The following is a 55816-nucleotide window of genomic DNA, read 5'->3' as shown; positions in this document are numbered from 1 at the left end:
TTCATTTCGCACGGTCGTATATTCGCGGAGGGAGGAAAAGGCACTCGCATAGTAATAGCGGTCGGGAAACGAAAGTCTCACATTCAGCCACGTGAACTGGCGCTCTTTGTCGTCAATCTCGATGGAAGATTTTTCATAGATGGTCGCGCCGTTGTGCTTCATTTGCAACATGAAGATGAAGGCGAACTCATCCAGACAGCGGGCTTCGGGCGTCTTCCGGATGGAAAAGTCTATCCGGTTGCTAAGTTCCCTGACGTAAGTTTTCAAGGCGCGCCTTCCCTAAGCAAATGAACTTTACCGCTGTAACTAAAAAGGCCTTTCGATTGCTCGAAAGGCCTTGCTTTTCAGCGAATTAGGATGGTGGGCGTGACAGGGATCGAACCTGTGACCCCTACGATGTCAACGTAGTGCTCTCCCGCTGAGCTACACGCCCATCCGATGGCGGCGCATAGATCACAAAACCTTGGTTGCCGTCAATAGGCTTTTTTTCGGTTTTGTGACGCGGCCGCCGGAAGCCTTAGGCGGCAAGGAGTTTGTTGACTTCGTCGACCAGTTCGCGGAGGTGGAAAGGCTTGGAAAGCACCTTCGCATCCTTCGGAGCCTTCGAATCAGGGTTCAGCGCCACGGCGGCAAAACCGGTGATGAACATCACCTTCAGATCGGGATCGAGCTCGGTGGCGCGGCGGGCCAGCTCGATGCCGTCCATTTCCGGCATGACGATATCGGTCAAAAGCAGCGAAAACGGCTCTTCGCGCAGCCGGTCGTATGCGCTTGCTCCATTGTCAAAGGACAAGACCTTGTAGCCGGCTTTTTCGAGCGCCTTCACAAGGAAGCGACGCATGTCGTTATCATCTTCGGCAAGAAGTATCTTTTGGGTCATCATCTCTTCGCTAATCAATCTTGTCTTGTTGGACTCGTCCAGCGTTTAGGTTAGCGCTCCGCCGTAAACAAGCCGTGAATAGCCGGCTGGATACGGCAATTCGCATTTATTCGAGGCGTGAGTTCATTCCACGAAAACGCTTTGCGTTTCCGCTGGCCGAGCATTCGGAGATTTCGGTTACGGCGCTTTGGATTAAGGCCATTTTGCTCAAGTTACTATGGACTTGCGTGCATGCAACTGGCAACATGATTACTGCGACAAGTTGTTGACATGGTAAAGACGTTGATGTCCGCGGAAATGCGCAGTTTCGAGATTTACGAGGTATTGGAGCCCGTCTCCCAGACGATACCGTTTGTCTATAGCTCGCCACATAGCGGTCGCGTCTACCCCCCTGATTTCATCGCCCAATCCCGCCTGCAAGGCATCGCCATCCGCCGCTCGGAGGATCACTACGTCGATGAGCTTTTTTCGGCGGCGAGTTCTCTTGGCGCGCCGCTGCTACTCGCCAATTTTCCGCGCGCCTATATCGATGTCAATCGCGAGCCCTACGAGCTCGATCCGCGCATGTTCGATGGCGCATTGCCGTCCTATGCCAACATCAATTCGCTGCGGGTTGCCGGCGGTCTCGGCACGATCCCGCGAATCGTCGCGGAAAATATGGAGATTTATGCCCGGCGGGTGCCGGTCGAGGATGCGCTGAAGCGCATTGACACCATCTACAAGCCTTATCATTCCACCCTTCGGCGGCTGATCGCGCGCACGCATGTCAAATTCGGCTTCGGCGTGTTGGTCGATTGCCATTCCATGCCGGGCAATATCCGCATCGCCGGCAGCAATGCGCGGCCGGATTTCATCCTCGGTGACCGCTACGGCACCAGCGCATCGGCGGAACTTTCGCGCGCCGCCATGCAGATCCTCGAAGAACTCGGCTTCAATGCCGTGCGCAACAAGCCCTATGCCGGTGGCTTCATCACCGAGCATTACGGCCGCCCCTCACGCGGGCTGCATGCCCTGCAGATCGAGGTCAACCGCTCGCTCTATGTCGACGAGGTGACGCTGGAAAAGCGCCCGGATTTCGATCAGGTCGCATCCGCCATCACGCTTTTCATGAAGCGCATGGCCGAGCACGTGGAATCCTATACCGGCGATCCCGCGCTGGCGGCGGAATAAGGGTATCTCGTCCGCCCCGTTCGGCAAGCTCAGTGGGGCAAGATATCGCTCCCGCTCCGCGTTGGTCGAGCCGTTCCCATGAGACAAATAATCCCGACAAAAAAAGAACCGCGCTTGTGGCGCGGCTAAGTCTAGGGAGGAAACACCCAAGGAGGGTATTTACAGTCAGAAGACTGTAGCCGGATATTGCTACCGCATTGCACAAATGTCAAGCATTTTATTGCAGTGCAAGATATTTAGGCAAATTTGAAAATCTTGCCTGATCGGCAGGCATTCCGCCCGCTGCTTCAGCATCCGGTTTGCTTCCTGGTGTATATGCGCTATGACATCGCTCGTCCCGTCACTTAATCGGATTGACCATGCTTCCGGATCGTTCGTTCTTCTATCGTCTGGCCGAGGCGGCCAAGGCCGAAACCCTGCCGCGCTTCCGTGCCGGCGTCGATGTGGTCAACAAGGAAGCCAGCGGCTTCGATCCGGTGACCGAAGGGGATCGTGCCGCCGAAGTGGCGATTCGTTCGCTGATCGAGGCTGAGTTTCCCGATCACGGCATCCTGGGCGAGGAACACGGCAATGTCGGCCTCGATCGCGAGTATGTCTGGGTGATTGACCCGATTGACGGCACGCGCGCCTTCATCTCAGGCGTGCCCGTCTGGGGAACGCTGATCGGCTTGCAGAAAAACGGCCGCGCCATCATGGGCCTGATCGACCAGCCCTTTACCGGCGAACGTTATTTCGCAGACGGCAATGGCTCGACCTATTCGGGTCCGGATGGTGAAAGGCGGCTCAAGGTCCGCGATTGCGGCAGCCTGTCGAACGCCATCCTCTTCACCACTTCGCCGCATCTCTTCGTCGGCGAGGAGCTTGCCAGATATCGCGAGATCGAGAGCCAGGTCCGCCTCTTCCGCTACGGTACGGATTGCTATGCCTATGCGCTGCTTGCTGCCGGCCATGTCGATCTCGTCATCGAGAATTCGCTGAAGCCCTATGATGTCGGCGGCATCATCCCCGTTATCGAGCAGGCTGGCGGCATCATCACCACCTGGGATGGCGGCCGACCGGAAATGGGCGGCACGATCATCGCGGCCGGTAGTCGAGCCGTGTATGACCAGGCCCGCGCTATCCTGTCTCGATAAGCGCTAGGCTTCCGCTTCCAGCTCGTAGGTATTGCTTTCCGCGTCGCTGCCGGGAATGAACGCATGGATGGCCGCAAGGGCCTGATTGCGATAGATATCCCGCTCCTGCAGGATCTCATGCTTGGCGCCGTGAATGGGCACGAGCTGTGCAGCGCGGAAATAGCGCGACAGCCGCTCCTGATCGACGTAAGGCACCACGCCGTCTCGCGTCGGTGCGATCAGCACGGTCGGAATGGGGATCGAAAACAGGTGTTCAGGCCTGTTGACGCGCTCGATCGCGCGGAAGGCTTGCGACAGCCAGCCTGCCGTCGGCGGGCCGAGGCTGAGTTGCGGATAGGCCTCGCCAATGCCGACATTGCGCCGATAGCGCTGCTCGTCGGTGGTCAGTGGGTTCTCGCCGAAAGGCCTTTCCTTGAATTTCTTGCTGAATTGTATCCGGCCGAGCCCGACGCCGCTGACCGCACCGGAGAGAAAGCGGATAAAACCCGGCGAGGCGCCGTGGCCGGTCAACCCGATAAAGGGAGCCGACAGCACCATGCGTTCGATACGGGTTGCGAGCCTTGGCGCCGCGGACAGGGCGATCAGGCCGCCGGTCGAGTGCGCGAGAAGAAAGAAGGGCAGGCGCGTATCCGGCAGAACGATTTTGTCGAGGAAGGCGGTGAGATCGTGTTCGTAATCCGAAAATCGCCTGATATGGCCGCGCAGGGGATCCTTCAGCAGCCGCTCCGAGCCGCCCTGGCCGCGAAGATCGAAGGTCGCCACCCACAGGCCCTTGGCGGTGAGATCGCGGATCGTCTCGAAATATTTCTCGATGAACTCGTTGCGTCCCTGAAGCAGCACGACGGTTCCCCTGGCGACCGGCTGCTCGCAGCGGAACACGGCGTAGCGCAGCTTGCGCCCGTCGAAACTCTCGAAGAAGCCTTCGGTGCGGTTCTCCGGCACCGGATTGTCTGCCGTGGAATAGAGGATCGAATCCATCGCGATGTCGCGCCTCGCTGACAAATGGCTCATCTGAAGGGATAGCGTAGGTTAGTGGAATTGCAACAGGTTTGTTGGCGGTCCTTGCGGTCGAATACCCCGTGCCGATATTCCTCCATCGGCGTTTCCGACGGCAGCACTGGTGCCTAAGGCACTCCCAATATGTTTTTGTCAAAACCCTGTCTGCGTCAGGTCTTCGGTGTCGCGCCGCGTCGTTCGAGTGCGGTTTTGCGGATGATGTCGGCGATCTCCGGGCTGCTGCTCGACAGCATCTGGAAATCCGACGAATAGAGCGACAGCAGTGAGACTTCAGTCGCGGCGCTGACGGTCGCCGAGCGGGGCTCGCCGCTGATCAGCGCCATCTCGCCGAAGAAGCTCCCGGAGCCGAGCTCCACAGGGCTCGGTGTGGCGACGCTGACGCGGCCCTCGACGATGAAGAACATCTGGTCGCCAGTCTCGCCCTTGCGGCAGATTATGGCGCCGGCCGGCACGACACGAGGTCTCAGCGCTCGCACGATCTCGATGAGTGCGGCCGAACCAAGCTTCTGGAACAGCGGCACTGCTGCAACCAGCTGCCAATTGCGCACGAAGTCCTGGCGACGAACTTCTTCGTAAAAGCCGGTGGCGAGGATGCCGGCCCACAGCGCAAAGATGCCGATTCCGCTCATCATGACCAGCCCGGCAAGGACGCGACCGGCGAAACTTTGCGGAATCTCGTCGCCATAGCCGGTGGTCGACAGCGTGACCACCGCCCACCACATTGCCAGGGGAAGGCTGCCGAACTTGTCGGGCTGGACGTCGCGCTCGATGATATAAGCCGCGAGCGCCGCGCCGAAGAGAACGATGCCGAAGATCGAGGTGACGCCGATCAGGTTGCGCGCTTCTTTGGTCAGGACCCTGCCCAGCAGCCGGAAGAAGGTCGAGCCGCGCAGCGGCTTCAGCAGCCAGATGGCACAATAGAGGCTTTGGTCGCGCCCGTGGACGAAGAGGAATGCGGCCACAGGGACTAAAACGGCAAGTACGTCGACGGTGATTTCCAGCCCTCTGCCACGAACGTCTCTCGTCCGTTGCATGATCAGCGTCTCGATCAATTGTAGAACGTAGGCACCCCAGATGCCGGCAAGCAGGACTTCCAAGATGAGCCTGGTCTGTCCGGTTATGTTCGGCGTCGTAAGTGCAGCCACGGTCAACAGACCGATTGCAACGAACAGCGCGTTCAGCGATGCGGAAATCTTCGAGAAAGGGAGCGCCAACATTCAATACCCCGGGTGGGCTGCCACTCTCCTAGAATAGGATGGCTTCGGTCCAAACGTAAAGGGCTGGCGAGACATGCACGGCAGCCAAGTCCTGACCAGTGAAACAAGCAATTTATGGCTGTCTTTTCAATCAGATTTCAATCGCTTCGGACATTCTTTAGGGTCGCGGAAGACTATGCCGGTTCCGGTGATCATGAGGCAGCGCGAGAAGTTGGGGGAATTGCGATAGATTTTTGCTTTTCTCGGCATGACGAGCGATCGCCTCCATGCGGTGCCAAGCATTCCATGTCGTGGGCCTTTATTGCTGCCCGACATCCAACGGAAACCCCTTGAACGGCTTGATTTCCTTGAGCACGAACGTCGTCTGCATCTCCTTGATGCGCGGCAGTCGGCGGACGACCGCCATGGCGAAATCCGCGTAGCTGTCGAGGTCAGCGGCAACGACCTGCAGCAGAAAATCCGCGTCTCCGGCGATGCTGTAGCACGCCACGACTTCGCTCAGCTTCAGGACGTCGCGCGAGAATTCTTCGGCTTCGGCCTCGCTGTGGCTGTCGATCTTCACCCTGATGAACGCTAGGACGCCGAGGCCGATCTGCCGCCTGTCGAGCGTCGCCGTGTAACCCTGGATGACTCCGGTTTCCTCAAGCTGGCGCACGCGCCGCCAGCAGGGCGAGGTGGAAAGCCCGACTTCGGATGAGAGTGCCTGGTTCGTCAGACGTCCGTCTTTCTGTAGCGCGCCGAGGATTCGCAGGTCGATGGGTTCAAGCGTAGAAGGCATAGGCCACCTTAAAGTCTATCAGTATCGGTAGGACATACCACATAAAGCCAATTTTCGGCAATGAAAGGTAAGATTATCCGTAATAGACGAGATATTCTGCGAGCAGACATCGCCAACAGCAGCAGGGTTCCAATGCTTCCAGATATCCGTCTCGCCATCGTCATCAATCCGGATCTGCCGCTCGGGCTGATCGCCAATACCGCCAGCGCCATCGCGATCGGGCTGGGGGCAAGGTTTCCTTGTCTCGCGGCGCGACAACTAATCGACGGGCAAGAACGCGCAATAGACATCAGCTCGAACATGCCGGTACCGATGCTGCTGGCCGATGCAGATACCATCCGGTCGCTGCTGTTAAAGGCGCTGCCTCAACAGGGTGAACGGGCAATCGTTCCCTTTCCAGCCTTCGCACGGTCGCTTCACGACTACAGGGAGTATGAGGCAACGTTTCCCGGTCGTGACCTTGCCGGAGAGACCATCGATGGTCTGGGAATAGCCGGTCCATCGAAATGGGTGAAATCGCTCACGGGTTCGCTGAAGCTTTTGCGCTAGTGGTGGAAAGAAAAATGGCCGGCTTGCGGGATAGAGAGATCCGCATCGCCGGCCGAGCAAGGACTGAAGAAGAAGGGACGATACACTTCAGTCATCGGATGATGGTGTATCCGACGGTGTTATTGATAGGTGCGTCAGCCTGAACGGGTGCCGAACCAGGCGTTCATCTGGGGTTCACGCAGTTTTTCGCCGAAATCCAAGAGGCGGGGCCTGGGCCTTGAAGTCCCGAAAAGCGATCACCATCTCCAGTCTGCGGGTGCCAAACGGGCTCGCAAAACCGTCCCGGGGCCGCCACGAGTGGGGCTGTGGGGCATGTTCAGAATCGCAATTGTCGCTCACAGGAGGACTCCATGCGTCACGTAGACTTCTCTCCCCTTTACCGTTCCACCGTCGGTTTCGACCGCCTGTTCACCATGCTCGATACGCTTGGCCAGCCGGATCAGGCTCAGACCTATCCGCCCTACAATATCGAGCGTACCGGTGAAAACACTTATCGTATCACCATGGCTGTTGCCGGTTTCGATGAAAAGGAACTGAGCATCGAGGCTCATGCCCATGTCCTGCAGGTCAAGGGCGAAAAGAGCGAGGAGCCGGCCGAAGTCAGCGAATATCTCTATCGCGGCATCGCCAAGCGCGCCTTCGAGCGCCGTTTCCAGCTCGCCGATCATGTCGAGGTCAAGGCGGCTTCGCTGAAGAATGGTTTGCTGCACATCGATCTGTTGCGCAACCTTCCGGAAGCCATGAAGCCCCGTCGTATCTCGATTGCGGCTGATCAGGTGGAAACTCCGAAGGCCATCGAGGCTCACATCAACTAAAACAGGCGTGACGGTCGTCGACCGTCACGCCTTTGATCCTCCCAAGATCAAAAAAGAAGCGGCGCTCCATCGGGGCGCCGCTTTTGTTTTGGAGCGATATGGGGGACAGTCAGGCCGCGTTCGTCGCCCCCGTTGCCTCAGCCTCGGTCTTCGCGGCCTCCCGCTTCTTGGCCGCATCGGCGTATTTCTGGGCAAGGAAGGCGCAGGTCATGAGCTGGATCTGATGGAACAGCATCAGCGGCAGGACGATGGCGCCGATACCCTGGCCGGCGAAGATGACATTGGCCATCGGCACGCCGCTCGCCAGCGACTTTTTCGAGCCGCAGAAGGTGATGGTGATCTCGTCGGCCTTGGAGAAACCGAGCGCGCGGCTGCCGAACATGGTGATGCAGAGCACCGTGGCCAGCAGCACCATGTTGGCGACGATGACGGTGGCGATGTCGAGTACCGAGAAGGTATGCCACAGTCCCTCGACCACGGCCTCGCTGAAGGCCGAATAGACGACCATCAGGATCGAGCCGCGATCGACCGGCATCAGGATCTTCTTCTTCGAGCGGATCCAGTCACCGATCCACGGCTGCAGCAATTGGCCGGCGATGAAGGGGGCGAGCAGCTGCAACATGATCTGCCACAGCACATCCCAGGAAAAGCCGCCCTGGCCACCCACCGAAAATAGCAGGCCGACGAGCAGCGGCGTCAGAAACATGCCGAAGATGTTCGATGCGGACGCGGAGCAGATGGCGGCCGGCACGTTGCCGCCGGCGATCGACGTGAAGGCGATGGATGACTGCACGGTCGAAGGCAGCACGCTCAGAAACAGCATGCCGGTGTAGAGCGACACCGGTAGAATGCTGTTCGGTACGACCTGGCCCATGGCGAGCACCAACAGCGGGAAAATGCCGAAGGTCGTCAGCAGGATGACGAGATGCAGCCGCCAATGCAGCAGACCGGCGATGACGACATCGCGCGACAGGCGCGCGCCGTGCAGGAAGAACAGCAGGCCGATGGCAAAGTTGGTGGCGATGCCGAAATAGTGGGCGCTCGCGCCATGCACGGGAAGGAAGGATGCGGTCACGACCGTCAGGACGAGCAGCATGGTGAAGGTGTCTGGAAGAAAGCGGCGCATCGTGCCAACCCCGATCGCAATTATAAGTCTCAATGATTAGTCCTTGCAGATAGACCTATTGTGATCCACGATGCAAGGAATAACAGTTATCGCAATATGGGATAAGCAGGATGCTCGACCTCACGCAGTTGCGCAGTTTCGTTGCCGTGGAGCAGATGGGCAGCTTCACGCTGGCGGCGGAAAGGCTCGGGCTCGGCCAGTCGACCGTCAGCCAGCATATCCAGAGGCTTGAAGCGGAGCTCGGCCGCAAGCTGCTGGCGCGCGATACGCATCGCGTGGTCCTGACCGGCGACGGTGAGGCGCTGCTTGGGCATGCGCGTCATATGCTGTCGATCGAAGGCGAAATGCGCCAGCTCTTCGCCGGCAACAGCCTGCGCGGCAGCCTTCGGCTCGGCGTTTCCGAGGATTTCGTTACCAGCCAGCTCCCCGACGTATTGGAGGAGTTCGTCCGTTCGCATCCCTCGGTCGATCTGGAATTGACGGTCGCGCTTAGCGGCACGCTTTATGAGATGCAGGACAATGGCGATCTCGATCTGGTGCTTGCCAAGCGTCGCCTCGGCGATGTCAGGGGCAAGCTCGTCTATCGTGAGCCGCTGATTTGGCTGGCGCGCGATCCCGAGCGTATTCGCAAGCTTACGGCACCGCTGCCGCTGATCGCCTTTCCCGCGCCAAGCGTCACGCGCGCGGTGGCATTAGAAGCGCTGCGCCGGCAGCAGGTGCCATGGCGGATCGTCTGCACCTGCGGCAGCCTCAGCGGCCTGACGGCGGCGGCCCGCGCCGGAATGGGCGTTCTCGTCCAGCCCCGCAGCATGGCGCCGGCCGGGTTGATGGAGATTGCCCCGGGTTGGCTGCCGGCCCTGGAGGATGTGGAATTCGTGCTCGTGCCGCGAAAGGGCGCAGATCAACTTGTGGTCAATGCCCTGTCGGAGGATATTCTGGCAAAGGTGAGGGGGCTCAGATCGAGCTGACGATTACGACACTTGCAGCGAGACAGTAAAAACCGTTGCGGATCGAGTGGATAGCATTGAGCATTCGTTGGGAATTCTTTTGCCGGCTGTCGTTTCTCTTCCTGCGTGCTCTATCCTGCTGCTGCATCCGGCTCAGGTCAAAGATTGAGCGCCGCCCGGCTTGGAGCCTGTTCCGGCGCTCTTCTTTGTCCTGCCGTCAAGCGAGGCAGGCGAGGAAATCCGTCACGTCGGTTTCGGTCGTGGCGAAGCTGGTGACGAGGCGGATCAGCGTCTCGTCCTTGCCGACCAGCTCGGGCTGCGATTCCGGGATTGGCCATTCGTAGAATTTCGCACCCTTGTCCTCGGCAGCCTTGGCGGCTGACTTCGCCACGATCGCGAAGACCTCGTTCGAAACTGTCGGCCAGGCGAGGCGTGCCGCAGGCGCATTTTCGATGCCGGCGCGCAGGCGATCGGCCAAGCCGTTGGAATGACGGGCCAGGTCGAGCCAGAGGCCGTCCTTGAAGTATCCATCGAACTGAGCGGCGATGAAGCGCGATTTCGAGAAAAGCTGGGCGGCGCGCTTGCGGATGAAGTGCATCTCCTTCGCCTGTTCCGGATTGAAGAAGACGATCGCCTCGGCGCACCAGCAGCCGTTCTTCGTGCCGCCGAAGGAGAGCATGTCGACGCCGCGCTTCCAGGTCATGTTAGCCGGGCTGGCGTCGAGCGCGACCAATGCATTGGCGAAGCGCGCGCCATCCATATGCAGCGGCAGGCTGTTCGCCTTGCTGATCGCGGCGATGGCATCGATTTCGGCGAGCGAGTAGACCGTGCCGATTTCCGTTGCCTGAGTGATCGTCACCGCCGCGGCGCGGCCGTGGTGGACGGCATCCTGTGGGAAGCGGGCGATTTTGGTGGCAAGTGCTTTGGGGTCGATCTTGCCGAGAGCGCCGTCGACGGTTGCCAATCGCGCGTTGCTGAAGAAATCGGGTGCGCCGCATTCGTCCTCGGCCACATGCGCCTCGCTGTGGCAGAAGCTGATGCCGCCTGGTTTCTGGACGCTGGCGAGCGAGAGCGAATTGGCGGCCGTGCCCGTCGCGACGAAGAAGACGGCAACCTCGCGCTCGAAGATCTCTGTGAATTTGGCCTCGACCCGCTGGTCGAGCTCGCTGGTGCCGTAGGCGGAAGCGAAACCTCCGGACTCGGCGAGGAGACGTTCGGCAATCTTGGAATGGGCGCCAGCCCAATTATCGGAGGCAAAGAACATGGATGTGCACCGGATGTAGGGATTGAATTGCAGGAAGGATAAATACGGTCCGCCGGACATTAAGCCAATGCAACAGGCTATCAAGAGCGTCCTCTTGAAGAATGCATCACGGAAATTGATCTACGCAATCAATAAATAAAATGATGCGCTGCAGCGAAACTTTATTGCTCTAATTATGCAACAAAGGCAATCTTCCGTCGTTCGGTAACGAATTTTTACCGTTTTGCTCTTGCGAAGGCTTAAGCTTTCTGGCATAGAGCTGATGAATTAGGACAGGGTTGCTGTCCTATTTTGGCCGCCGAGGCCGAAGATGCGCCGGAGGGTCCTGACGATGTCGGGATTTAGAGCTATAGTTATCGGGAGCATGCCTTTTCAAGCCTTCGAGGCGACGGGCAGGGCGGCGGTGGAATAGCAAGGCGCGGAACGCTGACGACGGGCTCCACCACGAGGCCCGGTGTTCGCGACCGGATCTTCACAATGCAACAGCGCTGTCGCGCGTCGGCCCCGGAAACGGACCGCGCGGGACGAAGGAGCGCCCGCGACGCGGGCCTTACCGGAGGGAAGACGATGACGAACAGGACGCCGTCCATGACTTTTGACCAGACCGCTGCAGCCAATGCTGTCGCTACGGCCAAAACGTCGAAACGCGCCGCCGGCATCCCACGGAAGCAAGGCCTCTACGATCCGCGCAACGAGCACGATGCCTGCGGCGTCGGCTTCGTTGCGCATATGAAGGGCGAGAAGTCGCATCAGATCGTGCGCGACGGCCTGTTCATCCTTGAAAACCTGACGCATCGCGGCGCTGTCGGCGCCGACCCGCTGATGGGCGACGGCGCGGGCATTCTCGTGCAGATTCCCGACCGTTTCTTCCGCGAGGAAATGGCCCTGCAGGGCATTACCCTGCCGAAGGCGGGCGAATATGGCGTCGGCCATTTCTTCCTGCCGCGCGACGAGGCGCTGATCGAGCATTTCAAGAACGCCATCAATCAGGTCGTCACCGAGGAAGGTCAGGAGCTGATCGGCTTCCGCGACGTGCCGGTCGACAATTCCTCGCTCTCGAAGGCACCTGATATCGCCGGCACCGAGCCGCATCATGTACAGGTCTTCATCGGCGCCGGTCGCGATGCCGGGACGAACGAGGAGTTCGAGCGCCGCCTGTTCACCCTGCGCAAGGTGATCTCCAACCGCATCTACGCGGAATACGAGGGCGAGGAGAGCAACTTCTACCCCGTCTCGCTGTCGAGCTCGACCATCGTCTACAAGGGCATGTTCCTCGCCTATCAGGTGGGCGCCTATTATAAGGACCTGGCCGATCCGCGCTTCGAGTCGGCGGTGGCCCTCGTGCACCAGCGCTTCTCGACCAACACCTTCCCGTCGTGGAAGCTGGCGCATCCCTATCGCATGGTCGCCCATAACGGCGAAATCAATACGCTGCGCGGCAACGTCAATTGGATGGCGGCGCGCCAGGCGTCGGTATCCTCGCCGCTATTCGGCGACGACATCTCCAAGCTCTGGCCGATCTCCTATGAGGGCCAGTCGGATACCGCCTGCTTCGACAACGCGCTCGAATTCCTCGTGCGCGGCGGCTATTCCATGGCGCATGCCGTGATGATGCTCATCCCAGAAGCCTGGGCCGGCAACCAGCTGATGGCGCCGGAGCGCAAGGCGTTCTACGAATATCATGCCGCCTTGATGGAGCCGTGGGACGGCCCGGCTGCCGTCGCCTTCACCGACGGCAAGCAGATCGGCGCGACGCTCGACCGCAACGGCCTGCGCCCGGCCCGTTACCTCGTCACCAATGATGATCGCGTCATCATGGCGTCGGAAGCAGGCGTGCTGCCGGTCGACGAAGAAAAGATCATCCAGAAGTGGCGCCTCCAGCCGGGCAAGATGCTGCTGATCGACATGGAAAAGGGCTGCATCATTTCCGACGAGGAAGTGAAGTCCGAGCTTGCCACCAAGCATCCCTATCAGAGCTGGCTCAAGCGCACGCAGCTGATCCTCGAAGACCTGAAGCCGGTGGAGCCGCGCGCGCTTCGCCGCGACGTGTCGCTGCTCGACCGCCAGCAGGCCTTCGGCTATACACTCGAGGACACCAAGCTCCTGATGTCGCCAATGGCGACGACGGGGCAGGAGGCGATCGGCTCCATGGGCACGGATACGCCGATTTCGGCCATGTCCGACAAGCCGAAGCTGCTCTACACCTATTTCAAGCAGAACTTCGCGCAGGTGACGAACCCGCCGATCGACCCGATCCGCGAGGAGCTTGTCATGAGCCTCGTCTCCTTCATCGGTCCGCGTCCGAACCTGCTCGACCATACTGGCATGGCAAACGCCAAGCGCCTGGAAGTGCGCCAGCCGATCCTGACCAACGGCGATCTCGAAAAGATCCGCTCGATCGGCCACACGGAAGACCGTTTTGACACCAAGACGCTCGATTTCACCTATGACGTCGAGCGCGGCGCCGAAGGCATGCCCGAGATGCTCGACCGTCTCTGCGAGCGGGCCGAAGCGGCGGTTCGCGGCGGCTACAACATCATCGTGCTTTCCGACCGCCAGATCGGGCCGGACCGCATTGCGATCCCGGCGCTGCTGGCGACGGCCGCCGTGCACCACCACCTGATCCGCAAGGGGCTGCGCACCTCCGTCGGCCTCGTCGTCGAAACCGGCGAGCCGCGCGAAGTGCATCATTTCTGCCTGCTCGCCGGCTATGGCGCCGAGGCGATCAACCCCTACCTCGCCTTCGACACGCTGCTCGACATGCATCAGCGCGGCGAATTCCCGAAGGAAGTGGATGCCACGGAAGTCGTCTACCGCTACATCAAGGCTGTTGGTAAAGGCATCCTCAAGGTCATGTCGAAGATGGGCATCTCGACCTATCAGTCCTATTGCGGCGCGCAGATTTTTGATGCGATCGGCCTGCAGCAGGAATTGGTCGACAAGTACTTCTTCGGCACGGCGACGATGATCGAGGGCATCGGCCTCGAAACCATAGCCGAGGAAACCGTCACTCGTCACGACTCCGCTTTCGGTCGCGATCCGCTGCTGGCGAGCACGCTTGAGATTGGCGGCGAATATGCCTTCCGCATGCGCGGCGAAAGCCACGCCTGGACGCCGGATGCGGTGGCAGCACTTCAGCATGCCGTGCGCGGCAATGCCGAGGATCGCTATCGCGAGTTCTCCGAGATGGTCAACCAGTCGACACTGCGGATGAACACCATCCGCGGCCTCTTCAAGATCAAGGGTGCGGAAACGCTCGGCCGCAAGCCGATTTCGGTCGACGAAGTCGAGCCTGCCGTCGATATCGTCAAGCGCTTCTCGACGGGCGCCATGTCCTTCGGCTCCATCAGCCGCGAGGCCCATACGACGTTGGCGATCGCCATGAACCGGATCGGCGGCAAGTCGAACACCGGCGAAGGCGGCGAAGAGTCCGATCGTTACATGCCGCTCTTCGACGGCTCGCCGAACCCGGAACGCTCCGCGATCAAGCAGATCGCCTCCGGCCGCTTCGGCGTGACCACCGAATATCTGGTCAATGCCGACGTGCTGCAGATCAAGGTGGCGCAGGGTGCCAAGCCCGGCGAGGGTGGGCAGCTGCCCGGCCACAAGGTCGATGCGACCGTTGCCAAGACCCGGCATTCGACGCCCGGCGTCGGCCTGATCTCACCGCCGCCGCACCATGACATCTACTCGATCGAAGATCTGGCGCAGCTCATCTTCGACCTGAAGAACGTCAATCCGACCTCGGCTGTGTCGGTCAAGCTCGTCTCGGAAGTCGGCGTCGGCACGGTTGCCGCCGGCGTTGCCAAGGCGCGCGCCGACCATATCACCATCGCCGGCTTCGACGGCGGTACCGGCGCTTCGCCGCTGACCTCGCTGAAGCATGCCGGCAGCCCGTGGGAAATCGGCCTTGCCGAAACCCAGCAGACGCTGGTGCTGAACGGGCTGCGCTCGCGCATCGCCCTGCAGGTGGACGGCGGCCTGAAGACCGGTCGCGACGTCATCGTCGGTGCGCTGCTCGGCGCGGACGAATTCGGCTTCGCCACCGCGCCGCTGATCGCGGCTGGCTGCATCATGATGCGCAAGTGCCATCTCAACACCTGTCCGGTCGGTGTCGCCACCCAGGATCCGGTGCTGCGCAAGCGCTTCAAGGGTGCGCCGGAGCATGTCATCAACTACTTCTTCTTCGTGGCCGAGGAAGTGCGCGAAATTCTCGCCTCGCTCGGTGCGACCAAGCTGGACGACATCATCGGCGCTTCCGAGCTTCTGGAGAAGGACGACATGCTCGCCCACTGGAAGGCGAGGGGCCTCGACTTCAGCCGCATTTTCCACAAGGTCGATGCGCCGAAGGAAGAGACCTACTGGACATCAGTGCAGAAGCACCCGATTGACGACGTTCTCGACCGCACGCTGATCGAGAAGGCCGAGCCTGCCCTGTCTTCCAAGACGCCTGTCGCCTTTGAGGTCGGCATCAAGAATGTCGACCGTTCGGCCGGCGCCATGCTGTCGGGCGCGGTTGCCAAGCGCTACGGCCATCGCGGCCTGAAGGAAGACACGATCAACGTCACGCTGAGGGGCACCGCCGGCCAGTCGTTTGGCGCGTTCCTGGCGCGGGGCGTCACCTTCAATCTGATCGGCGACGGCAATGACTATGTCGGCAAGGGTCTTTCGGGTGGCCGTATCATCATCCGTCCACCGGAGAATTCGAAGATCCTGGCCGAACACTCGATCATCGTCGGCAACACCGTGCTTTACGGCGCAACTGAAGGCGAGTGCTACTTCCGCGGTGTCGCGGGCGAGCGCTTCGCGGTCAGAAACTCCGGTGCAATCGCCGTCGTCGAAGGCGTGGGCGATCATGGCTGCGAATACATGACCGGCGGCGTCGTCGTCGTGCTCGGCGAAACCGGCCGCAACTTCGCGGCCGGCATGTCGGGCGGTGTGGCCTATGTGCTCGACGAAATTGGCGATTTCGCCCGCCGCTGCAACATGGCGATGGTCGAACTGGAACCGGTTCCGGAAGAGGACGAGCTGCTGGAGAAGCTGCATCATCATGGCGGCGACCTCATGCACAAGGGACGCGTCGACGTTTCGGGTGACATGACGCGCCACGACGAGGAGCGTCTCTACCAGTTGATTTCGAACCATTTCCACTACACCGGCTCGACGCGGGCCAAGGAAATTCTCGATCACTGGACCGACTATCGCCCGAAATTCCGCAAGGTCATGCCGGTCGAATACCGTCGCGCCCTTGAGGAAATGGAGCGCAGCCGGATGGGCGTGGCGGCGGAATAATTGGGAAACGGGCAATTCCGTGATATGACATGTCATATCACGGAATGGAGGCGCCTATGAACGAGCATTCACAGGTCATCAAGATTGCTCAGGTTTTCAACAATGGCCGCAGCCGGGCAATCAGAATTCCGAAGGAATTCGAATTCGATGCGGACCAGGTTGAGATTCGTATGAGCGAAGACGGAGATCTGATTGTTCATCCAGTGAAACGCAAAACTTTGCTGGAGGTTTTATCGGAGCTGGAGCCGTTATCGCCACAAGATTGGATGCCTGAGATCAACGACGACGATTTGCCGCCGTTGAAAGATGTGAATTTCTAATGCCTTATCTGCTCGACACAAATACGCTTTCGCGTCTTTCCAGTGACCCGCATGGTCAAGTCAGTCGAAAGATTGCGGAGCTTGGCGCCGATGATGTCATGACGAGCGTCATTGTTGCCGGCGAGGTTGAGTTTGGTTTGGAATGGAAAGGGTCTGAAAGGCTGCGCCTGAATATGGAGGCGATCTTGCAGGCCATCAGCGTGATGCCTTTGGAGAATTCGGTTTATCGCCATTACGGATGGTTGCGGGCGGATTTGAAAAAGAAAGGTACACCGATTGGTCCGAACGATCTTTGGATCGCTGCCCACGCTTTGGCGCTGGATGCGGTGCTGGTGACGGACAACGAGGATGAATTCTCCCGCGTGCCGGGATTGAAGGTAGAAAACTGGCTGCGTTAGCAGCGTTTGATGAATAGGGACGAAAGCATGGGCAAGGTAACAGGCTTCCTGGAAATCGACCGGCAGGTCGGCAAGTATCAGCCGGCGTCTGATCGTATCCGGCATTTCCGTGAATTCACGATCCCCATGTCGGACCCGGAAGTGCAGAAACAGGCAGCTCGCTGCATGGACTGTGGCATTCCTTATTGCCACGGCCCGACCGGCTGCCCGGTTCACAACCAGATTCCGGATTGGAACGACCTCGTCTACAACAACAATTGGGAAGAGGCGATCCGTAACCTGCATTCGACCAACAACTTCCCGGAGTTCACCGGCCGCGTCTGCCCCGCCCCTTGCGAGGAAGCGTGCACGCTGAACCTGGAAGATGCGCCGGTTGCCATCAAGACCGTCGAACAGGCGATTGCCGACAAGGCCTATGAGCTCGGCTTCATCCGCCCGCAGCCGGCGACTGTGCATACCGGCAAGAAGGTCGCTGTCATCGGCTCCGGCCCCGCCGGCATGGCCGCCGCCCAGCAGCTCGGCCGCGCCGGCCACGACGTTCACCTCTATGAGCGTGAGTCGAAGCCCGGCGGTCTGCTGCGTTACGGCATCCCGGACTTCAAGATGGAGAAGAACTTCATCGATCGCCGCGTCGAGCAGATGAAGGGCGAAGGTGTCACCTTCCATTGCGGCGTCAATGTCGGCGTCGACGTCAATGTCGAGCAGCTTCTGGCCGACCATGATGCCGTGCTCTATTGCGGCGGCTCGGAAACCCCGCGCGAGGCCGGCATTCCTGGCGTCGAGCTTGCCGGCGTGCATGATGCCATGCCCTACCTCGTGCAGCAGAACCGCCGCGTCGGCCGCGAAAACATCGACAGCGTCGGCTGGCCTGCCGATCCGATCCTTGCCGGCGGCAAGCATATCGTCGTTGTCGGCGGTGGTGACACCGCGTCCGACTGCGTCGGCACCGCATTCCGCCAGGGTGCTGTCAAGGTCACCCAGCTCGACATTCGCCCGCAGCCGCCGGAAAAGGAAGACAAGCTCGCCGTTTGGCCCTTCTGGGCGACGAAGATGCGCACCTCGTCCTCGCAAGCCGAAGGCGCCGTTCGCGAATTCCAGGTCGCGACGCTGGAATTCGTTGGCGAAGATGGCGTGCTGACCGGCGTCAAGTGCTGCGAAGTGGATGAGCGCCGCAAGCCGATCGCCGGGACGGAGTTCGTCATCCGTGCCGATCTTGCCTTTATCGCCATCGGCTTCCGTGGCCCGTTCACCGACGGCGTGCTCAAGGAACTCGATGGCCAGTTGACGCTGAACACCGACAAGCGCGGTTCGACCAACGTCGTTGCCGACGACAAGGACTACAAGACCTCTGTCGACAAGTTCTGGACCGCCGGCGATGTTCGTCGCGGCCAGTCGCTGGTGGTCTGGGCGATCCGCGAGGGCCGCCAGGCAGCCCGCGCGATCGATGAGGCCCTGATGGGCTCGACGGTTCTGCCGCGGTAAGTCTCGCCGACGATCTTCAGGCAGCCAAGTGAAGGCGGCCGAGGATCTTCACGGAGTCGCCGCGTCCGGCAGCCGATAATCATCCACGCGGCCTGCCGGCGCCGGCGCCATCTGGCCTTTGTCGACCAGAAGGTCTCGCGGCGATGGTGTCGTGGAAGCTGGTGCGGGCGTGCCGCCCAGGAGCTGCGCGCCGCCGTCGAGGTCTGGGTCGGAAAGGCTCATCGGCGGGATGCGGGTGATTTTCTCCATCTCCGTCGGAGGCAGGTTGGCTTGCTGCGCCGGCAGCGGATTGCCGGTATCGAGGCGGGTGATGTCGGGGCTTGCCTGATCGCCCAGCAGCCGGCGTGCCGATTTCTCCACATAGAAGGCGACCTTGCGCTTGCCCGCTGCGGTCAAATTGACACCGTCAGCGGTTCTAAGCCGCACCTGCTGGCCGTTGATATCGGAACCGGTGACGATGAACTCGCCGTTCTGGTCGGTAAAGCCGTCCCAGATGTCGATGAACTCTCCGCCGACGCTTGTCGCCTGGCTCTGATAGAGCTGGTTGAGCTTGACAGCGCTCGCCGTCAGCTGGTCCGAGCCGAAGGAGGGCAGACCGACCCAGAGCAGCGGAATGTGGCGGCTCGTCACCAGCTTGGCAAATTGCTGTACGCGCTCTTCATAGGCGAGGAACCACGGGTCCGTGCCGTATTTTTCGTTGAGCCCGTCGCCGATGATCTGCTGGCGGTCATTGGCGCCGAGCATGACGATGACAATGGCCGGCTTCAGCTGGTCCATCATCCCGGTCAATTGCTGCGGCCAGTTGTAGTAGTCCTGCCGCACGAGGCCAGAGGCGACATTGCCGCGCGTCTGGATGATGACGCCGGGGGAAGTGGAAAAGGCATCCTCCAGCCCCGTGCCCAGACCGCTTGCCATAAAGTCGCCGACGACGAGGATGGTTTTGGCATCCGGCAGCTTTTCCGCCGGAGGTGGTGTCTCCGGCTGGACCACCGGCTCGCGCGGCGGCGGTGTCGGCCGTTTGCGCGGCTGAACCTTTCGTCTTGGCGGTGGCTGGTCGATGGGCTGGTCGGGATAATCCGGCTCGCGGGTGCCGAACAGCATGTCGAACAAGTTTCTGCGTGACCGTTCCTGCGCCTCCGCCGCCGTCGATAGGCAGCCAAGTGCGATGATGGCGGCAAGGAGCGCCGTGAGAATGACCCTTAAGGCTGCCGTGGTCGCGCGGGCAGGTCGTTCTGTCATAGCTACTTTTCCGCTCACGGCCCATGGTCGCATGAGAGTGGCTCCCTGGTCCAGCGATCCCGGATTCGATTGATGGCGGCCCCTACTTGCGCAACGCGTTCAGCAGGTTCATGGACGGTTCGCCATCCGCATCCATGCCGATGCGCTGCTGAACCGCGGCGATGGCAGCCTTCGAGCCGGAGCCGAAATTGCCGTCGACGACGCCGTCATAATAGCCGAGCTGCTTCAGCCGCGTCTGCAGCTCGAATTTCTGCTGCACGTCCAGCGCACCGCTGGGGCGCGGCCAGGTTTGCTGCATGCCGCCATAGCCGGCGAGCTGATCGGCGAGCAGGCCGACGGCCACAGCATAGCTGTCGGATGCGTTGTAGCGCTTGATGGTGAAGAAGTTGCCGCTCATCAGGAAGCCCGGGCCATCCGGTCCGCCGGGCATCTTCAGCTGTGCGCGATCGGAGGTCAGGCGGAAGCCCTTGCCATTGGGGCGGACGAAGCCGAGAGCCGCCCATTGTGCGAGCGTGTGAGTCTTGCCGGCCTGTGCGCCGCCGCCCGGCGGCACGACCACTTCGTAGCCCCATGTACGGCCAGTTTCCCAGCCGTTCTTCGCAAGCAGGTTGGCCGTCGTTGCCAGCGCATCCGGAATGGAATTCCAAATGTCCGCATGACCGCTGCCGTCGGCATCAACGGCATAGAGCAGATAGCTGGTGGGGATGAACTGGGTATGGCCCATGGCGCCGGCCCAGGAGCCGTTCAGCTCCTTGCGCGACACGTCACCCTTCTGAAGGATCTTCAGCGCTGCGATGAGCTGCTTCTTGGCATAGTTGGCGCGCTTCGGATCGGCATAAGCGAGCGTCGCCAGCGCGCGGGGCACGTAATGCAGCCGATCGTTCTTGGCGAGAACTGCGCCGTAGTTCGACTCCATCGACCAGATGGCGAGCATGATATTTCGATCCACGCCGAAGCGCTGCTCGAGCGAGCGAAGCGTGGACGCATATTTAACCGCCATCTTCCGGCCAATATCCACGGTATAGGGATTGACACGGGAGTCGAGGTAATCCCAGATTTGGGACTTGAATTCCGGTTGGTACTGCGCTTTTTCAAGGACCGTGGGGTCGGGGTCCGTCACGCCGGCGAATGCATCGCGATAGGTCGATTGTGTAATGCCGCTCTTTGCGGCGGTCGTGTAGAAGCCCGCGATCCATTTTTGGAACCCTGGGTCAGCATTGGCGTTAACGGGAGCAAGTCCCGCGAAGGCAGCGAGCGCGAGCGCTAGAACGAGACCACGAAGGGAGTTTTTGCGGTTAGGGGTCATCTACAGCCTTGTCCATCGATCGTTGGATTTCGGTGCGGCGAAGCTCTTAGCGTTCATCCAAGCGTGACACTAGAAGAACGAAGTCAACAAATTCTTTACCATGGAAGCCGGGGTCAGTCATTATTTGCAAAACAGTAGCAAATTTATTCTACTGACCCTCAGAATGGCTTGGCGCCAGGCTAGTTAATGCCCAGGAGGTATGAGTGGGACAGCATAAAAAGGTGCGTAAGGCAGTATTTCCGGTGGCCGGACTGGGGACGCGGTTCTTGCCGGCGACCAAGTCGGTGCCGAAGGAAATGCTCACCGTCGTCGACAAGCCGGTGATCCAGTACGTCGTCGACGAGGCGATGGAAGCCGGGATCGAGCATTTCGTGTTCGTCACCGGCCGCAGCAAGCACGTGATCGAGGATTACTTCGACATTCAGTTCGAGCTTGAGCATACGCTGCGCCAACGCAACAAGAATGCCGAGTTGTCGTTGCTGAACGGCTTGCTGCCGAAAGCCGGCACGGCCAGCTTCACGCGTCAGCAGGAGCCGCTCGGCCTCGGCCACGCGGTCTGGTGCGCCCGCGAGATCGTCGGCGACGAGCCCTTCGCGCTGCTGCTGCCCGACATGGTCATGCGGGCCGAAAAGGGCTGCATGAAGGGCATGATCGAGCTTTACGAAACCAGCGGCGGCAATGTCATCGCTGTCGAGGAATGTGCGCCGGATCAGACGCACAAATACGGTATCGTCGGCGTCGGAGAAACGATCGGCAACGGTTTCCGCATCACCGAAATGGTGGAAAAGCCAGCCAAGGGCACGGCCCCGTCCAACTTCTTCATCAACGGCCGCTATATCCTGCAGCCGGAAATCTTCCAAATCCTGGAAAGCCAGGAGCGTGGCGCCGGCAATGAAATCCAGCTGACGGACGGTATGCTGAAGCTGGCACAGAAGCAGGATTTCGCCGGTTATCACTTCCAGGGCCAGACATTCGACTGTGGCGCAAAGGATGGCTTCATCCTGGCCAACGTCGCCTTCGCGCTTGCGCGCGCGGATATCCGCCCGACCATCGAGGATGAGCTGAAGGCGCTGATCGCTGCCCTGAAATAGGTCTCGAAGTTGCCAGGATGACAAATATGAGGCTCGGCATATGCCGGGCCTCATTTCATTTCGGCTGATGGGACGGGATCGAACGCGAGTCGCGCTGCGACGAACGGTTCAAGTGGTGATCAGCGCTTCACCGTCAATCCGACGCCGGCCTGCAGCTGGCGCGTGTCGTCGCCGGTCTTTCGCGAGGTCAGCTGGTAGCCGACATTGCTGGTCAGATCGAGGTAACGGTTGATCCCCCATGTAAGGCCGAATGCCGCGTCATATTCGGTCTCGTCGGCAAAGGAGCTGATGGACGGATAGTCACGCCAGATCGTTCCGCCCGTCAGCTTGGCGGTGAGATCGTCACGCAGCTGGTGGCTCAGGGTGCTGGTGATCTGATAGGCGGTGTAGCCGCTTTCGCCAGCTGTGGTGGAGGGCTGGACCGTGGTCGAAAGACCGACGCTGACATCGGTGCCGCGCTGCGGCGACCAGGCGAAATTACCGTCGATCGTCGGCGAATCGATCGAGGCGAGGCGCGAATCGTCGAATTGCGTGTGCTGATAGCCGAAGCCGAGCTCGCCCTTCATCTTATCGCCGAGATCGAGCTCGACACCGGCCTTGCCGCCGTAACTCTGGTTCGAGCGGGCATATCCGCTGCTGTCGCGCGTCTGGTCGTAGACCGCGCGGCCGAGATCGGCTTCGACGAAGGGGATGATGGCCGGCGACAGCTCGTAGCCGATGCGTCCGCGCCATGTGCCGGCGGTCTGGTCGCGGTCGCTGAGCGTCACCTGGGTTCCATCCGAGAGCACGGCATCGGAATAGACGGTGCGCGTCAGTTCCACGGCAGTCGTGCCGCGCAGCAGGCCGAAGTCGCGCTCCAGCGACAGTCCCGTGGTGAACTGGTTGACGGCCGACTGTTTCGTGGCGCCCGCAATAGCGTTCGGATCGCTGGTGTCCTCACGGTAGAACTGGTAGCCGGCGGTGATGTGGGCAGTGGTATCGGCGGGAAGATCGAGGCGCAGGTCGGCATTGAGGTTGATCGTCGGCTTTTCCTCGCCCGTGCCGCTGATGTTTCTCTGCCAGACGCCTTCGCCTGTTATGGTCAGCGCATGCCGGTCCCAATCCGATGTCAGCGTGCTGCGCAGGTCCGTCTGCAGGAAGGTGCGGTCGTCCTTGGTGGAGCCGGTGCGGTCTTGCTCGATATTGATCGACTGGTTGACGGAAGGGCGCAGGGTGAATGTGCCGAGCGGTATGCCCTGCGCATCCTCGCGATCCGGATGCTGGCGTGCCCTCAGCCCGTCGACGCTGGTCTCGGGCAGGTTGACGCGGCGCAGATCGGTGTCGAGCGTGGAGCCCGTCGTGGTCGGATCGACGCTATCGAGGCGAAGGCGCAGGTTGGGCGGCGCATCGGCATTGGTGGACGCCTGATTCGTAGATGTCGTCGGTTGTGTATTGCTCGAGGATGCGGCCGTCGGGTCGGTCGGTGACGTCGTTGTCGTGTCCGTGCCCGATGAGCCCGATGAGATTGTCTGGGTGTCGTCGGGATTTTGGCCTGGGGACAGCGATTGCGCGTTCGCCGACATCGGCACGGCGAATGCGACGCTCCAGCCGAGCAGGGCGGATGTCGCCCATGCCGTCAGCCGGAGGGTGCTATTACCCGCCTTGTTCTTGCCGATGCCCATTTTGCCTATATCTGACCTTACTGGAAATGCCTTAAATCCTTACCCAAGTGTAAAGCTGCGTGGTTAACGCTTGGTTGCTAAAGGGCCGTGGAGAGCATGCCGCCGGTAATATTGTTGAGGCCGCCGGCCTGCTGGTCGCGGTGGCATAAGTCGATCTTCAGTGGACAGATTTACAGAAAAGCGTTAGGCCTCCCTCATGAATAAGAGAGCTGTAAGACTCATCGAGAACGGTGCGATCGAATCCGCGATGCGAACGATCGAGACCGAGAGACGGGGTCTCGAGGCGCTGGAACGTGCACTTGCCGATGGTTTGGCCGGTCCTTTCAGCCGAGCGGTCGAGATCATCGGCGATATCCGCGGCCGTGTGATCATCACCGGTGTCGGCAAGAGCGGCCATATCGGCAACAAGCTCGCCGCCAGCCTCGCTTCCACGGGAACTCCGGCCTTTTTCGTGCATCCGGTCGAGGCCAATCACGGCGATCTCGGCATGATCACGCATGATGACGTCATCGTCGCCATGTCCTGGGGCGGCGAGAGCGCCGAGCTGCGCGGTATCATCGCCTATTCACGGCGCTTCTCGATCCCGATGATTGCCATTACCGCAGGCGAGACCTCGACGTTGGCGCGCGAGTCGGACGTTGTTCTGCTGCTGCCCAAGGAGCAGGAAGCCTGCCCGCACGGGCTGGCGCCGACGACATCGACGCTGCTGCAGCTCGCCATCGGCGATGCGCTCACCGTGGCGCTGCTGGAGGCACGCGGCTTCACCGCCGAGGATTTTCGCACATTCCATCCCGGCGGAAAGCTGGGTGCCAGCCTTTCACATGTTGCCGATATCATGCACAAGGGCGATAGCGTGCCTCTCGTCAAGCTTGGCACCGGTATGCGGGAAGCTGTCACGACGCTGGCGAAAATGCGCTTCGGCTGCGTCGGCGTCGTCGATGATGACGGCTGCCTCTGCGGTATCGTCACCGACGGCGATATTGCCCGCAATCTCGGTTCCAGCCTCGCGGAGATGCTGGTGGACGAGGTGATGACGCGCAATCCGAAGACGGTCAAGGAAACGACTCTGGCGACCAGCGCGATGGCCGTGCTCAATCGCCACAACATCTCGGCGCTGATCGTCATCGACGATGCGCGCCGCCCGGTCGGCATCGTCCATTTCCACGATCTGTTGCGGATCGGGGTTGCCTGATCAGACCGGTTCGACCGTAAGCTCGCGACCGTTGCTGGCGACGATAATGACACGTGTGCCAACCGGTAAATCAGGCCCCCTGACTGTCCAATAGGTGTCGTTGAGGCGGATGCGGCCGCGGCCCTCGGCTATGGGCTCGCCGAGCGTTGCCGTACGCCCGACAAGGCTTGCGCCGCGCTGGTTCAGGAAGGGCTCGTCCGTGACCTGGTTGTTGTTGTAGAAATAGCGGCGCCCGAGCAGGGCGACAATCACGGCAACAGCCGCAAAGACCAGCCACTGCACTTGCCAGACCCAGAAGGCGTTATCCCAGAAAAGCAGCGAGAGTGCCCCGACGATGATGCCGGCCAGACCGACCCAGACGAGGAAGAAGCCCGGCAATACCAACTCGGCGGCGAGCAGTACCAATCCCAGCAACCACCAGCTCCAGGGGCCGAGCTCCACGACGAGATTGTCGAACATCTCAGCTCTCCCTGGGCGTCAGCGGATTGACCGAAGGCGTGGTGCGAACTGCGCCCGAGCGCGACCGTGAAGGCTGCGGTGCGCCATTGCCGTCGCCATTGTCGCCAAAGACCTCGCGGGCAATGGCGCCGATGCCGCCGAGCGAACCGATGAGTGAGCTGGCCTCCATCGGCATCAGCACGATCTTCGAATTGCTGGCAGAGCCGATTGCCGTCAGGGCTTCGGTGTATTTTTGCGCGACGAAGTAGTTGATGGCCTGCACATTGCCTTCGGCGATCGCCACGGAAACCATGCGGGTGGCTGTGGCTTCGGCCTCTGCGAGACGCTCGCGGGCTTCAGCGTTGCGGAATGCCGCCTCGCGCTGGCCTTCCGCCTGCAGCACTGCCGACTGCTTTGCGCCCTCCGCGCGCAGGATCTGCGCGGCACGGAGCCCTTCTGCTTCGAGAATCTGAGCGCGCTTTTCACGCTCGGCCTTCATCTGTCGGCCCATGGCGTCAACCAGGTCCTTCGGCGGCTGGATGTCCTTGATTTCGACGCGCGTAACCTTGATGCCCCAGGGCTCGACCGCCTCATCGACGACACGCAGCAGACGCTCGTTGATGACGTCACGATTGGACAGTAGTTCATCCAGGTCCATCGAACCCATGACCGAACGGATATTGGTCTTGGTGAGGTTGAGGATCGCGCTTTCGAGATTGGTGATCTGATAGGCGGCCTGAGCCACGTTCAGCACCTGGAAGAAGGCGACCGCATCGGCGGAGACGCTGGCGTTGTCCTTGGTGATGACCTCCTGCGTCGGCACGGCCAATACCTGCTCCATCACGTTCATCCGCACGCCGATCGTTTCGATGAAGGGCACGATCAGGTTGAGGCCCGGCTCCAACGTACGGATGTAGCGGCCGAAGCGCTGGACCGTGTAACGATAGCCCTGCGGCACCGTCTTGATCCCCGCAAACAGCACCAGGATGACCAAGACCACCAGGGCAACCACGAAGATGCTGAAACCACCGACTACCATTGAATTCCTCCATGGACGCGCCAGCGGAATGCGGGCCTCTCGCGTCACCTAAAGCGCTGCTGCTTCATCTCGGCACGTCTGGTCGAAAACGCATCACGGCAACTCAATCAGATGTGGTGGGTTAGCATGTTCTCGGCAAGGGAGGAATGGGTCGCCCAGCTACACGATCCGGTGTCCCTGTGATTGCTTTCGCCCTATCAATCAATCGCGATCCGGGTCTTGCTTCCGACGGTTGATATTCATACTTTAGTAGGGAGATCTCCGGCTCCGCTGCCACACAGCCTTTCGGCCCCAACCTTTGCGCATCATCAGGGTGAAGCTATGAATATCGATAGGACCTTACGGTCGGTCGTGGCCGTGCATGCCTCAATTCCGGAAGACGCTTTCACGGCGACGACGCTCGGCACCCGCAGGGAAGGCAACGGCGTTGTTATCCGCGGGAACGGGCTGGTGTTGACGATCGGTTACCTCATCACGGAGGCCGAAGAAGTCTGGCTGACGACGAATAGCGGTCGGGTGGTGCCGGCACACGCGCTTGCCTACGATCAGGAAACGGGATTTGGCCTGGTGCAGGCGCTTGGCCCGCTCGACGTGCCCGCACTGGAATTCGGTGATGCCGAGAAGGCCGAGATCGGCGATCCGGTCGTGATCGCCGACGGCATCGGCCAGTTCGTCGAGGCGAAGATTGTCGCCAAGCAGGAGTTCGCGGGTTACTGGGAGTATCTGCTCGACGAGGCGATCTTCATCGCGCCGGCACATCCGTCATGGGGCGGCGCCGCGCTGGTGGACGAGGATGGCAAGCTTCTGGGTGTCGGTTCGCTGCATCTGCAGATGGCGACCCAGAATGGCGAGGGCGCTGATATCAACATGGTCGTGCCGATCAACCTGCTGCTGCCCATTCTGGACGATCTGATCAAGCGCGGGCATGTCAACAAACCGCCGAGGCCCTGGCTTGGTGCTTTCTCGGCCGAAAGCAATGGCGAGGTCGTTGTCATGAGCGTGACCGAAGGCGGTCCGGCTGCTCAGGCGGGATTGCGCCGCGGCGACGTCATCTCGGAGATCCGCGACGCGGAAGTGGATGGGCTGGCCGATTTCTATCGGAAGATATGGGAGAGCGGGCCTGCTGGCGCCGAGATCCCGATGCGGGTGCTGCGCAACGGCCGAGAGGCCTGGTTGCGCATCAAATCCGCCGACCGCGGAAGCTTTCTCAAGAAGCCGCAGCTGCAATAGAGTTTCATCGCCGGGATCATCCCGGCGATCGGTCAGACCCAGCCGAGCAGTTCCCGCCGCACGACCTTCTCCAGTACTCTCATGCCGTCCTCGCTGTCGTTGAGGCAGGGGATGTGCGTGAACTTATCGCCGCCATTGTGATGGAAGGATTCGGCCGCCTGTTCGGCGATCTCTTCCAGCGTTTCCAGGCAGTCCGAGACGAAGCCCGGGTTCAGCACGGCGATGCGCTTGGTGCCGTCCTTGGCAAGCTGTTCAACCGTCTTGTCGGTGTAGGGCTGCAGCCATTCCTCCGGGCCGAAACGGGACTGGAAGGTGACTATCAACTGATCCTCTGACAGCCCGAGCTTTTCGCGCAGCAGGCGGCCGGTCTCGATGCATTGGCCGTAATAAGGGTCACCCTTCTGCGAATAGGAAAGCGGGATGCCGTGGAAGGAGGCCAGGATCTTTTCCGGCTGCCAGTCGAGCGTGGCCAGATGCCCGGTGATGGAACTGGCGAGAGCCTCGATATAGGTCGGATCGGTGTGATAGTCGGGTACAGTGCGCAAGGCCGGCTGCCAGCGCATCTTCACCAGTTTCTCGAAAGCCTTGTCGTTGACTGTCGCGGTCGTTGCCGCCGCATATTGCGGATAGAGCGGAAAGAGCACGATGCGGTCGCAGCCGCGGTCCTGCAGTGCCTGGATGCGTTCGCCGATCGACGGCGTGCCGTATCGCATCGCCCAATCGACGATGACATCAGGCAGATCCGCCAGGCGCGTAGCCATCAGGTCCGACTGGTTGCGGGTATAGGTGCGCAGGAAACTCTCGTTCTTCTCCTTGTTCCAGATCGTCTCATAGGCCTTGCCGACCTTCTGCGGCCGGGTGTTGAGGACGATGCCGAAGAGGATCGGGTACCATTTCCAGCGCGACCATTCGATGACGCGCTTGTCGCTGAGGAATTCGCGCAGGTATCGCCGCATCGACGTGTAGTCGGTTCCGTCAGGGGTGCCGAGGTTGACGAGGAGGACGCCGATCTTGCCGGATTTTTGTTGTGTTTGGCCGGTGGCGACTTCTGCTGTCATCAATCATGTCCTCTGAGCAAAACGAAGCTCTTCACTTAGGAACAAAAGCCGGCCCAGGAAAGCCCGGACCGGCTGAGTTCCGCGAGACAAATCGTCTTACTTGGCCGGAATCCTCAACTTTTCGCCGACCGGGAGATGGTGCGGCTTGAGATTGCGGTTGGCCGCCACAAGCTTGTGCCATTGGTTGGCGTTGCCGTAGTAGGTCTTGGCGAGATCCCAGAGCGTGTCGCCGGCGACGATGACGTGGGTTGCCGGGGTCTTCGGCTTTTCGCTGGCCTCGGCTGCCGGCGCGGCGGTCGCTGGCGCGGCGGTTGCGAGAGCCGTTGTCACCGGTGCTGACGTTGCCGGGGCTTCCGTCGCAGGTGCCGATGCAGCAGGCGTCGAGGTTGCCGGAGCGGCTGGCGTGTCCGCGGGCTTCGCCGGCGTGGTGGCGGCGGGCGTTGTCGTCGCGGGCGTCGAGGAGGCCGGCGGCGTAGCGCTGGGTGCTGCCGCGCCGGTATCGGTGGGTGCCGGCGCAGGCTTTTGTTCCGGCGCAGCCTGCTGCGGGGTTTCCGCCGGCTTGGCCGCTTCGGGCTGGGCAGCAGCCGGCGCTGCGGCGATCTGAGTTATGCGGCCGTCCGTGTAGGGCTTGTAAGGGTTGTGCGCGGCAAGATAGTCGGCGACCACCGATTCCAGGTTGGGACCGAAGTCATAGGCATTCTTGCTATCCTTCGCGAAGACGGTGTAGCCGTCGCCGCCGGCGCGCATGTAATTGTTGCTGACGACACCATAGGTCTTTTCGGGATCGATCGGCTTGAATTCCGTGCCTTCCTGTACTTCGACGGAGACCAGCCGGCTGCCCGGCGGCTTCGACTTGTCGAAGCTGTATTTGAGGCCTGCTACCTGCGGGAAGCGGCCGGCGCCGTCGTCGATCTGGCTGAGGCCGTTTTCCAATGCGGCCTTCACGTTCGCGCCGGTGAGCTGGAAAGTCGCCACCGTGTTCTGGAAGGGCAACACGGTCAGTACGTCACCCATGCTGACATCGCCGCCGCCGATCGAGGCACGCAAGCCGCCGCCGTTCTGGATGGCGATGCTGATGCCTTGACCCTTGGTACGGTCTAGCATGGCGTCGGCGACAAGATTGCCCATAGAGCATTCCTGAACGCGGCAGATTTCCCGGGCGCCTTCGATCGGGCCTTGTGAGCTGCCGATGACCTTCTTGCGCAGCTCTTCGATCGGTTTCGCCATTTCCAGCACGCGAGCGGCAATCGCCGGATCGGGCTTGATGGAGGCGTCGAGCAGGATCGGATCGCCGTTGGCGCCCTTGACGGCGCCGTTGTCGTCGAAGGTGACGACGAGATCGCCGAGATATTTGCCGTAGGACGCCGCCTGGACGACCGGCACCTTATAGCCCGCCGGATTGTCGACCATGGTCGGATAGGGGCCGGCCGCCTTCGGATCCGTATTCGACAGCAGCGTGTGCGAGTGGCCGCCGACGACGACGCTGACGCCGGCGATCTTGGCGATCTTCTCGACGTCGCGCGGATAGCCGACATGCGTGAGCGCGATGATCTTGTTGACGCCCTGCGATTTCAGTGCGTCCACCTCGGCGCTGATGGCGGCGGCATCGTCGGTGATCTTCACATGCGGGCCGGGCGAGGCGAGTTCGGGCGTTTCCGTCGTCACGGCGCCGACGATGCCGATCTTCTGGCCACCGATAGTGAGGACGATCGATTTCTTGATGCGCTCGCCGAGCTTCGACTGGCCGTCGACGACCAGATTGGCAGTGACGACGGGGAATTGCGCCTTGTCGAGGAAGGCGGCAAGTGGGCCTTCACCGTCATCGAACTCATGATTGCCGACGGTCATGGCGTCGATCTTCATATCGTTGAGGAATTCGACTTCGGCCGCACCCTTGTAGGTCGTATAGAACAGGGAGCCCTGGAAATTGTCGCCGGCATCAAGCACCACAACATTCTGGCCGGCAAGTGCTGCGCGGCGCTGGTCTATGGCAGTCTTCAGCCGCGCTGCCCCGCCGAAGCACTCGTTCTTGGCTTCCTCGGCCGCAGAGCATGTCGCATCGAACTTGTTGATCGACTCCACGCGCGAATGGAAATCGTTGAAGTGCAGGATGTTGAGCTGATAGTCCGCGAAGGCTGTGCTGGTGCTGAGCGCCAATGCCGCGGCGGCCAAAAGGCCCACTCCGAAGGGCTGCTTCATCTGTCTCTCCTGTTCGTCATTACAATCCGGCCCGCCTATGCCCCACGGCGGTCCCCCGCGACGATGTTTTCATCACCGTGGAGCGAGCGCAAGCGAAAGCTGTTGGCTTCATTAGGATTTTACAAATTAACGGATTGAGCCTTCAGATCAGGCGCATGCCTCGATGGAGGCGTCTCCGTAGGCTTCCCGCAATGCCGTGGCGGCATTCCAGCCGACAGCGCAAAAGACAAGCAGGCAGCAGAGCGCCGCAACGGAGTGAAAGCGCCGGCTCCTGACCCGATAAAGCAGGATCGTGCCGGCACCATAGATCAGCAAGACGGGGAGCGCGAAGATGAGGACGCTCATCGGCCCGTCGCAATCGAGCGCCTCGATACCTTGAGCCCGGTAGCTGTTGACAGGGAGAATCGCGGCCAGGATGGCGAAGGGTAATGCTGCGATGAGAGCCAGATAGAGCACCATCATACGGCGCATGGCGTCTTATCCGTCCGCCGGGCCTGTTCAGCCCTGGCGGTTGAGGGAGAAGTGTCCGCCCGTCTCGGAGGTGCAGTTAAGTTGACCGGGGTTGGCCATGAAGCAATTCACCTTGGAGCTGGTGCGCTTGATGTTCGAATAGAGATTGATCTGGACGACGCCGGAGGGGTCGGTCGTGTAGGTTCCAGAGGCCATCTGCTGGTTCGTGCCGTCAGTCGTGTGCGTCTCGAAGCGGCCGGCCGAAAATGTCGAACTCAGACCGTTCGAATCGGCCCAGCTGCCTTCAACCGAGTTCGTCCGCGGCTGCGCGCCGGTGTTCATCGCCATCGGCGGCGGTCTCGATCCGCCGAAATCGACGCAGGCAGACAAGGCCGCCGAAGCAGCAACGAGGGCAAGGACGGTTCTGATCTTCATAAATATCTCCCGCGGTGAAGGGCGGACTGATGTCGCATTGGTTGCGAGAAAGATGGCGCGGCTATTTGGTTAAAGCAAGGCTTGAGAACGCAACTGCTTGATTTATCCCGCTTGCGTAACAAAAATGCCCGCACGACCTGTGCGGGCATTCGAGCGTTGCGTTTTGCGAACGCTGTCTCTGTTAGCGAACCAGGATATTCTTGAACTGCCAGGGATCCTTGGTGTCGATGTCTTCCGGGAAGAGGCCCGGGCGGCCATCAAGCGGGGTCCAGTCGGTGTAGTGGCCTTCAACCGGACCGAGATAGGGCAGCTGCACTTCGAGGCAGCGCTTGTAGTCGATCTCGTCGGCTTCGACGATGCCGGCGGTCGGGTTTTCGAGCGCCCAAACCATGCCCGCGAGCACGGCGGAGGTTACCTGCAGGCCGGTCGCGTTCTGGTAGGGAGCGATACGGCGGGTCTCTTCGAGAGACAGGCGCGAACCGTACCAGTAGGCGTTCTTGTCGTGGCCATAAAGCAGAACGCCGAGTTCATCGATGCCGTCTTCCAGTTCGTCCTCGTCGAGAACGTGATGAACCGGCTGCGGCGTGCCGCCATTGCCGAACATCTCGTGCAGCGAAAGCACGGCGTCGTTGGCCGGATGGTAGGCATAGTGGCAGGTCGGGCGGAAGGTGACGTCGCCGTCCTTGTCGCGGACGGTGAAGAAGTCGGCGATCGAGATCGATTCGTTATGCGTGACGAGGAAGCCATATTGCGGACCCGGCGTCGGGCACCAGGTGCGTACGCGAGTGTTGGCGCCCGGCTGCTCCAGATAGATGGCGGCCTTGGAGCCCTTCTTGTGCGTCTTGGCGTTCTTCGGCATCCATTCTTCGTGGGTGCCCCAGCCGAGTTCAGCCGGCTGCAAGCCTTCGGAGATGAAGCCTTCGACCGACCAGGTGTTCCAGAAGACGTTGAGCGGCTTCGGATGCTTGGTGCGCTGCGTGTCGCGCTCAGCGATATGGATGCCCTTGACGCCGACCTTCTTCATCAGCTTGGCCCAACCTTCGCGGTCATGCTGGTCCGGCTCTTCGAACTTCAAGCCGATATCCTTGGCGAGATTGACGAGCGCCTGCTTGACGAACCAGGACACCATGCCCGGATTGGCGCCGCAGGTCGAAACGGCCGTCGCGCCGCCCGGGTTCTTCGCCTTTTCCTTGCGCATGGTTTCGCGCAGCGCGTAGTTCGTGCGGTCGGCATTCTTCAGGCTCTTGTCGAAATAGAAGCCGAGCCAGGGTTCGACGACGGTGTCGATGTAGAGCACGTCGAGCTTGCGGCAGAGCTTGACCAGGTCGAGCGAACCGGTATCGACCGAGAGGTTGACGCAGAAGCCCTGGCCGCCGCCTTCCGTCAGAAGCGGCTTGAGAAGTTCCTTGTAGTTGTCCTTGGTGACATGCGCCTTGATATGACGGACGCCGTGCTTCGCCAGGATTTCCATATCGGCTGGTTCTTCACGCGGGTCGATGACGACCATCCGGCTCTTGTCGAATTTGAAGTGGCGCTCGATCAGGGGCAGCGTGCCGCGGCCGATGGAGCCAAAGCCGATCATCACGATCGGACCGGTAATTTCGGCATATACCGGATAGTTCTGTTCCGTCATTCTTGTCTCCTTCGAAAGGCAGGACGCCGTTCGGTTCATGAAATTCAATCAGAGTTTGCGCGAGAACGCGAGGTGAAGGGCTCTAATCATAATTTGATGTCACAATAAAGAGCTGTTCGGGGTTAGCCGAGCAAAGTCAAGAGAAGGGCACCATACACGCCATATGCGACGAGTTTGTTGCCTTCGGTCGATCAGGCCTTCAGGGCCTCCAATCCGTCGACAACGGTGGTGAGGGTGATTTCCTGGACCTCGTAGGATGCTATTCCGTGGATGGTGAAAGGGTCGGCGGCCACATAGGCTTCCAGCTCGGCGCGATCGCCGCAGGCAAAAACGACGCCGCCGGTGCGCGGCACCTTGCGGCCGGATGCCAGGAACCAGCCCTTGGCATATCCCTCTCTCACCCAGGCCATGTGCGGCTCCATGTACGTGTCGGCTTCGTCATTACCCTTGAGGTAGGTGAGCGAGAGAATGAACATGCATCAATTCCATATGAGTTGCGCGCGGATCAGGCCGCGCAGGGAGTTTCCGACATAAAGCGTGCGGTCTTGCAGGTCGTCGGGCCGGATGCGGCCGACACGGGCCTTGCGCTGGCAGATGAGCTCCGTGCGCAATACTCCGGCAAGCAGGCCTGAGGAGATCGGCGGCGTGCGCAATACGTCCGGGCCATCCTCGAGGAAGACGGAGGTGATGGTACCCTCGCAAACCTCGTCCTTGTCGTTCAGCAGCAACACCTCGTCCGCCTCGTCGGGTCGATATTCCGCGCGTGCGGCCTCATAGACGGAGCGCCGCGTGGTCTTGACGCGCAGCAGCTTGTCGGCGGAATCAAGCCGCGTTGCGGCGATGCGGACGCGCCAGATCGTTTCGGGCGGCAACGGCGTGAAGGCGGCCGTCGTTACCGCCGCATGCCCCTCGCGGTCCAGCGTCAGCCGGACCCGCAAGGGCGTGGATGCGCCGGTAACGGCATCTTCGAGTTTGTTCAATACGCTCTTGGGAGCGGAAAAGCCGAGGCGGCGAGCGGAACGTTGCAGCCGGGCGAGATGCAGGCGCAGGCGGACGAAACCGGCTTCCGGTTCGTAACGCAGCGTCTCGATCAGGGAAAAGTCCTCTAGCGGTCGATCCATCGGTCCCCCACGGCGAAGCGCGCCTTCAGGAGACATTCTTCATATTCCGCTTCCGCCGTCGAATCGAAGACGATGCCTCCGCCGACATTGAACACCGCCCGGCCGTCTTCGAAAAGCGTGATCGTGCGGATGGCCACCGAAAAGCGCATGGCGCCCGTCGGCGAGATCATGCCGATGGCGCCGCAATAGGCATCGCGCGGGCCGTCCTCGAGCTCGTGCAGGATTTCCATCGCCCGCATTTTCGGCGCGCCGGTGATCGAGCCGCAAGGGAAGAGCGCCGTCAGAATGTCGCGGATTGACATGCCGGGGAGCAGCTGGGCCTGCACGTGGCTGACCATCTGGTGCACGGTCGGATAGGTCTCGATTTCGAAGAGCCTGGGCACATCGAGCGTGCCGACTTTGGTGATGCGAGAGATATCGTTGCGCAGGAGATCGACGATCATGCGGTTTTCGGCCTGCGTCTTTTCGTCGGCGAGCATGGTGCGAATGATTTCGTCATCTTCCGCCGCGTCGGCGCCGCGCTTGGCCGTACCTTTCATCGGGTGGGTTTCGATCCAGCCCTCTTCGTCGGTCCGGAAGAAAAGCTCCGGCGAGCGCGACAGGACGATCGGTCCGCCGAGATCGACGAGCGCGCCGTATTTCACCGGCTGTCGTTCGATCAGCGACCAGAAGGCGGCCCTGGCGTCGCCGTTCCAGCGGGCATGGATCGGCATGGTGAGGTTCGCCTGATAGCAGTCGCCCAGGCGGATATGCCGGTGCAGCCTGTCGAATCTCTCTTTATATATAGGGAAATCCCACGCGGCTTTCGGCTCGGTCAAAAACTCCTGGTTTTCCAGGCGCTGCGTCGGCTGGCCGAGCGGATGATCGCCGGCTGCGGGGGCGTCGAAGACGCCGAAGCAGAGCAGCGGCGTTTCGCGGTTGTCTTCGGCAAAAGGCGCTAGCTTTTCCTCGAAGAGATGGCCGGCTTCATAGGCGATATATCCCGCCAGCCATTTTCCCTGTTGCCTGACCGTCTCCATCCTGTCCAGCGCCTCGAAGAACTGAGCGCGCGTCCGGGCCGTGATGATCTCGGCCGGTTCGGCAAAGATCATCACCTGTCCTGTGCTGTCGTCCCTGAAGAGGACGTAAGGTCGGGCCTCGGCCATGGGCGGGTTTCTATCCGGCTCTCGTTATGTCGATTGTCAGGCTGGGTTGTGCGTGCCGCAACTAGGCGCCTGGCCCCTCATCCTAGCCCTCTCCCCGCAAGCGGGGAGAGGGAACCGATCCGGCATTTGCCGCACCATTCGTGCCCAAATGATGCGAAGGCTGCTGCCGCAGCTCCCTCTCCCCGCATCGGCGGGGAGAGGGTCGGGGTGAGGGGCCATGCGCGAGGATACGGCGATGGCAGACCTGCCTGACCTGCTGCTCCTGCGAGCAGGCGAAGTTTCAGTTCTTATCTAGCGCTTCCAGCTCGTCGATCAGCCCTTCGATCATCGACAGTCCCTTGCTCCAGAACGACGGATCGGTGGCGTCGAGGCCGAAGGGCTTCAAGAGTTCGGAATGATGCTTGGTGCCGCCGGCTTTCAGCAGCTCGAAATACTTCTCCTGGAAGCCCTTTTCGGCATTGCTATAGACGGCGTAGAGCGAGTTCACCAGGCAATCGCCGAAGGCATAGGCATAGACGTAGAAGGGCGAATGAATGAAGTGGGGGATATAGGCCCAGTAGGTCTCATAGCCCTCCGAGATCTTGATCGCCGGCCCTAAGCTTTCCGCCTGGATGGAAAGCCACAGCTCGCCGATGTCCTCGGCGGTGAGCTCGCCATTCTTTCGGGCGGTATGCACCTTGCGCTCGAATTCGTAGAAGGCGATCTGGCGCACGACCGTGTTGATCATGTCCTCGACCTTCTGGGCGAGCATCGCCTTGCGCTCGCGCTTGTCTGTGGTCTTGTCGAGCAGGGCGCGGAAGGTCAGCATCTCGCCGAAGACGGAGGCGGTTTCGGCAAGAGTCAGCGGCGTCTGGCACATCAATGCGCCCTGGCCGCCCGCCAGCACCTGATGCACGCCATGGCCGAGCTCATGCGCGAGCGTCATGACATCGCGCGGCTTGCCCATATAGTTGACGAGCACGTAAGGATGCGCTGATGGCACGGTCGGATGGGCAAAGGCACCGGGCGCCTTGCCAGGCCGCACCGGCGCGTCGATCCACTCTTCATCGAAGAAGCGCTTGGCGATAGCAGCCATTTCGGGGGCGAATTTGCCGTAGGCGGAAAGGACCGTCTCCTTCGCCTCGCTCCAGGGGATCAGGGCATTGGGCGTTTCCGGCAGCGGCGCGTTGCGGTCCCAGAAGTTCATCTGCTCCATGCCGAGCCATTTGGCCTTCATCTTGTAATAGCGGTGCGAAAGGCGCGGATAGGCTTCGCGCACGGCGGCGGCCAGCGCATCCACCACCTCGCGTTCGACGCGGTTGGCCAGATGCCTTGAGTCGGCGATATCCGCGAAGCCGCGCCAGCGGTCGGAAATCTCCTTGTCCTTGGCGAGCGTATTGGTGATCAGCGTGAAGGTGCGCAGGTTGGCCTTGAAGGTTGCGGCAAGCGCCATGGCCGCCTTGCGGCGTGCTTCCGGATCCTGTTCCTGCAGCATGTTCAGCGCGACTTCGAGGGGCTGCTTCTCGCCGTCGATATCGAAGCGCAGCTCCGCCATCGTCTCGTCGAACAGCCGGTTGAAGGCAGCGGCGCTGGTCATGGATTTTTCCAGGAACAGTTGTTCCAGTCTGTCTTCGAGCTGGTAGGGCTTGTCCTTGCGCAGGTCGACGATCCAGGGGCGATAGTGGCCGGCGGCGGGATCGTTCGCCATGCAGGCGTCCATCGCGGCATCGTCGATGCGGTTCAGCTCCAGCTGGAAGAACAGGAGATGGGCGGCGTAGTCCGTCAGCCGCGTCTGCACGTCGCCATAGAGCTTGCCGTTGGCGGGATCGCTGGTGTTGGAAAAATAGGTAAGGCCGGCAAATGAGCCGAGCCGGCCCATGATATCATCAAGCGCTTCATACTCCTTCAGAGCAGCTCCGATGCCGGCATCGCCGGTCTTGCTGGCGGCATCCGTAAGCTTGCCCTTCCATTTCTCCTCGAAAGCGACCGCCATCTTGCCGGCCTTTTCCATGTCGCCGGTGAAGGCGGTTGACGTGGCGGAAGGGTAGAGATCGCTGAGCTTCCAGGCGGGCAGGTCTCCGAGCGCGCTGCCGGTGGCGGCCTGGCTCGTGGAAAAATTAAGGGATTGATAGAGCGACGTCGGGCTCATGGGCGATATTTCCTCTGCATTTTATTGCGGAACATCCGGTTCGTCCGTGTCTATTCGGCTGGAAAGCAGGCTGCAAGCCTGATTTCCCCGCACCGACGGTTGAACCATCGGCGATAGTACATTCGTCATAATGATTAAAATGCGATGGTTTGGCAAAACTTCATGTTCAAGCCTTTCTGCGAATGTTCGTGTCAGGTTTCGCATGAAGTGAGGCACCAATGACCGTTTATAATAGCGCCAAGGGGGGCGCGCAGGTTCTCGTTGTTGAGGATGATCCGATTCAACGTCGTCTGCTGAAGAATGCCATCGAGCGGCACGGACACGTTGCTCATCTGGCTGAGAATGGCCGCGTAGGCCTCGAGGTTCTGAAGCGCAATAGCGATCAGATCAATGTGATCGTGCTCGATCTCATGATGCCCGAAATGAACGGCATCGAGTTTCTGGGCGCGCTGAACGACACGGGTATCGATCTGCCCGTCATCGTGCAGACGGGGCAGGGCGGGATCGACACCGTGGTGCAGGCCATGCGGGCCGGCGCTTTCGATTTCGTCGTAAAGCCCGTGTCTCCCGAGCGCATTTCGGCTTCGATCATCAACGCCCTGAAGCTTGATCAGCGCGAGGCAAAGGCCCGCGCCGGGCGCAGGTCCCGCTCGAGCGCGGTCACTTTCGACGACATCGTCTCGGCAAGTCCTGCGATGATGCGGGTGCTCGATCTTGCGCATCGTGCATCACAATCGAATATTCCAGTCGTGCTGGAAGGCGAGTCCGGTGTGGGCAAGGAGCTTGTGGCGCGTGCCATCCAGGCCGCCAGCGATCGTGCCGGCAAGCCGTTCATAACGGTCAATTGCGGTGCCATCCCGCACAATCTGGTCGAGAGCATCCTTTTCGGGCATGAAAAGGGCGCGTTTACCGGCGCGGCCGAGCGCCATGTCGGCAAGTTCATGGAAGCAGACGGCGGCACGCTGTTCCTCGACGAGATCGGCGACCTGCCGCTTGAAGTCCAAGTCAAGCTGCTGCGCGCCGTGCAGCAGGGGGAAATCGAGACGGTCGGCGCGCGCGTCGCGCAGAAAGTCAATGTCCGGTTGATCTCCGCCACCAACAAGGACCTGATCGAAGAGGTCAAGGCCGGGCGCTTCCGCGAGGATCTCTATTATCGCCTCAACGTCTTCCCGATCACCATGCCGGCTCTGCGTCGTCGCAAGGAGGATATTCCGCATCTGGCGCGCGCATTTGCCGATCGCTTTGCGCTCGAACAGAAGCTCGACTATCCGCTCTCGATCAGCAATAGCGCGCTCGCTCTGCTGACGGCCTATGACTGGCCCGGCAACATCCGCCAGCTCGAAAACGCCGTTTTCCGCGCCGTCGTCCTGGCCGAAGGATCGGAGCTGCAGGATACCGACTTCCCGCAGATCGCCGCTCAACTGCCCGGTTATTTTACCGCCGAGCATCCGACCTTAGTTGTGGATAATTCGCAGATGGATGCCGTTGGCGAGAGAGGCGAGCGCGGCATGCGCGCCTTTTCACAGGATACAACTGCAACCTTGCCGCTTCCCGCGCTCGATGAATCCGCCACTGCTTCAGACAACGTCATCGTCAGTACCAACATATCCGGAGACGTCAGAAAACTAGCGGATGTCGAAGAGGAGCTGATCCGATTTGCCCTCAAATTCTATCGAGGTCAGATGAGTCAAGTAGCAAGAAAACTCGGAATCGGGCGTTCAACTCTCTATCGGAAGTTGAAAGATTACGGGATAGATCCGGACGACCCGCAAAAAAACGCTGCATGAGCACTGACTTAACGTTTAGGCAAGCATATTTTGTTACCCGTCGTAAAGCACTTGTTAGTGCATCGTTCACCATGTATGAAGAGGGCGACCATGTGTGGCATTTTTGCCATCGTGTCACCGCAATTGACAGCCATTTGGAACACGATGCGACATTGTCTGTCGGACGGGGATCGAATTGCCGAATCTGAGTGGAAATACCAAGCGCAATAGCTTGAGCTGGCATTCTGCGTGCTCTGATCTATTTAGCAAGGTGGCCAAGGTAGTAGCCGTTGGCCTCCTTGCTTTGGCTGTTTCTACACCTGTTTTCGTCGGTACTCCCTCCCAGGCGGGCGGTGAGACCCGTAGCCTGAAGATCTATTACGTCCACACCGGCGAAAAGGCCGTCATCACCTACAAGCGCAATGGCAAGTTCGATCCGGACGGTCTGGAGAAGCTCAATCGTATCCTGCGCGACTGGCGCAAGAACCAGCCGACCAAGATGAATCCGCGCCTGTTCGACCTGATCTGGGAAGTTTACCGTGAAAGCGGTTCGCACGAGTTCATCTACGTCATCTGCGGATTCCGTTCGCCGGGCACCAACGAGATGCTGCGCACGCGCACGGCCCATACGGGCGTTGCCAAGAAGAGCCAGCATATGCTCGGCAACGCGATGGATTTCTATATTCCGGACGTCAAGCTCACCAAGCTGCGCGAGCTCGGCATGAAGCTTCAGGAGGGCGGCGTCGGCTATTATCCGACCTCGGGCTCGCCCTTCGTGCACATGGATGTCGGCGGCGTGCGCGCATGGCCGCGCATGGATCGCCAGGATCTCGTTCGCCTGTTCCCGGACGGCAAGACCATGCATATCCCTGCTGATGGTCGGCCGCTGCCGGGCTATCAGGAGGCCGTTGCCGATTATAAGCGCCGCATGTCGTCCGATATCCAGATCGCCAGCTCCTCGTCGTCTCGCCGTGGTTTCTTCGCCCGTCTCTTTGGCGGCGGCGGTGCGGATGAGGTGGAGGACAATGCAGATGAGGGCGCGGCGCCGGTGGCTGTTGCTTCGGTTTCCGGAAAGAGCCAGCCGGCTCCGACCGCGACCGACGAGGGTGACGGTAGCGCGGCCCCTGCGCCCGCCCAGGTTCAGGTTGCCAGCATAAACGCACCGGTTCCGCAGGTTCGCCCGGCCTTCGGCAATCAGCCTGCGGGCAGCGACGTTGCTTCCGCTCTCGTATCGTCGTCGTCGCACAACGCCGCTCAGGATGCGCTTGCGGCGGCCATGCCGACTACGGATGATCAGTCGCAATATGCCGATCTTCGTTCCTATCGCGTTCCTGTACCGTCCTTGCTTGACCGCCGCGCACCCGGCGATGCCGAGACGGCATCCGTCGACGCTGGTATGAGCGGCCAGACGGCCGCCGTGCCTGTCCCGGCAGAGCGCCCCGAAGTTGCCGAAAGCCTGCTGGCCTCCGCGGATGCGGATCAGGAGGCAGTCGACGATCAGGCTGATGCAGGTACGCTCTCTCCGTCCGTCATCGCAGCTCTCGAGCAGAGCCGCCCCGATCGGTCGGATCCGAATGCTGCGGTCCCGGTGAGCGCGCCGCTTAACAACGTTGCATCCAAGGATCAGGTTGCCCCTGCGAATGGTGTGGCTGCCGGCAATGATGCCATGCAGGCGATCGCGGCGGTTCTGCCGCAGCAGCGGCCGGCGCAACGGATGCCGATGCAGGTGGCCGCGCTGGCGCCGATCCAGAACGAGGTCAAGGCCAGCAGCCGCCGCTTCAACGATAGCTTTGAACCGGTGCCGCAGGAACGAGCGATTGCCGCCGGTATCGCGGCCAAGGGAGGCCGTCCGAACAAGCAGGATGCAGCCGAAGCCGATGCCGGCCGCGCCACGGTGACGACTGAACCGAAGCTGACCGAGAAGATGATTTCCCAGTGGGCGATTGCCAAGGCTCGCGTCGAAATCATCAACCGCCCGGTCAAGGCGCCGCGTTTCGTGAGCCCGACCCTTCGCGCGCAGCCGACGGCAGTCTATACCGATGGCTTCAAGGTGCAGACGGCTTCCATCGATCCGGAACGCTTCAGCGGTTCGGCTGTGAACTTCCTTCAGGTGAAGAAGTTCAACTCGGTCGAGTAGGCGGAAGTCTCTCCGCTTAGCGATCTCGGAAGCCTGTTCGGGCTTCTATCCCATCTCAAGCATGATATCAGATTGAGTACCGTCGATACGCAAGGCATCGGCTGGGCAATCCCGCGCGACCCTTTGATGAGATAGCTGCTGTCAACGCCGCTGTTGCATGCAGGTGACAGTGCTTCGACTTTCAGGTTCGTGCCAGAATTTATTCATTTCCACGTCACCCACTGCTCAGTTTCGCGTCATTCAGCGCGATTAGGCCGACAGGCTGAAAAGGGCTGGATATTCACAATTGAACCGAAAGACGGCAATCATCGTCGGCAATGGCGAGCTTACTCGCGACCTGTCTGAGATTGTGGACAGTGCGCAATTTGCAATGCGCTTCAACGAGCCGAAGGCGTCTATCGGCATGAGCGGCTCGCGCACGGATATTCTGATGCTCGCAGCCTCGAGCAAGCCGATGCAGCGTCGACTGACCGACCCGAATTTTCTGGCAAGCCCCACGTTCAAGGCGGCGAAGGAGGTCGTGCTTGCCTATCACCCCGACATCATCCGCAAATATCACCCCAAGCCCAATTTCCTCTCGCGCCTGAAGGGCAGGCGGAGTGACTGGACGCTGCGAACGATCGAATTGGTCGGCGCTGCCGGCAAGGAGATTCGGGTGATGCCACCCCAGTTCTACATCGACGGCTGCTCGGAGCTCGGCGTGCCGGAATGCAGGATGTGCCAAGTCTTCCCGAGCACCGGCTTCTTTGGCATCCGATATGTTCTTTCGATGCTGCCCGCCTGCGAATGGGACGTGAAACTGTGCGGATTCAGCTGGGAGGGGTGGAAACGCCATGCCTGGCTCAATGAACGCCGATGGGTCGAAGACAGGATAGCAAACGGCAACATCAGCCTGCTCGTCTAGCACCACCTTCACCATGCAAATGATTGAAAACAATACTTTTCAGCTTCGCCTCAGGTTTGCCTAAGCCCGCCTTCATTCACGATTGCTACAGCCTCGTGACAGATGTCACCGAGGTATGTTTGATGCAATCTTACGAATTCAGCCCGTCTTCGGCGATGCCGCTCGAAAGAGCTCATACGGGATTCGGATTCGATCACGTTTCCAATCCGGTTGGCGCCAGCCTGGACGAGCCGAGACAACCGGTCATCCGCGGCTTCATCATCCATCTTGATCGCGCTCACGATCGCATGCCACAGGTCGAAAGACTCGCGGCAATGCTGCCGGTTCCGAGCGAAGTCATAGAGGCGGTCGACGGAGATTGCCTGACCGATGCCGAGATAGATCGGGTGTATCGTCGCCGGCTTCATAAGCCGTCCTATCCGTTCGAGATGAGCATCGGCGAGATCGCATGCTTCCTGTCGCATCGCAAGGCTTGGGCTGCCATAGTCGAGCAGGGCATCGATGCCGGCCTCATCTTCGAGGACGATGTGGAGATCGACGAATCCTTTCATGCGGCTTTCGCAGCCGCCAAGGCTTGTCTCAAGCCACGTGCGTTCGTCCGCTTCCCCTTCCGGATGGGCAAGGAACATGGCAAATGCGTTCTGACTGAGGGGCAGATCAACGTCATTCGGCCTGATCGCGTCGGCCTCGGCATGGTGGCGCAGCTTGTGAGCCGTGATGCGGCTATCCGTCTGCTCAAGGCGACCACCCTTTTCGACCGGCCGGTCGATACGACCGTGCAGATGAGCTGGTTCACGCATATATCGCCGCTTGCGGTCCTGCCTGGTGGTGTGCATGAGATCTCCTCGCAGCTTGGCGGAAGCACCATCAAGAGACGCAAGACGTTGATGGAGAAGCTTTCCAGAGAGATGCTGCGGCCGCTCTATCGTGCAAGAATTGCGCTGCGTTGGCGCCGCTCCATCTGAGAAGATCAAACTTGGCCGTTCCAATCCTCGCATATCATCAGATTGCGGTGCCGCCTTCGCGCGAGGCGCCGTTCAGAAGCATGGTCGTCCACCCGGAAGCCTTCCATCGCCAGATGGAATGGCTGAAAAGGCTTGGAATTCAGGGGCTTTCGCTTCGCGATGCACTCCCCTACATCACAGGAGCGAAGGCCGGCAAGGTTGCCGCCATCACCTTCGACGATGGCTATTTGAACGTCTATGAGAATGCCTTGCCCGTGCTGCAGGAGTTCGGCTTCACCGCCACGAATTTCGTGGTCGTGAACCAGATCGGCGGCAGCAATGTCTGGGACGTACCGCTTGGCGTGGCGCCTGCCCCTTGCATGTCGGGTGAGCAATTGCGCCGGTGGTGCAGCCTCGGGCACGAAGTAGGCTCGCACACGCTCGACCACGTCCATCTCCCGCAATTGCCGATGGAGGAGGCGCGTCGCCAGATCTCCCATTCGCGCGGCATGCTTGAAGACCTGCTGGACGAGGGCGTGTCGTCCTTTTGCTTCCCCTATGGCGACGAAACACCGCTCGATCGGGTGCTGGCCTACGAGGCCGGCTATAGCGCTGCGACCACGACGCGGCGGGGACGGGCGCGCCCGAGCGACGACCCGTTCGGCCTGCCGCGGATGACCGTTCGGCGCAACGACAGCTGGCTGCATTTCGTCAGGAAATGCGTGTTCGGATAGTTGGCAACATCGACCCTGTCCGGTGCACGTCGCCGGAGCAGCTGTCAGCCGCCCCGGAGATACTTGGTTAGGGTGCGACGGTGAAGCTATAGCTGCCGTTGGTCTTGTGGCCGTCCGTCGAAAGCGCGTGCCATTGCACGGTGTATTTGCCGGGAGCCAGCTTGTCGCTGACTGGTACCATCAGCGTCGCGTCGCCATCCATCAGCATGGCAGCGCCGGTCTTGACGGCTTTCTTGTCCGGGCCGGTGATGCTCACGCCGCTGAACTTCAGGTTCAAGCCTTCGCTGAAGGTGAGGTCGAGCTCCGAAGGTGCCTGTTTGACGGAGCTGTCGGCGGCGGGAACTGAGGACTTGAGATGGGCGTGCGCGAAGGCCTGGCCTGCGAGAGCGATGCTGGCCGTGGCCGCAATGAGGAGAAGCTTCTTCATCCGGGACATGTCGGTCTTCCTTTTGGGTTGAGGCGCCGCAGGGGCCTTGCGGCAGGTTCGGGCGGCGACAGCTGTCGCCTGGAATATCCCGTTCGGATTGCGGCCTAGGGGAATGGTGCGGAGCGGCTTGACGCCGCTCATTTCAGAAGCTTGCGTATCTTTTGCAGTGCGATGTCCTTGTCCTCTCCATAGGCAATCAAGCTGCGCAGATTGCCATCGGCATCGACGAGAAGAACCGAGGCGGTGTGATCCATCGTGTAGTCGCCGTCGGGCGAAGGCACCTTCTTGGCATAGATGCGCCAGTCCTTGATGGCCTTCTGCATCTCGGTCGGATTGCCGGTAATGCCGGTGATGCGATCGGTGAAATTGCCGGTATATTTGCGCATGATATCCGGCGTGTCGCGCGCGGGATCCACGGAGAAGAAATAGGCTTTCAGCTTGTCCGCCTCCGGGCCGAGCGTCTTCAGCCAGCCGGCCATTTCGAACAGCGTGGTCGGGCAGACGTCCGGGCAATGGGTATAGCCGAAGTAGATGAGTGACGGGTGGCCCTTGAGAGCTTGCGCGGTCATAGGCTGGCCCCGGTCGTCGATAAGGTTGAAAGAGCCGCCGGTATGGTCCTCCGCCGCCTTTGCCATCAGGCTCCATGTGAAGTAGGCGATCAAGCCGCAGACGCTGAGCAGAAAGACCGTCAGGATCGCGGGGATCGACCATTCTTTCGTGAACATCGCCTTCTCCTGCGTGGCCTGAAGGGAGGCGCGGCGGCTGCCGCGCCGTTCATTCAGCTGCGTTGGCATGCTCGCCTCCATTGTCCGCCTTGCTGGCGACCGCCGAACCCACAGGGGAATCGACATCGATCGAGCCGGCCTTTTCGAAGGTCAATTTCGCCCTGATCGTCTCGCCCTGTTTGAACGGGTCGATGACATCCATGAACATGAGGTGATAGCTGCCGGGCTTCAGTTGGACAGTCTTGCCGGCGGGCAGCGCCAGGCCATTCTTAAGCTTGCGCATGACCATGACGTCGTTATCCATCTTCATCTCATGGACCTCGACTTTGACAGCTCTCGACGAGCTGGCTGCGATCAGCCGGTCGTCGGTTCTGCCGGAATTGGTGATGGTCACGTAGCCGCCACCGACCTCGGCGCCCGGCACCATGGCCCTGACATAGGGAGCGGCGATCTTGAGATTTCCAAGCGTTACCTCGGTGGCGGAAGCGAGCCCGGGAGCGGCAAGGCTAAGGCTGGCAGCAACGAAAGAGCTGATAAATCGGTTCATGATCGGTTTCCTCTGGGGATCTGGGTGCTGCGCGGCAGGTTCTGCCGCGCAGCCTTTCATGAGAAGAAGCGTTTCAGCGGCGGCACAAAGCGGATGATGATCTGATCCGTCAGCAGCATCGCGACGACGGCGAGACCCGTTAGCGGAAAGGCGGCGCCGAAGGCGATCGCGATCAGCCACAGCCCGATATAGACGGACCTCTGGGGCGGCATGGGCGGCACGCCGAGACGGCCGGCCGGCCGGCGCTTCCACCACATCATGATTGCCGTGACGCAGCTGAGGACAATGGCGATACAGGTCGCCAGCATGAGCAATTGGTTGACGAGGCCCCATTCCTGTCCCTGATGGACGTTGATGCCCCATTCGATTGCCTGGCCGAGCGCCGGATATTGATCGAAGGAAAGATCGACCAACGGCTTGCCGGAATATTGGTCGATATGAACAGTGCGTTCCTTGGAGAGATCGGCGGGGAAGATCGAGGCGGTAAAGACGCCCGTTTCGTCGGAGGGAAGGGCCATGCTGAAGCCGGGAGCTACGCCCAGTTCTCTGGCGATCTCGACTGCCTTGTCCAGCCCGATCGGCTTCGATGCCGTTGCTGCGTCGGAGAGCGGCACCGGCGCATTTTCGACGATCCAGCCGGGTCGGCTGACGATATCCTGCGTGACTTTCTTCGATTTCGGCACCTCGTCCCAGAGGGCTGCCGGATAGCCCAAATCTTGCGATGTGAGCCATGCGTTGACGTTGGCGCCCCAATAGCCCGACCAGGGCATGCCGCTGAAGGCGAGGAAGAAGATGACGATGCCGGCGATCGCGCCGGTCACGGCATGGAGATCGCGCCAGAAGACGCGGCGGGAAGGGGTGCCGCGAACCGTGAGGACGCCGCCCGTCTGGCGCCGCGGCCACCAGAGATAGATGCCCGTCACGACCAGTATCAGCGCGAAGCCGCCGACGATCTCGATGATGCGGTTGGTCCATGTCCCGAAATATTCGAGGCTATGGATGCGTTTGACGACCCAGCTGAACTCCTCTTTCGAGCCGACCGAGCCGAGCACTTCGCCATTGTGCGGATTGACATAGACGAGCGTCGATTGGCCACCCTTCGACACCGTCACCAAGGCGGATCGATCTGCCGCCGCTGGCTCGCGATAGGATATCGCCGTGGCGCCAGGCGCTGCTGCCAATGCCGCATCAACGATCTTTTGCGGCGGGAGCATCGCGCCTGTGTCGGCGAGGATGTTGCGATGGGCATAGAAGGTGTCGGCGATCTGATCCTTGAAGAGATAGATGGATCCGGTGATCGCCAGGTTGAGCAGGAATGGGATGACGAGCAGGCCAGCGAAGAAATGCCAGCGCCAGATCGCTCGATAGAGCGAGATATGGTCTGATGTGGTCGCAGTGGGCTCGGCCATGGTGAAGGCAGACATGAGGAACTCCCCAAAGATCCGGCGACACGGAATGATCCGTTTCGAGAGATGCGCCTGTCTGCGGGAGTGGCGGCCAGCGCCGATGTCGCTTGCGGAGCGGACAATGAAGAGATCCGTCGTGTGTCGGGACATCGGCAAGGAGACATCTCACCCGCAGCCGGCACGAGCAGCTCTCGTGCGTGGTTCGGCCGCCGTTGACGACTAGCGTTACGGCATTGGCCGCAACACAGGCTCAGGCAAGGGCTTGGAGAGCAGGGGGAGCGCGTGGGCCGCTATTCGGCGGATAGAGTTGCCGGCGGAACGCCTCGTTTCTGGCGACAACGACATCTTCTCTGACGAAGGCAAGGTGTTCGCAGATATCGGTCGGCGGCGTGGGAAGCAGGGCGGCGGCGGAAATGCGGCATGCCTCGCATCCCGGCATATAGGCCTTGCTATGCTCCTTGCCGTCAGGCGTCTTTTCGGTGACGCAGAGGACGGGCAGGGTACCATCAGGCAGGCGGTATTGGGCAAGCTCGACGGGGGTCAGTTCCGCGGCGCTGGAAACAGCCGGGCTATGGGCGAAGCCGACGGACAGCAATGCGACGGCGCATAGAATGCGCACCAGCCATTGCGTTGTCCCAAAGGTTCGCTTCCGCACGGTTCTCCCCATCATTTTCCAGGAGGTAGCACTTACGACATTCGCCGCTGCAGCTCAATGCGGCAATTTGGTATCCGTCGCGCTTGGCCCCGTTTACATGCCGCGCGAAGGTCAGCTACAGATCGTTCGGAAAGTCTGGAGCCGACTAAACGGCGAGGCTCTATGTCGTTCATCGCCCTGTGGCTGGTTCGCCTTCAGGCGTTTGTGCGAAAAGGAAATGGAATGCCCATCGAACCCTGGAAAGGCGGCCATGTCGACGTTGCCGTCATAGGCGCAGGCGCCGCCGGCGTCGGAGCTGCCCGGCGGCTGCAATCGCTTCGCCCCGACCTTTCGGTCGTGCTGCTCGAAGCGTCCGATCGTGTCGGCGGTCGCGCGCGAACGATCCATCCCTTTGGCGCTGATGGCGCAGGGCTCGATCTCGGCTGCGGCTGGTTGCATGGCGCGCGCACCAACCCTTGGACAAAGATTACCGAGGAGATCGGCCTTACGGTCGATCGCACGCCCGCACCCTGGAGCGATGGTAGCCGACGGCTGGAAAGGAACGATCCCGAGACGAAGGCCGCGGCAGACGCCGTGGCCGAATTCTTCGAGCGGGTAAATGCCTACGAAGGAGATGACGACGCCGATCTGTCGACCATGTGGGCGCCTGACGATCCCTGGAGCGAGCGGATTCATGCGGTCGCCGCATTCATGACCGGGGCGGAACTGCACAAATCGTCGGTGATCGATCTCGGTCGCTACGATCCCGGTCCCGGCCCCGACTGGCGTGTCCGGCAGGGCTACGGCACGCTGGTGGCCACCTATGGTTTGCCGGTGCCAACCGTTGTCGGGGTGGAAGTCAGCCGTATCGACCACACCGGCGCCGGCCATATCGTGCTGTCGACGGGCAAGGGCGAGCTGAAGGCGAAGGCCGTTATCGTGGCTGTCTCCACCAATGTGCTTGCCGCCGAGCGAATAGCCTTCTGGCCGCCGCTGCCGGAGAAGATCGAGGCGGCCTCGCGTCTGCCTCTCGGATTGGCAAACAAGCTTTTCATTCACGTGTCCGAGCCTGGCATGTTTCCGGAGGAGACGCATGTCATGGGGTCGCGGCATAGCGGCCGGACGGGCGCCTATCAGCTGAGGCCGTTCGGCGCGCCTGTCATCGAGGCCTATTTCGCCGCCGATCTCGCGCTTGATCTCGAACGACAGGGCGTGGAAGCAACGTTCGCTTTCGCGGTGGAGCAGCTGAAGCGTGTTTTCGGCGCTGATGTCGGGGCGAAATTATCGCCTCTGGCCATGTCCGCCTGGGCGAGCGAGCCTTTTGTTGGCGGGTCCTATTCCTATGCGACCCCCGGCGCCTCGGACCTGCGCGGGGTACTGGCGGCGCCCTGCAATGATCGCTTATTCTTCGCCGGAGAGGCCTGCTCGCAGGCACGATACTCGACGGCGCATGGTGCTTACGAAAGCGGAGTTGTCGCGGCCGAAGCCGTTGCAAAAGCGTTGTGATGCAAGCTCTATGCAAGGGCGTGACATATTTCGGGCAAGAAATGGCAATTCGTCTCACGAATTTGCGCAAGGAGCTCTTAAACTTGCGCAGCAACAGGCGTAAACGCAATCAAATACCACCCGATTTGGTTTAAATTTTCTTTCGGGAGATGGGCGGCGAAAGCCGCGATAAATGAAGCATTGGAGGAGCCATGAGTAACGGCGACGTATTAACGTTCGACATTCAGAAAAATCCAAGCCCCGCTACGGCGAGCGAGCGGGAAGCCCTGCTGCAGAACCCGGGCTTCGGACGCATATTCACCGATCACATGGTGACGATCCGCTATTCGCAGGATCGCGGCTGGCATGGCAGCAAGATCGAGCCGCGCAAGGCGCTGGCTCTCGATCCGGCGACCGTGGTGCTTCACTATGCGCAGGAAATCTTCGAAGGCATGAAGGCCTACCATCTGCCCGACGGTGGGGCTGCGCTTTTCCGCCCCGGCGCCAACGCACGACGCTTCCACAATTCGGCCGAGCGGCTGGCCATGCCGACCTTGCCCGAGGATCTGTTCGTCGAATCCGTCCGGGAACTGGTGCGGATCGACCGCGAGTGGATCCCAACCGCGGAGGGTGCGTCGCTTTATCTCCGGCCGTTCATGATCGGCTCGGAAGCCGCGCTCGGAACAAGGCCCGCGACCGACTATCTCTATTGCGTCATTGCCTCCCCGGTCGCCTCTTATTTCAAGAGCGGCGCATCGGCTGTTTCGCTCTGGGTTTCCGAACATTTCACACGCGCGGCTCCCGGCGGCACCGGTGCCGCCAAGTGCGGCGGAAATTACGCTGCGAGCCTTTCCGCACTCGCGGAAGGCCAGCGGGAAGGCTGCGAGCAGGTCGTCTTCCTCGATGCCGTAGAGCGGCGCTGGGTTGAGGAACTCGGCGGCATGAACGTCTTCTTCGTCTTCGACGACGGTTCGCTGCAGACGCCGCCGCTGACCGGCACGATCCTGCCTGGTATCACGCGCGACTCGCTGATCACGCTGGCGCGCGACATGGGTCTCGTCGTCCGCGAGGAACCTTATTCCATCGACCAGTGGCAAGCGGATGCTAAGAGCGGACGCCTGCGCGAAGCCTTTGCCTGCGGCACTGCGGCCGTGGTCACACCGATCGGCAAGGTGAAGGGCAGCAAGTACGGCTTCACGATCGGCGACGGCAATGCCGGCCCGGTAACGGGCCGTCTCAAGGCGGCGCTGACGGACATCCAGTTCGGCCGGGCGGCGGACAAGCACGAGTGGCTGGACCGGCTGTTCTAAGCTGGAGCAGTCGCGTGATCCGCGCCAAGCCCTGAGCAGGCCGTGGATCGACACTCGGCGGGAGAAGAAATCCCGCCGAGCCCTGACATGTGAGATCGCATAGTCACCCGAAACATCGGAGTCGTTACGGTGACCAACGCAAGCGAGCGTCCCGGCGCCGAGCCGGGCGAGGAGATCGGATTTGTCGGTCTCGGCGTCATGGGCCAGCCGATGGCACTCAATCTCACAAGGGCCGGGACGAGGCTCGTCGTGTGGAACCGCTCGCCGGCGGCGCCCGATCCGCTGCGGGCAGCAGGCGCGGCTGTGGCGGCAAGTGTCGAGCTGGGCAACGGCCGGCTCGATATGATGTCCGTGCTCGAGGCCATCGAAGCCCGCACCGCGGCGCTTGGCCGCTCCTAACAAACCGCCGCGCGATGCCTATCTTGGATTGAGACCTAAACGGGCATAGCTGAAAGGAAGATGGACATGTCTGCCCCTACGGACAGCAATCTTTTTCACAAACTCGGATTGAAGCATCCGCTGATCGTCGCGCCGATGGCTGGCGGTCCTTCGTCGCCGGAGCTCGTCGCGGCGGCTTCCGCTGCGGGCGCGCTTGGGGCCATGGGAGGCGCTTATTACAATGCCGCGGCGATCGAGGCATTTGCCGCTCAGGTGCGCCAGCGGACTGAAAAGCCGTTCGCGATCAATTTGTTCATTCCTCATTCAATACCCGAAGTCGGCGTGGCTCAGGTCGAACGTGCGGCGGAGGCGACGGCGCACTATCGCGCGGAGCTGGGGCTGCTGGCGCCGCAGCTTAGCGCCCCTTACGAAGAGGATTTCGATGCGCAGTTCGACGCTGTGCTGCGGGTGAAGCCCGCATGCTTCAGCTTCGTCTTCGGATTGCTGTCTGCCGATTATGTCCGTGAGGCAAGGAAGGCCGGGATTCCGCTGATTGGCACTGCGACGACGCTTGAGGAGGCGAGGACGCTCGAAGACAGCGGCGTCGACGCGATCACGCTGCAGGGCTTCGAGGCCGGTGGACATCGGGGCATTTTCGATGCCCATGCTCCGGACCCGGAAATCGGCCTTCGCGACCTTCTGGCGCGGAGCGTCGGAAAGATCGGTGTACCGCTGATCGCAGCCGGCGGCATCATGACGGCGGGCGATATCCGCGTGGCCCTGCAGGCGGGGGCGCAAGCGGTGCAGATGGGTACGGCCTTCCTTGCTTGTACGGAAGCCGGAACATCGGCGCCCTACCGGGCCAGGCTTCTGGAAACCCCGGAGCGCAGGACGCGGACGACACGCGCCTTTTCGGGCCGTTTTGCCCGCGGCATCGAAAACCGCTTCATGGATGAAATGGAGACGAAGGGCGCAGCCATTCTCCCCTTTCCGGCGCAGAACAAATTCACGCGGGATATTCGGGGCGCATCGACGGCGAAAGGATCGGCCGACTTCCTGTCTCTCTGGGCCGGAACCGGCAAGGGCGAGCTTTGGCAGGGAAGCGCTGCCGCGTTGATTGACCGTCTTTTCGAGCAGTGATGCCGTATTCCGCGATCTGTGTGCCTAAAAAGCATTGGAGCCGGCAAGCCGGCTCCAAATCATATCACCAGGCTGAAGCTAGCCCTGATCATTCCATGCCGAGCGCGGCCATGTAGGTCTGCAGGATCGATTCTTCCTCCAGCCGCTCATTCGCGTCCTTCTTGCGAAGGCGGATGATGGTGCGGATCGCCTTGGTGTCGTAGCCGCGTCCCTTGGCTTCGCCCATCACATCCTTGATGTCGCTGCCGATCGCGGCCTTTTCTTCTTCCAGGCGTTCGATCCGTTCGATGAATTGACGCAGTTCCGCCGCGGCCACGTTCTCGACGCTGTTCTCTTCCATGCACTTCTCCTAAAGGGTCCTAAAGGGTCGCTTGAAGCCGGTCGCGAATGGGATCGGTGGGTCACCGATACGGCACTTCGCTTCAGGGCTTGCGCGGGATTTCGAATTCGATAGGGCAGTTGAACTGCCGCGAATGGAGCTGAAGGTCAAGCCGTCTTGGCCAAAGCGGCGTTATTCTTTCGGCTTGTTCTGCTCAAAAGCGGCTTTTTGCACAGCCGAGGCTTCGTTTTGATGCAGCTTTTTCCAGTCCTCATAAGGCATGCCGTAGACCATCTCGCGCGACTCGTCCTTGCTGACGGGCAGGCTCGATTCTTCGGCCGCTTCGCGGTACCAGTTGGAGAGGCAGTTGCGGCAGAAACCGGCGAGATTCATCAGGTCGATGTTCTGAACGTCGCTGCGTTCGCGTAAGTGCGCCACGAGGCGGCGAAAGGCGGCTGCTTCCAGCTCTGTCTGCTGTTCCTTGGTAAGTGCGCTCATCTCATTTCTCCTCGATTTGCTCGCCGCGTCATGCCTCGTAAGGACCGGTGCGCGATGGATATCGCTTGTATTCGTGCAGCGCCGGATCGGCATTCATGTCGGCAAAGATCCGTGACAGCCGATCGGCCCATTCGATAATGCCGGCCTCGTCGCCGATCAGATCCTGGCGGACCTCCAGCAAAGCATGCGGTATGCCCGTCATCATGCAATGGCGGAACATGGTGTCGTTCCGCAATGCGCCGTCGTAAGGCTCATTGTCGCCGATGATGAGATCGGTATCGGCGCCGAGCTTTGCAAGAAGCGGGGTGACGGCGCGCTCGTCGCTGTCCCAGAGCACGCTCGCATGCCAGGGTCTCGCAACACCCTTCCAGGCCGGCGTGAAGGAGTGCATCGACAGCACCAGCGGCGCCTTGCCCGTCGCCTCCGCCACTGACGCGATGGTCTCGTCGACCGCGCGGTGATAGGGCCGGTGGAACGCCTCGATGCGGTAATTCCATTCCTCATCCGTGATCGGGTGGTTGCCTGGAATGATCGCGCCGTCGGAGATTTTCATGATCAGGGTCGGGTCGTCCTCGCCGCGGTTCGGATCGATCAGCAGGCGGGAAAAGCCGCCGAGGACGCCTGGCACTCCCAGTCTTTGACAAAGATGACGGCAAAGACCCTCGATGCCGATGTCATAGGCTATGTGCCGGGAAAAGGCGGTTTCCGGCAATCCCAGGCGGCCGTAGCGCGTGGGCAGATGCCGCATGGCATGATCGCCGAGAATGACCATGCCTTTGTCACGATTGCCGGATATGAATTCAAAAGACTTGAAATCGGTCATGAAGATTGTCGTTTATTATATTTTCAACTCTTTGTTTGATTGCATGCGCGGATGGAAGGTGCAAGGTTCGCGGCATCGATCGAATGAACAGCGGCGCATGGCGCCGTCACCATGCCGTGAAGAAAATATAATCGATTAGAGTTGCGTTGACATTCATGGGATGGCGGCGCAAGAAGACGCAACAACGAATAACCGGGAGCCAATTGGAAGCCGTGTCCAGCCAAGTCGCGCCAAGTTTCGTTAAGCGGTCAGGGCCGCTCGCCCGAATCGCGTTTCTCATCCTTGCCGTCGCCGCGCCGTTTTTCTTTATGCCGAGTGCGGCTCATGCAGACTTCCGTGTTTGTAACGGTACGCAGAATCTTGTCGGTGTGGCGATCGGCTATCGCGCAAAGGAAGGCTGGGTGACCGAGGGATGGTGGCAGGTTCCGGCGACCACCTGCGCCACCCTGGTCGAAGGACCGCTTCAATCCCGCTATTATTACCTCTACGCAGAAGACGCGGCTCGCGGCGGTCGCTGGGTGGGCGACGTCGAAATGTGCGTAGCGGAAAATGAATTTAAAATCCCAGGTGTTAAGGACTGCTACGCTCGTGGCTACCAGAAGATGGGATTCAAGGAATACGACACGGGACGCCAGGCGAGCTGGATGGTTCAGCTCTCCGAGCCCCCGGGCAGCCAAGAAAGCCAGAACTGATGAGACGCAACCGAAAAGTCAAAATCCTCGCCACGCTCGGTCCGGCCTCTTCTTCCGAGGAGATGATCCAGAAGCTTCATGAGGCAGGCGCAGATCTATTCCGTATCAACATGAGCCATGCGAGCCATGATCTGATGCGCACGCTGATCCAGCGCATTCGCGCCGTCGAGAGCCGTTGCGGCCGTCCGATCGGCATTCTCGCTGACTTGCAGGGTCCCAAGCTGCGCGTCGGCAAGTTTGCCGAAGGCAAGGTCGACCTCAAGCCCGGCCAGACCTTCACGCTCGACAATCAGGATGCGCCCGGCGACGATACTCGCGTGTTCCTGCCGCATCCGGAAATCCTGGAATCGGTGCAGCCCGGTCATCGTCTGCTGATCGACGACGGCAAGCTGGCCCTGCGCGCTGAAAAATGCGACGGCAAGAGCATCGTCACGACGGTCATTTCCGGCACGAAGATTTCCGACCGCAAGGGCGTCAGCCTGCCCGATACGCTGCTCGGCGTCGGCGCTTTGACCGAAAAGGACCGCATCGATCTCGATGCCGTTCTCGCCACCAACGAAATCGACTGGGTTGCGCTGTCGTTCATCCAGCGCCCGGAAGACCTGACGGAAGTGCGCAAGATCTCGCATGGCCGCGTCGGCCTGATGTCGAAGATCGAAAAGCCGCAGGCTGTCGAGCGCATCGAGGAAATCATCGAGCTTTCGGACGCACTGATGGTGGCACGCGGCGACCTTGGCGTCGAAATGCCGCTCGAAGCCGTTCCCGGCATCCAGAAGCAGCTGATCCGCGCCTGCCGACGCTCCGGCAAGCCCGTGGTCGTCGCGACGCAGATGCTGGAATCCATGATCTCCTCGCCGGTTCCGACCCGCGCCGAAGTTTCCGACGTTGCAACGGCCGTCTTCGAAGGTGCCGATGCCGTCATGCTCTCGGCCGAATCCGCATCCGGCGATTATCCTGTCGAAGCCGTGTCGACGATGGCCTCCATCGCCCGCACCATCGAGCGCGAACCGCATTATCCGGGTATCATCTACGCCCAGCGCGCCCAGCCGGAAGCGACTGGCGCCGATGCGATCTCGCTCGCCGCCCGCCAGATCGCCGAAACGCTGAAGCTTGCAGCGATCGTCTGTTACACGTCGTCGGGCACCACCGGCCTGCGCACCTCGCGCGAGCGCCCGCAGGTTCCGATCCTGGCGC

The 55816-nt window shown here is 60.9% G+C and carries 52 protein-coding genes and 1 tRNA gene (2 of these 53 cut by a window edge); 23 read left to right on the top strand and 30 right to left on the bottom strand.

Translation table 11 applies throughout. The features are described 5' to 3' along the window. The 3 genes from JTP94_RS34755 to cpdR1 form a co-directional block, all read right to left on the bottom strand. On the bottom strand, window positions 1-267 hold the 5' portion of the coding sequence (locus tag JTP94_RS34755) for a hypothetical protein (protein ID WP_204854847.1). Its footprint begins 108 nt before the window's first position; 267 of the gene's 375 nt are visible here — the first part of the coding sequence; it begins with the start codon at window positions 265-267; the stop codon falls past the left edge of the window. Window positions 268-358: 91 nt separating this feature from the next. Beyond that, window positions 359-433: transfer RNA gene (locus JTP94_RS34750), tRNA-Val, on the bottom strand. Window positions 434-517: 84 nt separating this feature from the next. Next, window positions 518-880 (bottom strand): response regulator CpdR1, encoded by a 363-nt coding sequence (gene cpdR1, locus JTP94_RS34745; protein ID WP_004117561.1) that lies wholly within the window; start codon window positions 878-880, stop codon window positions 518-520. A gap of 270 nt (window positions 881-1150) precedes the next feature. Here cpdR1 and JTP94_RS34740 point away from each other — a divergent pair, with 270 nt between their 5' ends. After that, window positions 1151-2050 carry an N-formylglutamate amidohydrolase gene (locus tag JTP94_RS34740; RefSeq protein WP_246755450.1) on the top strand — a complete coding sequence of 300 codons (900 nt, stop codon included), beginning with the start codon at window positions 1151-1153 and terminating at the stop codon, window positions 2048-2050. Between the two features lie 359 nt (window positions 2051-2409). Next, window positions 2410-3183 carry a histidinol-phosphatase gene (gene hisN / locus JTP94_RS34735; protein WP_204854846.1) on the top strand — a complete coding sequence of 258 codons (774 nt, stop codon included), beginning with the start codon at window positions 2410-2412 and terminating at the stop codon, window positions 3181-3183. Between the two features lie 3 nt (window positions 3184-3186). Here the strand turns inward: hisN and JTP94_RS34730 are convergent, their stop codons facing one another. From JTP94_RS34730 to JTP94_RS34720, 3 genes are all read right to left on the bottom strand, one after another. Beyond that, complete coding sequence (locus tag JTP94_RS34730) at window positions 3187-4161, bottom strand: alpha/beta fold hydrolase (protein WP_204854845.1); 975 nt, start codon at window positions 4159-4161, stop codon at window positions 3187-3189. 188 nt (window positions 4162-4349) lie between these two features. Further along, window positions 4350-5417, bottom strand: a complete 1068-nt coding sequence (locus tag JTP94_RS34725) for a cyclic nucleotide-gated ion channel (RefSeq protein WP_204854844.1) — start codon at window positions 5415-5417, stop codon at window positions 4350-4352. Window positions 5418-5715: 298 nt separating this feature from the next. Then, window positions 5716-6195, bottom strand: coding sequence for an Lrp/AsnC family transcriptional regulator (locus JTP94_RS34720; RefSeq protein WP_037196376.1), 480 nt, complete (start codon window positions 6193-6195; stop codon window positions 5716-5718). A gap of 132 nt (window positions 6196-6327) precedes the next feature. Here JTP94_RS34720 and JTP94_RS34715 point away from each other — a divergent pair, with 132 nt between their 5' ends. After that, a complete protein-coding gene (locus JTP94_RS34715) occupies window positions 6328-6744 on the top strand; it encodes a DUF2000 domain-containing protein (RefSeq protein WP_204854843.1) in 417 nt (138 codons plus the stop codon). Window positions 6745-7094: 350 nt separating this feature from the next. Beyond that, window positions 7095-7559 (top strand): Hsp20 family protein, encoded by a 465-nt coding sequence (locus JTP94_RS34710; protein ID WP_204854842.1) that lies wholly within the window; start codon window positions 7095-7097, stop codon window positions 7557-7559. A gap of 109 nt (window positions 7560-7668) precedes the next feature. Here the strand turns inward: JTP94_RS34710 and JTP94_RS34705 are convergent, their stop codons facing one another. Further along, window positions 7669-8685, bottom strand: a complete 1017-nt coding sequence (locus JTP94_RS34705) for a bile acid:sodium symporter family protein (protein ID WP_204854888.1) — start codon at window positions 8683-8685, stop codon at window positions 7669-7671. A gap of 110 nt (window positions 8686-8795) precedes the next feature. Between JTP94_RS34705 and JTP94_RS34700 the strand changes: the two genes are divergently transcribed. Further along, window positions 8796-9653 (top strand): LysR substrate-binding domain-containing protein, encoded by an 858-nt coding sequence (locus tag JTP94_RS34700; protein WP_204854841.1) that lies wholly within the window; start codon window positions 8796-8798, stop codon window positions 9651-9653. Between the two features lie 196 nt (window positions 9654-9849). Here the strand turns inward: JTP94_RS34700 and JTP94_RS34695 are convergent, their stop codons facing one another. Then, entirely contained in the window at window positions 9850-10896 is a 1047-nt protein-coding gene (locus JTP94_RS34695; RefSeq protein ID WP_204854840.1) for a low specificity L-threonine aldolase, read from the bottom strand. Window positions 10897-11463: 567 nt separating this feature from the next. Between JTP94_RS34695 and gltB the strand changes: the two genes are divergently transcribed. The 4 genes from gltB to JTP94_RS34675 are packed head-to-tail and all read left to right on the top strand — an operon-like array spanning window position 11464 to window position 18388. After that, a complete protein-coding gene (gene gltB / locus JTP94_RS34690) occupies window positions 11464-16188 on the top strand; it encodes a glutamate synthase large subunit (protein WP_204854839.1) in 4725 nt (1574 codons plus the stop codon). A gap of 56 nt (window positions 16189-16244) precedes the next feature. Further along, window positions 16245-16508, top strand: a complete 264-nt coding sequence (locus tag JTP94_RS34685) for an antitoxin (RefSeq protein ID WP_246755449.1) — start codon at window positions 16245-16247, stop codon at window positions 16506-16508. Continuing rightward, on the top strand, window positions 16508-16906 hold the full coding sequence (locus JTP94_RS34680; RefSeq protein WP_204854838.1) for a type II toxin-antitoxin system VapC family toxin: 399 nt from the start codon (window positions 16508-16510) through the stop codon (window positions 16904-16906). Before JTP94_RS34685 ends, JTP94_RS34680 begins: the two co-directional genes overlap by 1 nt. Window positions 16907-16933: 27 nt before the next feature. Beyond that, window positions 16934-18388 carry a glutamate synthase subunit beta gene (locus JTP94_RS34675; RefSeq protein WP_204854886.1) on the top strand — a complete coding sequence of 485 codons (1455 nt, stop codon included), beginning with the start codon at window positions 16934-16936 and terminating at the stop codon, window positions 18386-18388. Between the two features lie 48 nt (window positions 18389-18436). Here JTP94_RS34675 and JTP94_RS34670 read toward each other — a convergent pair whose 3' ends face one another. Both JTP94_RS34670 and JTP94_RS34665 read right to left on the bottom strand, forming a co-directional pair. Then, the gene (locus JTP94_RS34670; protein ID WP_204854837.1) at window positions 18437-19627 is read right to left on the bottom strand and encodes a DUF459 domain-containing protein; all 1191 of its coding nucleotides are present in this window, start codon (window positions 19625-19627) and stop codon (window positions 18437-18439) included. Between the two features lie 82 nt (window positions 19628-19709). Further along, window positions 19710-20933 (bottom strand): lytic murein transglycosylase, encoded by a 1224-nt coding sequence (locus JTP94_RS34665; protein WP_204854836.1) that lies wholly within the window; start codon window positions 20931-20933, stop codon window positions 19710-19712. A gap of 203 nt (window positions 20934-21136) precedes the next feature. Between JTP94_RS34665 and galU the strand changes: the two genes are divergently transcribed. After that, the gene (gene galU / locus JTP94_RS34660) at window positions 21137-22024 is read left to right on the top strand and encodes a UTP--glucose-1-phosphate uridylyltransferase GalU (RefSeq protein ID WP_204854835.1); all 888 of its coding nucleotides are present in this window, start codon (window positions 21137-21139) and stop codon (window positions 22022-22024) included. A 119-nt stretch (window positions 22025-22143) separates the two neighbouring features. Here galU and JTP94_RS34655 read toward each other — a convergent pair whose 3' ends face one another. Beyond that, on the bottom strand, window positions 22144-23685 hold the full coding sequence (locus JTP94_RS34655; RefSeq protein ID WP_204854834.1) for an outer membrane beta-barrel protein: 1542 nt from the start codon (window positions 23683-23685) through the stop codon (window positions 22144-22146). A gap of 196 nt (window positions 23686-23881) precedes the next feature. Here JTP94_RS34655 and JTP94_RS34650 point away from each other — a divergent pair, with 196 nt between their 5' ends. Continuing rightward, the gene (locus JTP94_RS34650; protein WP_204854833.1) at window positions 23882-24877 is read left to right on the top strand and encodes an SIS domain-containing protein; all 996 of its coding nucleotides are present in this window, start codon (window positions 23882-23884) and stop codon (window positions 24875-24877) included. Here the strand turns inward: JTP94_RS34650 and JTP94_RS34645 are convergent, their stop codons facing one another. Both JTP94_RS34645 and JTP94_RS34640 read right to left on the bottom strand, forming a co-directional pair. Beyond that, complete coding sequence (locus JTP94_RS34645) at window positions 24878-25336, bottom strand: NfeD family protein (protein ID WP_204854832.1); 459 nt, start codon at window positions 25334-25336, stop codon at window positions 24878-24880. Window position 25337: 1 nt separating this feature from the next. Continuing rightward, a complete protein-coding gene (locus JTP94_RS34640; RefSeq protein WP_204854831.1) occupies window positions 25338-26354 on the bottom strand; it encodes an SPFH domain-containing protein in 1017 nt (338 codons plus the stop codon). 321 nt (window positions 26355-26675) lie between these two features. Here JTP94_RS34640 and JTP94_RS34635 point away from each other — a divergent pair, with 321 nt between their 5' ends. Then, window positions 26676-27584 carry a S1C family serine protease gene (locus tag JTP94_RS34635; RefSeq protein ID WP_034503486.1) on the top strand — a complete coding sequence of 303 codons (909 nt, stop codon included), beginning with the start codon at window positions 26676-26678 and terminating at the stop codon, window positions 27582-27584. A 32-nt stretch (window positions 27585-27616) separates the two neighbouring features. Here the strand turns inward: JTP94_RS34635 and hemH are convergent, their stop codons facing one another. The 9 genes from hemH to JTP94_RS34590 form a co-directional block, all read right to left on the bottom strand. Continuing rightward, the gene (gene hemH, locus JTP94_RS34630; RefSeq protein WP_204854830.1) at window positions 27617-28642 is read right to left on the bottom strand and encodes a ferrochelatase; all 1026 of its coding nucleotides are present in this window, start codon (window positions 28640-28642) and stop codon (window positions 27617-27619) included. Window positions 28643-28738: 96 nt separating this feature from the next. Continuing rightward, entirely contained in the window at window positions 28739-30841 is a 2103-nt protein-coding gene (locus JTP94_RS34625; RefSeq protein ID WP_204854829.1) for a 5'-nucleotidase C-terminal domain-containing protein, read from the bottom strand. Between the two features lie 147 nt (window positions 30842-30988). Then, complete coding sequence (locus JTP94_RS34620; RefSeq protein WP_204854828.1) at window positions 30989-31312, bottom strand: hypothetical protein; 324 nt, start codon at window positions 31310-31312, stop codon at window positions 30989-30991. Window positions 31313-31339: 27 nt separating this feature from the next. After that, entirely contained in the window at window positions 31340-31726 is a 387-nt protein-coding gene (locus JTP94_RS34615; RefSeq protein WP_204854827.1) for a hypothetical protein, read from the bottom strand. 181 nt (window positions 31727-31907) lie between these two features. Then, window positions 31908-33359 carry a homospermidine synthase gene (locus JTP94_RS34610; RefSeq protein ID WP_204854826.1) on the bottom strand — a complete coding sequence of 484 codons (1452 nt, stop codon included), beginning with the start codon at window positions 33357-33359 and terminating at the stop codon, window positions 31908-31910. Between the two features lie 191 nt (window positions 33360-33550). Continuing rightward, window positions 33551-33835 carry a YciI family protein gene (locus JTP94_RS34605; protein ID WP_204854825.1) on the bottom strand — a complete coding sequence of 95 codons (285 nt, stop codon included), beginning with the start codon at window positions 33833-33835 and terminating at the stop codon, window positions 33551-33553. A gap of 3 nt (window positions 33836-33838) precedes the next feature. After that, window positions 33839-34480 carry an aminotransferase class IV family protein gene (locus tag JTP94_RS34600; RefSeq protein WP_204854824.1) on the bottom strand — a complete coding sequence of 214 codons (642 nt, stop codon included), beginning with the start codon at window positions 34478-34480 and terminating at the stop codon, window positions 33839-33841. Beyond that, window positions 34465-35625 (bottom strand): aminodeoxychorismate synthase component I, encoded by a 1161-nt coding sequence (locus JTP94_RS34595; RefSeq protein WP_204854823.1) that lies wholly within the window; start codon window positions 35623-35625, stop codon window positions 34465-34467. Before JTP94_RS34595 ends, JTP94_RS34600 begins: the two co-directional genes overlap by 16 nt. 280 nt (window positions 35626-35905) lie before the next feature. Continuing rightward, window positions 35906-37753, bottom strand: coding sequence for a M3 family oligoendopeptidase (locus JTP94_RS34590; protein ID WP_204854822.1), 1848 nt, complete (start codon window positions 37751-37753; stop codon window positions 35906-35908). 218 nt (window positions 37754-37971) lie between these two features. Here JTP94_RS34590 and JTP94_RS34585 point away from each other — a divergent pair, with 218 nt between their 5' ends. The 5 genes from JTP94_RS34585 (at window position 37972) to JTP94_RS34565 (ending at window position 44238) form a co-directional block, all read left to right on the top strand. Next, the gene (locus JTP94_RS34585) at window positions 37972-39540 is read left to right on the top strand and encodes a sigma-54 dependent transcriptional regulator (protein WP_204854821.1); all 1569 of its coding nucleotides are present in this window, start codon (window positions 37972-37974) and stop codon (window positions 39538-39540) included. Between the two features lie 175 nt (window positions 39541-39715). Continuing rightward, a complete protein-coding gene (locus JTP94_RS34580) occupies window positions 39716-41656 on the top strand; it encodes a DUF882 domain-containing protein (protein WP_204854820.1) in 1941 nt (646 codons plus the stop codon). Window positions 41657-41942: 286 nt separating this feature from the next. Then, a complete protein-coding gene (locus JTP94_RS34575) occupies window positions 41943-42560 on the top strand; it encodes a hypothetical protein (protein WP_204854819.1) in 618 nt (205 codons plus the stop codon). Between the two features lie 122 nt (window positions 42561-42682). Then, complete coding sequence (locus JTP94_RS34570) at window positions 42683-43525, top strand: glycosyltransferase family 25 protein (RefSeq protein WP_204854818.1); 843 nt, start codon at window positions 42683-42685, stop codon at window positions 43523-43525. Between the two features lie 11 nt (window positions 43526-43536). Continuing rightward, window positions 43537-44238 (top strand): polysaccharide deacetylase family protein, encoded by a 702-nt coding sequence (locus tag JTP94_RS34565; RefSeq protein ID WP_204854817.1) that lies wholly within the window; start codon window positions 43537-43539, stop codon window positions 44236-44238. Window positions 44239-44305: 67 nt separating this feature from the next. Here the strand turns inward: JTP94_RS34565 and copC are convergent, their stop codons facing one another. The 5 genes from copC to JTP94_RS34540 all read right to left on the bottom strand — a co-directional run bounded on the left by copC (window position 44306) and on the right by JTP94_RS34540 (window position 48010). Further along, complete coding sequence (gene copC, locus JTP94_RS34560; protein WP_204854816.1) at window positions 44306-44674, bottom strand: copper homeostasis periplasmic binding protein CopC; 369 nt, start codon at window positions 44672-44674, stop codon at window positions 44306-44308. 128 nt (window positions 44675-44802) lie between these two features. Further along, the gene (locus tag JTP94_RS34555; protein WP_204854885.1) at window positions 44803-45390 is read right to left on the bottom strand and encodes an SCO family protein; all 588 of its coding nucleotides are present in this window, start codon (window positions 45388-45390) and stop codon (window positions 44803-44805) included. Between the two features lie 49 nt (window positions 45391-45439). Then, entirely contained in the window at window positions 45440-45937 is a 498-nt protein-coding gene (locus JTP94_RS34550; RefSeq protein ID WP_246755448.1) for a copper chaperone PCu(A)C, read from the bottom strand. Window positions 45938-45993: 56 nt separating this feature from the next. Then, window positions 45994-47361 carry a PepSY domain-containing protein gene (locus tag JTP94_RS34545; RefSeq protein WP_204854814.1) on the bottom strand — a complete coding sequence of 456 codons (1368 nt, stop codon included), beginning with the start codon at window positions 47359-47361 and terminating at the stop codon, window positions 45994-45996. Between the two features lie 232 nt (window positions 47362-47593). Beyond that, a complete protein-coding gene (locus tag JTP94_RS34540; protein WP_204854884.1) occupies window positions 47594-48010 on the bottom strand; it encodes a hypothetical protein in 417 nt (138 codons plus the stop codon). Between the two features lie 210 nt (window positions 48011-48220). Between JTP94_RS34540 and JTP94_RS34535 the strand changes: the two genes are divergently transcribed. From JTP94_RS34535 to JTP94_RS34520, 4 genes are all read left to right on the top strand, one after another. After that, on the top strand, window positions 48221-49483 hold the full coding sequence (locus tag JTP94_RS34535) for an NAD(P)/FAD-dependent oxidoreductase (protein ID WP_204854813.1): 1263 nt from the start codon (window positions 48221-48223) through the stop codon (window positions 49481-49483). Window positions 49484-49674: 191 nt separating this feature from the next. Further along, the gene (locus JTP94_RS34530; RefSeq protein WP_204854812.1) at window positions 49675-50772 is read left to right on the top strand and encodes a branched-chain amino acid aminotransferase; all 1098 of its coding nucleotides are present in this window, start codon (window positions 49675-49677) and stop codon (window positions 50770-50772) included. A 129-nt stretch (window positions 50773-50901) separates the two neighbouring features. After that, the gene (locus tag JTP94_RS35970; protein WP_312038203.1) at window positions 50902-51171 is read left to right on the top strand and encodes an NAD(P)-binding domain-containing protein; all 270 of its coding nucleotides are present in this window, start codon (window positions 50902-50904) and stop codon (window positions 51169-51171) included. Between the two features lie 66 nt (window positions 51172-51237). Then, window positions 51238-52290, top strand: a complete 1053-nt coding sequence (locus JTP94_RS34520; protein ID WP_204854811.1) for a nitronate monooxygenase family protein — start codon at window positions 51238-51240, stop codon at window positions 52288-52290. Window positions 52291-52378: 88 nt separating this feature from the next. On the opposite strand, the gene JTP94_RS34515 is transcribed toward JTP94_RS34520, so the two are convergent. The 3 genes from JTP94_RS34515 to JTP94_RS34505 all read right to left on the bottom strand — a co-directional run bounded on the left by JTP94_RS34515 (window position 52379) and on the right by JTP94_RS34505 (window position 53930). Beyond that, complete coding sequence (locus JTP94_RS34515; protein WP_015341059.1) at window positions 52379-52630, bottom strand: DUF2312 domain-containing protein; 252 nt, start codon at window positions 52628-52630, stop codon at window positions 52379-52381. 171 nt (window positions 52631-52801) lie between these two features. Further along, on the bottom strand, window positions 52802-53107 hold the full coding sequence (locus JTP94_RS34510) for a DUF1244 domain-containing protein (RefSeq protein WP_204854810.1): 306 nt from the start codon (window positions 53105-53107) through the stop codon (window positions 52802-52804). A gap of 28 nt (window positions 53108-53135) precedes the next feature. Beyond that, the gene (locus tag JTP94_RS34505; protein WP_204854809.1) at window positions 53136-53930 is read right to left on the bottom strand and encodes an N-formylglutamate amidohydrolase; all 795 of its coding nucleotides are present in this window, start codon (window positions 53928-53930) and stop codon (window positions 53136-53138) included. Between the two features lie 203 nt (window positions 53931-54133). Between JTP94_RS34505 and JTP94_RS34500 the strand changes: the two genes are divergently transcribed. Next, entirely contained in the window at window positions 54134-54622 is a 489-nt protein-coding gene (locus JTP94_RS34500) for a DUF1036 domain-containing protein (protein WP_034505377.1), read from the top strand. Further along, window positions 54622-55816: the 5' portion of a pyruvate kinase gene (pyk, locus tag JTP94_RS34495; protein ID WP_204854808.1), read on the top strand. It continues 245 nt past the right edge of the window; 1195 of the gene's 1440 nt are visible here — the first part of the coding sequence; its start codon is at window positions 54622-54624; the stop codon falls past the right edge of the window. Before JTP94_RS34500 ends, pyk begins: the two co-directional genes overlap by 1 nt.

It is taken from the genome of Martinezella lusitana (genome assembly GCF_016901135.1).
Taxonomy (GTDB): Bacteria; Pseudomonadota; Alphaproteobacteria; order Rhizobiales; family Rhizobiaceae; genus Rhizobium; species Rhizobium lusitanum_D.
The sequence above is the reverse complement of the archived record's forward strand: the minus strand, read 5'-3'. Positions and strand labels throughout refer to the sequence as shown.

What these genes read in the sequence shown, in the direction of transcription:
- JTP94_RS34505 (WP_204854809.1), bottom strand. Translation starts at nt 53,930, where the DNA reads ATGACCGATTTCAAGTCTTTTGAATTCATATCCGGCAATCGTGACAAA.
- cpdR1 (WP_004117561.1), bottom strand. Translation starts at nt 880, where the DNA reads ATGACCCAAAAGATACTTCTTGCCGAAGATGATAACGACATGCGTCGC.
- JTP94_RS34725 (WP_204854844.1), bottom strand. Translation starts at nt 5,417, where the DNA reads ATGTTGGCGCTCCCTTTCTCGAAGATTTCCGCATCGCTGAACGCGCTG.
- JTP94_RS34650 (WP_204854833.1), top strand. Translation starts at nt 23,882, where the DNA reads ATGAATAAGAGAGCTGTAAGACTCATCGAGAACGGTGCGATCGAATCC.
- JTP94_RS34600 (WP_204854824.1), bottom strand. Translation starts at nt 34,480, where the DNA reads ATGGATCGACCGCTAGAGGACTTTTCCCTGATCGAGACGCTGCGTTAC.
- JTP94_RS34555 (WP_204854885.1), bottom strand. Translation starts at nt 45,390, where the DNA reads ATGTTCACGAAAGAATGGTCGATCCCCGCGATCCTGACGGTCTTTCTG.
- JTP94_RS34740 (WP_246755450.1), top strand. Translation starts at nt 1,151, where the DNA reads ATGGTAAAGACGTTGATGTCCGCGGAAATGCGCAGTTTCGAGATTTAC.
- JTP94_RS34540 (WP_204854884.1), bottom strand. Translation starts at nt 48,010, where the DNA reads ATGGGGAGAACCGTGCGGAAGCGAACCTTTGGGACAACGCAATGGCTG.
- JTP94_RS34670 (WP_204854837.1), bottom strand. Translation starts at nt 19,627, where the DNA reads ATGACAGAACGACCTGCCCGCGCGACCACGGCAGCCTTAAGGGTCATT.
- JTP94_RS34520 (WP_204854811.1), top strand. Translation starts at nt 51,238, where the DNA reads ATGTCTGCCCCTACGGACAGCAATCTTTTTCACAAACTCGGATTGAAG.
- JTP94_RS34655 (WP_204854834.1), bottom strand. Translation starts at nt 23,685, where the DNA reads ATGGGCATCGGCAAGAACAAGGCGGGTAATAGCACCCTCCGGCTGACG.
- JTP94_RS34605 (WP_204854825.1), bottom strand. Translation starts at nt 33,835, where the DNA reads ATGTTCATTCTCTCGCTCACCTACCTCAAGGGTAATGACGAAGCCGAC.
- JTP94_RS34640 (WP_204854831.1), bottom strand. Translation starts at nt 26,354, where the DNA reads ATGGTAGTCGGTGGTTTCAGCATCTTCGTGGTTGCCCTGGTGGTCTTG.
- JTP94_RS34625 (WP_204854829.1), bottom strand. Translation starts at nt 30,841, where the DNA reads ATGAAGCAGCCCTTCGGAGTGGGCCTTTTGGCCGCCGCGGCATTGGCG.
- JTP94_RS34705 (WP_204854888.1), bottom strand. Translation starts at nt 8,685, where the DNA reads ATGCGCCGCTTTCTTCCAGACACCTTCACCATGCTGCTCGTCCTGACG.
- JTP94_RS34550 (WP_246755448.1), bottom strand. Translation starts at nt 45,937, where the DNA reads ATGAACCGATTTATCAGCTCTTTCGTTGCTGCCAGCCTTAGCCTTGCC.
- copC (WP_204854816.1), bottom strand. Translation starts at nt 44,674, where the DNA reads ATGTCCCGGATGAAGAAGCTTCTCCTCATTGCGGCCACGGCCAGCATC.
- JTP94_RS34675 (WP_204854886.1), top strand. Translation starts at nt 16,934, where the DNA reads ATGGGCAAGGTAACAGGCTTCCTGGAAATCGACCGGCAGGTCGGCAAG.
- hisN (WP_204854846.1), top strand. Translation starts at nt 2,410, where the DNA reads ATGCTTCCGGATCGTTCGTTCTTCTATCGTCTGGCCGAGGCGGCCAAG.
- JTP94_RS34535 (WP_204854813.1), top strand. Translation starts at nt 48,221, where the DNA reads ATGCCCATCGAACCCTGGAAAGGCGGCCATGTCGACGTTGCCGTCATA.
- JTP94_RS34595 (WP_204854823.1), bottom strand. Translation starts at nt 35,625, where the DNA reads ATGGCCGAGGCCCGACCTTACGTCCTCTTCAGGGACGACAGCACAGGA.
- JTP94_RS34680 (WP_204854838.1), top strand. Translation starts at nt 16,508, where the DNA reads ATGCCTTATCTGCTCGACACAAATACGCTTTCGCGTCTTTCCAGTGAC.
- JTP94_RS34710 (WP_204854842.1), top strand. Translation starts at nt 7,095, where the DNA reads ATGCGTCACGTAGACTTCTCTCCCCTTTACCGTTCCACCGTCGGTTTC.
- gltB (WP_204854839.1), top strand. Translation starts at nt 11,464, where the DNA reads ATGACGAACAGGACGCCGTCCATGACTTTTGACCAGACCGCTGCAGCC.
- JTP94_RS34720 (WP_037196376.1), bottom strand. Translation starts at nt 6,195, where the DNA reads ATGCCTTCTACGCTTGAACCCATCGACCTGCGAATCCTCGGCGCGCTA.
- JTP94_RS34590 (WP_204854822.1), bottom strand. Translation starts at nt 37,753, where the DNA reads ATGAGCCCGACGTCGCTCTATCAATCCCTTAATTTTTCCACGAGCCAG.
- JTP94_RS34530 (WP_204854812.1), top strand. Translation starts at nt 49,675, where the DNA reads ATGAGTAACGGCGACGTATTAACGTTCGACATTCAGAAAAATCCAAGC.
- hemH (WP_204854830.1), bottom strand. Translation starts at nt 28,642, where the DNA reads ATGACAGCAGAAGTCGCCACCGGCCAAACACAACAAAAATCCGGCAAG.
- JTP94_RS34515 (WP_015341059.1), bottom strand. Translation starts at nt 52,630, where the DNA reads ATGGAAGAGAACAGCGTCGAGAACGTGGCCGCGGCGGAACTGCGTCAA.
- JTP94_RS34645 (WP_204854832.1), bottom strand. Translation starts at nt 25,336, where the DNA reads ATGTTCGACAATCTCGTCGTGGAGCTCGGCCCCTGGAGCTGGTGGTTG.
- JTP94_RS34730 (WP_204854845.1), bottom strand. Translation starts at nt 4,161, where the DNA reads ATGGATTCGATCCTCTATTCCACGGCAGACAATCCGGTGCCGGAGAAC.
- JTP94_RS34695 (WP_204854840.1), bottom strand. Translation starts at nt 10,896, where the DNA reads ATGTTCTTTGCCTCCGATAATTGGGCTGGCGCCCATTCCAAGATTGCC.
- JTP94_RS34685 (WP_246755449.1), top strand. Translation starts at nt 16,245, where the DNA reads ATGAACGAGCATTCACAGGTCATCAAGATTGCTCAGGTTTTCAACAAT.
- JTP94_RS34610 (WP_204854826.1), bottom strand. Translation starts at nt 33,359, where the DNA reads ATGACGGAACAGAACTATCCGGTATATGCCGAAATTACCGGTCCGATC.
- JTP94_RS34715 (WP_204854843.1), top strand. Translation starts at nt 6,328, where the DNA reads ATGCTTCCAGATATCCGTCTCGCCATCGTCATCAATCCGGATCTGCCG.
- JTP94_RS34510 (WP_204854810.1), bottom strand. Translation starts at nt 53,107, where the DNA reads ATGAGCGCACTTACCAAGGAACAGCAGACAGAGCTGGAAGCAGCCGCC.
- JTP94_RS34585 (WP_204854821.1), top strand. Translation starts at nt 37,972, where the DNA reads ATGACCGTTTATAATAGCGCCAAGGGGGGCGCGCAGGTTCTCGTTGTT.
- JTP94_RS34665 (WP_204854836.1), bottom strand. Translation starts at nt 20,933, where the DNA reads ATGACCCCTAACCGCAAAAACTCCCTTCGTGGTCTCGTTCTAGCGCTC.
- JTP94_RS34700 (WP_204854841.1), top strand. Translation starts at nt 8,796, where the DNA reads ATGCTCGACCTCACGCAGTTGCGCAGTTTCGTTGCCGTGGAGCAGATG.
- JTP94_RS34620 (WP_204854828.1), bottom strand. Translation starts at nt 31,312, where the DNA reads ATGCGCCGTATGATGGTGCTCTATCTGGCTCTCATCGCAGCATTACCC.
- JTP94_RS34545 (WP_204854814.1), bottom strand. Translation starts at nt 47,361, where the DNA reads ATGTCTGCCTTCACCATGGCCGAGCCCACTGCGACCACATCAGACCAT.
- JTP94_RS34615 (WP_204854827.1), bottom strand. Translation starts at nt 31,726, where the DNA reads ATGAAGATCAGAACCGTCCTTGCCCTCGTTGCTGCTTCGGCGGCCTTG.
- JTP94_RS34570 (WP_204854818.1), top strand. Translation starts at nt 42,683, where the DNA reads ATGCAATCTTACGAATTCAGCCCGTCTTCGGCGATGCCGCTCGAAAGA.
- JTP94_RS34635 (WP_034503486.1), top strand. Translation starts at nt 26,676, where the DNA reads ATGAATATCGATAGGACCTTACGGTCGGTCGTGGCCGTGCATGCCTCA.